At 63.7% G+C, this 57,671-nt stretch carries 47 protein-coding genes and 1 tRNA gene (2 of these 48 cut by a window edge); 31 read left to right on the top strand and 17 right to left on the bottom strand.

From position 1 onward, the window contains the following. Positions 1-568, bottom strand: partial view of a 4Fe-4S binding protein gene (locus JQ628_RS06315; RefSeq protein ID WP_433996112.1) — the 5' end (the start) only. 1,421 nt of this gene lie to the left of the window's left edge; only the first 568 of its 1,989 coding nucleotides appear in the window; the start codon lies at positions 566-568; the stop codon falls past the left edge of the window. Positions 569-773: 205 nt separating this feature from the next. On the opposite strand from JQ628_RS06315, the gene JQ628_RS06310 reads away from it, so the two are divergent. From JQ628_RS06310 to JQ628_RS06250, 13 genes are all read left to right on the top strand, one after another. Further along, on the top strand, positions 774-1,526 hold the full coding sequence (locus JQ628_RS06310) for a biotin/lipoate--protein ligase family protein (protein ID WP_212220861.1): 753 nt from the start codon (positions 774-776) through the stop codon (positions 1,524-1,526). A 7-nt stretch (positions 1,527-1,533) separates the two neighbouring features. Then, positions 1,534-2,109 (top strand): DUF6505 family protein, encoded by a 576-nt coding sequence (locus tag JQ628_RS06305; RefSeq protein WP_212220858.1) that lies wholly within the window; start codon positions 1,534-1,536, stop codon positions 2,107-2,109. Next, on the top strand, positions 2,106-3,125 hold the full coding sequence (locus JQ628_RS06300; protein WP_212220856.1) for a DUF6352 family protein: 1,020 nt from the start codon (positions 2,106-2,108) through the stop codon (positions 3,123-3,125). Before JQ628_RS06305 ends, JQ628_RS06300 begins: the two co-directional genes overlap by 4 nt. Before the next feature lie 25 nt (positions 3,126-3,150). After that, positions 3,151-3,660 carry a DUF3305 domain-containing protein gene (locus tag JQ628_RS06295; RefSeq protein ID WP_249127506.1) on the top strand — a complete coding sequence of 170 codons (510 nt, stop codon included), beginning with the start codon at positions 3,151-3,153 and terminating at the stop codon, positions 3,658-3,660. After that, on the top strand, positions 3,657-4,331 hold the full coding sequence (locus JQ628_RS06290; protein WP_212220853.1) for a DUF3306 domain-containing protein: 675 nt from the start codon (positions 3,657-3,659) through the stop codon (positions 4,329-4,331). The genes JQ628_RS06295 and JQ628_RS06290 overlap by 4 nt, the downstream gene beginning before the upstream one ends. A gap of 125 nt (positions 4,332-4,456) precedes the next feature. Further along, the gene (locus JQ628_RS06285) at positions 4,457-5,245 is read left to right on the top strand and encodes a molecular chaperone TorD family protein (RefSeq protein ID WP_212220850.1); all 789 of its coding nucleotides are present in this window, start codon (positions 4,457-4,459) and stop codon (positions 5,243-5,245) included. Positions 5,246-5,276: 31 nt separating this feature from the next. Continuing rightward, positions 5,277-5,489, top strand: coding sequence for a hypothetical protein (locus tag JQ628_RS06280; protein WP_212220847.1), 213 nt, complete (start codon positions 5,277-5,279; stop codon positions 5,487-5,489). 13 nt (positions 5,490-5,502) lie between these two features. Further along, a complete protein-coding gene (locus tag JQ628_RS06275; RefSeq protein WP_212220844.1) occupies positions 5,503-8,469 on the top strand; it encodes a formate dehydrogenase subunit alpha in 2,967 nt (988 codons plus the stop codon). A gap of 13 nt (positions 8,470-8,482) precedes the next feature. Further along, positions 8,483-9,079: a formate dehydrogenase FDH3 subunit beta gene (fdh3B, locus tag JQ628_RS06270; RefSeq protein ID WP_212220841.1), complete on the top strand. Its 597-nt coding sequence runs from the start codon at positions 8,483-8,485 to the stop codon at positions 9,077-9,079. A gap of 72 nt (positions 9,080-9,151) precedes the next feature. Beyond that, positions 9,152-10,159: a formate dehydrogenase subunit gamma gene (locus JQ628_RS06265; protein ID WP_212221143.1), complete on the top strand. Its 1,008-nt coding sequence runs from the start codon at positions 9,152-9,154 to the stop codon at positions 10,157-10,159. 27 nt (positions 10,160-10,186) lie between these two features. Beyond that, positions 10,187-10,342 (top strand): hypothetical protein, encoded by a 156-nt coding sequence (locus JQ628_RS06260; protein WP_212220838.1) that lies wholly within the window; start codon positions 10,187-10,189, stop codon positions 10,340-10,342. Positions 10,343-10,348: 6 nt separating this feature from the next. Continuing rightward, positions 10,349-10,735, top strand: coding sequence for a gamma-butyrobetaine hydroxylase-like domain-containing protein (locus tag JQ628_RS06255; RefSeq protein WP_212220834.1), 387 nt, complete (start codon positions 10,349-10,351; stop codon positions 10,733-10,735). Between the two features lie 71 nt (positions 10,736-10,806). Then, the gene (locus JQ628_RS06250) at positions 10,807-12,120 is read left to right on the top strand and encodes a c-type cytochrome (protein WP_212220831.1); all 1,314 of its coding nucleotides are present in this window, start codon (positions 10,807-10,809) and stop codon (positions 12,118-12,120) included. An 88-nt stretch (positions 12,121-12,208) separates the two neighbouring features. Here the strand turns inward: JQ628_RS06250 and JQ628_RS06245 are convergent, their stop codons facing one another. Continuing rightward, complete coding sequence (locus JQ628_RS06245; protein WP_212220828.1) at positions 12,209-12,484, bottom strand: hypothetical protein; 276 nt, start codon at positions 12,482-12,484, stop codon at positions 12,209-12,211. Between the two features lie 323 nt (positions 12,485-12,807). On the opposite strand from JQ628_RS06245, the gene JQ628_RS06240 reads away from it, so the two are divergent. Then, positions 12,808-14,616, top strand: a complete 1,809-nt coding sequence (locus tag JQ628_RS06240; protein ID WP_212220825.1) for a carbamoyltransferase family protein — start codon at positions 12,808-12,810, stop codon at positions 14,614-14,616. 24 nt (positions 14,617-14,640) lie between these two features. Here the strand turns inward: JQ628_RS06240 and JQ628_RS06235 are convergent, their stop codons facing one another. Beyond that, positions 14,641-15,819 carry an OpgC domain-containing protein gene (locus JQ628_RS06235; protein WP_212220822.1) on the bottom strand — a complete coding sequence of 393 codons (1,179 nt, stop codon included), beginning with the start codon at positions 15,817-15,819 and terminating at the stop codon, positions 14,641-14,643. A 229-nt stretch (positions 15,820-16,048) separates the two neighbouring features. Between JQ628_RS06235 and JQ628_RS06230 the strand changes: the two genes are divergently transcribed. After that, on the top strand, positions 16,049-16,354 hold the full coding sequence (locus JQ628_RS06230; RefSeq protein ID WP_212220819.1) for an ETC complex I subunit: 306 nt from the start codon (positions 16,049-16,051) through the stop codon (positions 16,352-16,354). A 37-nt stretch (positions 16,355-16,391) separates the two neighbouring features. Here JQ628_RS06230 and JQ628_RS06225 read toward each other — a convergent pair whose 3' ends face one another. Both JQ628_RS06225 and JQ628_RS06220 read right to left on the bottom strand, forming a co-directional pair. Continuing rightward, positions 16,392-16,892, bottom strand: a complete 501-nt coding sequence (locus JQ628_RS06225) for an Lrp/AsnC family transcriptional regulator (protein WP_212220816.1) — start codon at positions 16,890-16,892, stop codon at positions 16,392-16,394. Between the two features lie 30 nt (positions 16,893-16,922). Continuing rightward, positions 16,923-17,573 carry a TetR/AcrR family transcriptional regulator gene (locus JQ628_RS06220; RefSeq protein ID WP_212220813.1) on the bottom strand — a complete coding sequence of 217 codons (651 nt, stop codon included), beginning with the start codon at positions 17,571-17,573 and terminating at the stop codon, positions 16,923-16,925. 265 nt (positions 17,574-17,838) lie between these two features. Between JQ628_RS06220 and JQ628_RS06215 the strand changes: the two genes are divergently transcribed. From JQ628_RS06215 to JQ628_RS06205, 3 genes are read left to right on the top strand one after another with little or no spacing between them, the layout of a single operon-like run. Continuing rightward, positions 17,839-19,443, top strand: a complete 1,605-nt coding sequence (locus tag JQ628_RS06215) for a carboxyl transferase domain-containing protein (RefSeq protein ID WP_212220810.1) — start codon at positions 17,839-17,841, stop codon at positions 19,441-19,443. 4 nt (positions 19,444-19,447) lie between these two features. Beyond that, the gene (locus JQ628_RS06210) at positions 19,448-21,451 is read left to right on the top strand and encodes an acetyl-CoA carboxylase biotin carboxylase subunit (RefSeq protein WP_212220807.1); all 2,004 of its coding nucleotides are present in this window, start codon (positions 19,448-19,450) and stop codon (positions 21,449-21,451) included. 2 nt (positions 21,452-21,453) lie between these two features. Further along, positions 21,454-22,359 carry a hydroxymethylglutaryl-CoA lyase gene (locus JQ628_RS06205; protein ID WP_212220804.1) on the top strand — a complete coding sequence of 302 codons (906 nt, stop codon included), beginning with the start codon at positions 21,454-21,456 and terminating at the stop codon, positions 22,357-22,359. A gap of 106 nt (positions 22,360-22,465) precedes the next feature. Here JQ628_RS06205 and JQ628_RS06200 read toward each other — a convergent pair whose 3' ends face one another. Genes JQ628_RS06200 through dctP form a run of 3 tightly spaced genes read right to left on the bottom strand, consistent with a single transcriptional unit; the run spans position 22,466 to position 25,400 of the window. Further along, positions 22,466-23,824 carry a TRAP transporter large permease gene (locus JQ628_RS06200; RefSeq protein WP_212221141.1) on the bottom strand — a complete coding sequence of 453 codons (1,359 nt, stop codon included), beginning with the start codon at positions 23,822-23,824 and terminating at the stop codon, positions 22,466-22,468. Between the two features lie 2 nt (positions 23,825-23,826). Beyond that, a complete protein-coding gene (locus JQ628_RS06195) occupies positions 23,827-24,378 on the bottom strand; it encodes a TRAP transporter small permease (RefSeq protein WP_433996111.1) in 552 nt (183 codons plus the stop codon). Continuing rightward, complete coding sequence (dctP, locus tag JQ628_RS06190; RefSeq protein WP_212220798.1) at positions 24,378-25,400, bottom strand: TRAP transporter substrate-binding protein; 1,023 nt, start codon at positions 25,398-25,400, stop codon at positions 24,378-24,380. Before dctP ends, JQ628_RS06195 begins: the two co-directional genes overlap by 1 nt. A 360-nt stretch (positions 25,401-25,760) precedes the next feature. Here dctP and JQ628_RS06185 point away from each other — a divergent pair, with 360 nt between their 5' ends. Continuing rightward, entirely contained in the window at positions 25,761-25,985 is a 225-nt protein-coding gene (locus JQ628_RS06185; protein ID WP_212220795.1) for a pentapeptide MXKDX repeat protein, read from the top strand. 70 nt (positions 25,986-26,055) lie between these two features. On the opposite strand, the gene JQ628_RS06180 is transcribed toward JQ628_RS06185, so the two are convergent. Together JQ628_RS06180 and JQ628_RS06175 are read right to left on the bottom strand one after the other, a co-directional pair. Next, positions 26,056-26,409: a DUF6481 family protein gene (locus tag JQ628_RS06180; RefSeq protein ID WP_212220792.1), complete on the bottom strand. Its 354-nt coding sequence runs from the start codon at positions 26,407-26,409 to the stop codon at positions 26,056-26,058. 226 nt (positions 26,410-26,635) lie between these two features. After that, positions 26,636-26,860 (bottom strand): hypothetical protein, encoded by a 225-nt coding sequence (locus JQ628_RS06175; RefSeq protein ID WP_212220790.1) that lies wholly within the window; start codon positions 26,858-26,860, stop codon positions 26,636-26,638. Positions 26,861-27,082: 222 nt separating this feature from the next. On the opposite strand from JQ628_RS06175, the gene JQ628_RS06170 reads away from it, so the two are divergent. Beyond that, complete coding sequence (locus JQ628_RS06170) at positions 27,083-27,358, top strand: hypothetical protein (protein ID WP_212220787.1); 276 nt, start codon at positions 27,083-27,085, stop codon at positions 27,356-27,358. Between the two features lie 204 nt (positions 27,359-27,562). Here JQ628_RS06170 and JQ628_RS06165 read toward each other — a convergent pair whose 3' ends face one another. Beyond that, the gene (locus JQ628_RS06165; protein ID WP_212220784.1) at positions 27,563-28,336 is read right to left on the bottom strand and encodes a hypothetical protein; all 774 of its coding nucleotides are present in this window, start codon (positions 28,334-28,336) and stop codon (positions 27,563-27,565) included. 411 nt (positions 28,337-28,747) lie between these two features. Between JQ628_RS06165 and JQ628_RS06160 the strand changes: the two genes are divergently transcribed. Further along, the gene (locus tag JQ628_RS06160) at positions 28,748-29,764 is read left to right on the top strand and encodes a methyltransferase domain-containing protein (RefSeq protein ID WP_349628026.1); all 1,017 of its coding nucleotides are present in this window, start codon (positions 28,748-28,750) and stop codon (positions 29,762-29,764) included. 550 nt (positions 29,765-30,314) lie between these two features. Here the strand turns inward: JQ628_RS06160 and JQ628_RS06155 are convergent. Together JQ628_RS06155 and JQ628_RS06150 are read right to left on the bottom strand one after the other, a co-directional pair. After that, the gene (locus tag JQ628_RS06155; RefSeq protein WP_212220782.1) at positions 30,315-31,334 is read right to left on the bottom strand and encodes a DUF2971 domain-containing protein; all 1,020 of its coding nucleotides are present in this window, start codon (positions 31,332-31,334) and stop codon (positions 30,315-30,317) included. A 461-nt stretch (positions 31,335-31,795) separates the two neighbouring features. Continuing rightward, positions 31,796-31,872: transfer RNA gene (locus JQ628_RS06150), tRNA-Arg, on the bottom strand. 278 nt (positions 31,873-32,150) lie between these two features. Here JQ628_RS06150 and JQ628_RS06145 point away from each other — a divergent pair. From JQ628_RS06145 to JQ628_RS06120, 6 genes are all read left to right on the top strand, one after another. Continuing rightward, positions 32,151-37,358 (top strand): alpha-2-macroglobulin family protein, encoded by a 5,208-nt coding sequence (locus tag JQ628_RS06145; protein WP_212220779.1) that lies wholly within the window; start codon positions 32,151-32,153, stop codon positions 37,356-37,358. Continuing rightward, the gene (pbpC, locus tag JQ628_RS06140; RefSeq protein ID WP_212220776.1) at positions 37,355-39,550 is read left to right on the top strand and encodes a penicillin-binding protein 1C; all 2,196 of its coding nucleotides are present in this window, start codon (positions 37,355-37,357) and stop codon (positions 39,548-39,550) included. Before JQ628_RS06145 ends, pbpC begins: the two co-directional genes overlap by 4 nt. 51 nt (positions 39,551-39,601) lie before the next feature. After that, a complete protein-coding gene (locus JQ628_RS06135; RefSeq protein ID WP_212220773.1) occupies positions 39,602-41,347 on the top strand; it encodes an ArnT family glycosyltransferase in 1,746 nt (581 codons plus the stop codon). Between the two features lie 2 nt (positions 41,348-41,349). After that, entirely contained in the window at positions 41,350-42,195 is an 846-nt protein-coding gene (locus tag JQ628_RS06130) for a phosphatase PAP2 family protein (RefSeq protein WP_212220770.1), read from the top strand. 83 nt (positions 42,196-42,278) lie between these two features. Beyond that, positions 42,279-42,998: a glycosyltransferase family 2 protein gene (locus tag JQ628_RS06125; protein WP_349628024.1), complete on the top strand. Its 720-nt coding sequence runs from the start codon at positions 42,279-42,281 to the stop codon at positions 42,996-42,998. After that, the gene (locus JQ628_RS06120; protein ID WP_212220764.1) at positions 42,998-43,336 is read left to right on the top strand and encodes a lipid-A-disaccharide synthase N-terminal domain-containing protein; all 339 of its coding nucleotides are present in this window, start codon (positions 42,998-43,000) and stop codon (positions 43,334-43,336) included. The genes JQ628_RS06125 and JQ628_RS06120 overlap by 1 nt, the downstream gene beginning before the upstream one ends. Before the next feature lie 72 nt (positions 43,337-43,408). Here the strand turns inward: JQ628_RS06120 and JQ628_RS06115 are convergent, their stop codons facing one another. Continuing rightward, on the bottom strand, positions 43,409-45,094 hold the full coding sequence (locus JQ628_RS06115; protein WP_212220761.1) for a Na/Pi cotransporter family protein: 1,686 nt from the start codon (positions 45,092-45,094) through the stop codon (positions 43,409-43,411). Between the two features lie 269 nt (positions 45,095-45,363). Between JQ628_RS06115 and JQ628_RS06110 the strand changes: the two genes are divergently transcribed. Next, on the top strand, positions 45,364-45,633 hold the full coding sequence (locus JQ628_RS06110) for a PilZ domain-containing protein (RefSeq protein WP_212220757.1): 270 nt from the start codon (positions 45,364-45,366) through the stop codon (positions 45,631-45,633). A gap of 87 nt (positions 45,634-45,720) precedes the next feature. On the opposite strand, the gene JQ628_RS06105 is transcribed toward JQ628_RS06110, so the two are convergent. Further along, a complete protein-coding gene (locus tag JQ628_RS06105) occupies positions 45,721-46,719 on the bottom strand; it encodes a helix-turn-helix transcriptional regulator (RefSeq protein WP_212220754.1) in 999 nt (332 codons plus the stop codon). A gap of 638 nt (positions 46,720-47,357) precedes the next feature. On the opposite strand from JQ628_RS06105, the gene JQ628_RS34820 reads away from it, so the two are divergent. From JQ628_RS34820 to JQ628_RS34815, 3 genes are all read left to right on the top strand, one after another. Next, positions 47,358-51,956, top strand: coding sequence for a beta strand repeat-containing protein (locus JQ628_RS34820; RefSeq protein ID WP_212220751.1), 4,599 nt, complete (start codon positions 47,358-47,360; stop codon positions 51,954-51,956). Positions 51,957-52,308: 352 nt separating this feature from the next. Beyond that, on the top strand, positions 52,309-53,067 hold the full coding sequence (locus tag JQ628_RS06095) for a tetratricopeptide repeat protein (RefSeq protein WP_249127504.1): 759 nt from the start codon (positions 52,309-52,311) through the stop codon (positions 53,065-53,067). A gap of 287 nt (positions 53,068-53,354) precedes the next feature. Next, positions 53,355-55,718 (top strand): FG-GAP-like repeat-containing protein, encoded by a 2,364-nt coding sequence (locus tag JQ628_RS34815; RefSeq protein WP_212220745.1) that lies wholly within the window; start codon positions 53,355-53,357, stop codon positions 55,716-55,718. A gap of 83 nt (positions 55,719-55,801) precedes the next feature. On the opposite strand, the gene JQ628_RS06085 is transcribed toward JQ628_RS34815, so the two are convergent. Both JQ628_RS06085 and JQ628_RS06080 read right to left on the bottom strand, forming a co-directional pair. After that, the gene (locus JQ628_RS06085; RefSeq protein ID WP_212220742.1) at positions 55,802-57,079 is read right to left on the bottom strand and encodes an AAA family ATPase; all 1,278 of its coding nucleotides are present in this window, start codon (positions 57,077-57,079) and stop codon (positions 55,802-55,804) included. Continuing rightward, on the bottom strand, positions 57,079-57,671 hold the 3' portion of the coding sequence (locus JQ628_RS06080) for a CpaD family pilus assembly protein (protein ID WP_212220739.1). It continues 148 nt past the right edge of the window; 593 of the gene's 741 nt are visible here — the last part of the coding sequence; the start codon falls outside the window, past its right edge — the gene reads right to left on this strand; the stop codon is at positions 57,079-57,081. Before JQ628_RS06080 ends, JQ628_RS06085 begins: the two co-directional genes overlap by 1 nt.

Here is a 57,671-nt window from a genome sequence, read left to right as displayed (position 1 = left end):
AGGCGCCGAACACGAGTTTGGCGCGCGAGGAGGGCAGCGGCAGCGCGTAATCGTCGATCGACAGCTCGAATGCGCCGAGATAACCCTTGGCGTTGCGCACCGTGCCCTTGAGTACCGGGAATTCGTTGGTCCGGCGCGGCACCACGTCGCCGGGCCGGGTGAGCAGCACGGTGATGTCGAGGCGGTCGGCAAGGCGCTGCGCGGCCTCGATCGCGATTTCGTCGCGGCCATAGATCAGCGCGACGCCTTCGCTTTCCAGCGTCACCAGCGGGATCGGCGGCATCTCCTCGCCGGCGGCCGCAATCAGTGCCGCGGCTTTCGGCCCGGCGGCGGGCGCATCCTTCGACCAGCCGCCGGTCTCCCTTATGTTGACAAAGGTGAGTTGCGCCTGCGGAACATCTTCCGCCACTTCCCGGAACAGCGGCTCTTCCTGGGTGCACGCAACCGTGATCGGCGCGCCGGTTTTGAGCGCCGCCTTGAAGCGCTCGAGCTCGAGGCCGCAGAGCTGGTCGGCGCGCGTGATCTTCCCCGCGCAGCCGCGCCCGATCGCCTGCGCATCGAGCGGCATGCTCTTCTCGCAACTGCAAATCAGGAGATGGGGTGACGCCGTACTCATGTTCGGTTTACCAAAACCGCTGTGCCGATCACGCGGTTGCCTCAGGCTGTCGTTTCGCGGTAGCCCGTGGCGCGAAATCCTGCAAGGCCATACCGCTCGCGGTGACGGCTTGGGCGGGATAGCATAGTGCGTATAGCGAAAAAGGATGCGTTTTTCGATGCCGCCTCCAGCGGATCCGGAACAGACCCTCGATCTGCCCCCCGGCTATACTTTGGTCGCGCTGCGCGAGCTGGGCGATGCCTTTGCGCATGCCTGCGAGATCGCGGGCGAGGCGGGCGCCGGCACCTTGGTATGGGTGCGACGCTATGACCTCGTCGAGTTCGCGGTCGTGCTGGAGCCCGACGAGCCGCTGGTCTCGGCGCGGCGGGCGTTCTTTGCCGGGATGAATGCGCTGGCGGATGCGATTGCCGCCCATTGCCCGCCGGAACGCGAGGTGAAGTTCGTCTGGCCCGACACCGTCCTGTTCGACGAAGGGTTGTTGGGCGGGGCACGTCTCGGCTGGCCGCGGGACTGCGCGGAAGAAGAGATTCCCTCGTGGCTGGCGTTCGGCGTCATTCTGCGCGCGGCAGATATGGCGCATATAGAAGAAGTGCAAGCGGCATCCGGTGTTGCGCTGCTGAGCGAAGGGTTTGAGATGATCGACACCAATGCGATCATCGAGAGCTTTTGCCGCCACCTCATGACCGCGTTCGACCGCTGGAACGAAGGGGGCTTTGAGCCGATCGCGCGCGACTATCTGGACCGGTTGCCCGCGCGCAAGGCGGGCGAACGCCGGGGTCTCGACGGCAATGGAGATCTGCTGGTGAGAACGCCGGCGAGCAAAGGTCCGCCGGACCGCACCAGCCTGGTGGAAGCGCTCGCGCGGTCGGCCTGGTACGATCCGCAAGCGCGTGGCCCGAAGCTTGGATGAGGCTGGCATGTTGAAACTGCCGCGTACCATCCGTCTCGATCCCTCGGATACCTTTGTGTTCGCGCGCGCGGCCGAACCCGGCGAATGGGCAGTTTCGGGGGCCTTTATATTCTGGAACGTCGATCCGGCCACGCTCGATCAGAAGCAGCGCGTGGCGCTGCGCTCGGGTTTTCTCGGCATCGACAGTCTCGGCTGGTCGACATTGGCGATCGTTACCGAAGCGAGTGAAGCGGACCGGCACGCCATGGTCGAGCGCCTTGCCGGACAGTTGATGGAAAAGTTCGGGGCACCTGATATTGCCGCTGCGCGCAGCGCCGCGGAGGAGGAAGTCGCATTCGCGGCCTCGCTGTGCGACCATCCGGCGCAGACCCTGCTGGCCGTGCAACGCAGCATCGAGGGCGGCGAAATCCGCGAACGGTTCCGCACGCTGAAACCGCGTCCGGCCGCCGACAATGCCGATCAATTGCATGGCCATGCCCGGGCCTTTACCTTTCATGAAGTAGAAGGCGAAGCGGAGCCGGCGGAAGAGGTCGATCTGCTCGGCTTGCTCGGGACGGATCACAGGAAGACGGATCGCACATGAGAGAGTTTTGGGTCGCATCCGGCCATCATCTGACTCGCCGCGGCGATCACGGCGGGCTGCTGGCTACGCCCGAGCTGATCATGGCCTATCTGGCGCGGCCGGAATTGATGCCGCCGGAGGATGCCTGCGAGGCCGAGCGCGCGCTGCATGCCAGCCTGCTGGCCGATCCGTTGCGCCCGGTTTCGAAGGCCGATATCGCCGGCATCGCTGACGCCGATGCGCGCGAGAACTGGTCGTTCATGATGAACTTTCGCGACCGGCTGGTCGCGGCGCCGTCACTCGAAGCCGTCTACTTGACGCTGGCGCGCAAGGGTGCCGGCGAACTGCCGCCGATCTTTCTGTCGCAGCTCGTCCATCTCATCCTGCGCAATGCGCTGGAAGGGTGCGACGATCCCTATATCCTGCGTGCCGGCGAGTTGTTTTATCGCAGCCAGTCGGCCGCCGTTCACGAAGGGACGCTGCTGCTGGCCGACGCCGAAGTCGTCGAGGCCCAGCAGCATGCCCAGCACGATATGCATTTGTCGCCGCTGTCAGCCATGCTGCAACCGCAGGCCTTTGGCGAAATGGACGTGATGGACGACGATAACGCCTGGACCTATTGGTCGAGGTCGGATGCGCATGCGATGGCGATGAATGTCGGCGGCAATCCGAAGGCGCGCGCCGGGCTCTGCCGCGTCATCGAGCGCTGGATCGCGCATCTGCTCGGCATTGCCGTCAGCGTCGAAACGGTGCCGGCGATCGAAGACCGCGATTGGCGCTGGTTCATTGGTCTTGACACCGAAGCCACCCGCATCGGCAACGCGCTGTGGAACGGCGCTGCGCTCGACGGCGGCGAGGCGGAACGCATCGTTGCGCTGATGCGGCTGAGCTTTGAGGATACGCGCCTGGTGGACGAACGTGTCGGCGAGCGGCCGGTCTATCTCATTCTGGCCGCGGGCGGGGACAAGGTGGTGCGGCTCAAGCCGCAAAATCTGATCGTGGGTTTGCCGCTGGCGGCGGCAGCGAATGTGGCATGATCGGCGGCAGGATGGAGTTGCGGCGATGGCGTTGAGCGAAGCATCCCGGCAAGTCGGTGTAGTGCTGCGCCGCCGTGCGATCGACAATCCCTGGATCGATCACGCCTGGTCGCCGCTGAAGGTGCTGGACGAGGTGCCGGAGACCGCGCCGTGGACCGTGCTGTCGCGCGAGTCCGATGCCACGATCTATTACGCGGGCGAGGCGAGCATCGAGCTGTTCAGCTCTGATACGGCGGCCTATCGCGACAATCTCGCCGACGGCAGCCCTCGCATCTGGATCGCGCTGCGGCGTCAGGAGGGCGGCGACGAACTCGAACTGACCAAGGTCACGGCCGACCCGACCGAGGGCGAGGCGATGTTCGAAAGCGGCTGCGATGTGATCGGCGCCGTGCCGATGCCGCCCGAGATCGCGGCGTGGATCGCGGCCTTTGTCGATCAATTCCATGTCGAGCGTGTCTTCCACAAGCGCCAGCGCGACCGCGCAAGCGGCGAGCGCGGCTCACGCCCTCCCGGCGAGCGAGGAGGCCACGAATGAGCGGGCAGGACGAGCAGGACGACAAGGGCTTTCTGGCGCGCTGGTCGCAGCGCAAGCTGGAGGCGAAGCAGCCGGAGGAAAAGCTACCGGAGCCGAAGCCCGACCTGCCTGCGGCCGAGACTGCCGAGCCAAAGCCGCAGGATCAAACCGGCGAAGCCGTCGAGGAATTCGATCTCTCAACTTTGCCGAAACTTGAAGACATTACGGGGACGACCGACGTCTCCGTTTTCCTGCGCAAGGGGGTGCCAGAGCATCTGCGCAATGCGGCGCTGCGAAAATCCTGGGCGCTCGATCCCGCGGTTCGCAACTACGTCAATCCCGCACTTGATTATGCCTATGACTGGAACACGCCGGGCGGCGTGCCCGGGACAGGCGAACTCGGCGCCGGTATCGATATCTCAAAACTGGTCGCGCAGATCATGGGTGACGAACCGCCGGCCGAAGGGAAAGAGGCGACGGCAATCCCATCCGTGCCGCCTTCCGAGCATGCCGCGGTGCAAGGGAAAGATGTAGCATTTCCGACCCACGCGCTGCGCGTGAGCGATGAGGCGGTTTCTGGTGCCGAAGATGGCACCACCGAGGCGAGCAAGGGGCGCGAATCCGACACTCCCGATTCTGTTGCGCCGCAGCGGCCGGTGCGACGTCATGGCTCAGCGAAACCAACTGATTAGACAAAAGTTTTTGACGACATAGGTATGGCCTATGTTAGTTGTTCCGAGACTGGAATAATTCCAGTTCTAAATTGTATGCCTTAATATGAGGCATGGGTCGGGCGGGGGATCGAAGCGGTCAGACCATGCGGGACGCTGGTTTGGAACAAGCCATCAAGGCAGCAGGCGGCGTTGCATCGCTGGCACGTGGGATTGGCATTGCGCAGCCCTCGGTGTCGGCGTGGTCGCGCATTCCTGCCGAACGTGTGCTGGCCGTCGAGGCGCTGACCCAGGTGTCGCGCAACATCCTTCGTCCCGATCTCTACGGACCTTCCAGGGATCAGGTGACAGAGAGATCCGACATCGACGAGATCGATCATCTGCGTGCCGCCGAATACGGCCTGCTGTCGCTGCTGCTCGGCAAGGCGCCGGATGCCGACACGCTCGCGCGCGTTGCGACGCTGAAGGGCGATGCGTCCGATCTCGGTATGGCGCATGTCGAACTGGCAACGGCCGCGTCGGCTGCCGACGATGGCGCCACCAGTAAGGAATTTTTCAATCTCTTCATCGGCGTCGGTCGCGGCGAACTGCTGCCTTACGCCTCGTACTACCTCACGGGCTTTCTGCACGAGCGCCCGCTGGCGCGGGTGCGCGAAGATTTCGACCGCCTCGGCATCGAGCGCGCCGGGCCCTCGCGCGAACCGGAAGACCATATCGCCATCCTGCTCGAGGTGATGAGCGGGCTGGCGCGCGGCGAGTTTGAAGCCGATTTCGGCGAGCAGAAAAAGTTCTTCGAGCGGCATCTCAAGCCATGGGCGGCGCGGATGTTCGCCGATCTCGAAATGTCGCAATCGGCCAGGTTCTATCGCGCCGTCGGGCGCGTCGGCCGTGTCTTCATCGAACTGGAATCCGAGGCGTTCGCGCTGTCCGAGTGACGGTGCGCGCCATGACGTGGAGGAAACTGCAATGAGCAAACCATCCGACAGCAAGAGCAAGCCGCAGGCGGGCGTCGACCGCCGCCGCTTCTTCACGATGGGTGGATCGGCCGTGGTGGCGGCTGCGACTGTGCCGCTGGCAAGCGGCGAGGCGGTCGCCGACGAGTCGCAGGCCGAGCGCGTCAAGGCCCGTTACAAGGAGACGGACCACGTGAAGAATTTCTATCGCGTCAATCGCTACTGATGGGGTCACGCACATGTTGATCAAGCGAAAAGAAGGCTCCGCGGGCAGGGCGCGTTTGCAGGGGATCGCCGCCGGTCTTGCCTCCGGCGTGCTCGACCGCCGTACGTTTTTGCGCCGCTCAGGGCTGGCTGCCGGCGTCGGCGCTACCGTCGGCCTGATGCCGCTGGGTTCGGTGCGCAAGGCTGAGGCCGGTCCGAAGATCGTCGGCGCGCCGACCGAAGTGCGCAAGAACATCTGCACGCATTGCTCGGTCGGCTGCACCGTGATCGCCGAAGTGCAGAACGGCGTCTGGGTCGGCCAGGAGCCGGCGTGGGATTCTCCGATCAACCGCGGCTCGCACTGCGCCAAGGGCGCCTCGGTGCGCGAGCTCACCCACGGCGATCGCCGCCTGAAATATCCGATGAAGCTCGTCAACGGCGAGTGGCAGAAGATCGGATGGGATCAGGCCATCAACGAGATCGGCGACAAGATGCTCGAGATCCGGGCCAAGTCCGGCGCCGATTCCGTTTACCTCCTGGGCTCCGCGAAGTTCTCCAACGAGGGCGGCTATCTGTTCCGCAAATTTGCGGCGTTCTGGGGCACCAATTCGATCGACCACCAGGCCCGCATCTGCCACTCCACCACCGTCGCCGGCGTCGCCAATACCTGGGGCTACGGCGCGATGACGAATTCCTACAATGACATCAGGAATTCGAAGACCATCGTGTTCATGGGCTCGAATGCGGCCGAGGCGCACCCGGTTTCGCTCCAGCACATCCTGACCGGCAAGGAGATCAACCGCGCCAACGTGTTCGTGCTCGACCCGCGCTTCACGCGTACGGCAGCGCATGCGACCGAGTATGTCCGCTTCCGCGGCGGCACCGACATCGCAGTGATCTGGGGCCTGCTGCACCACATCTTCAATAATGGCTGGGAGGACAAGCAGTTCATCGCCCAGCGCGTCTACGGCATGGATCAGATCCGCGCCGAAGTCGCCAAATGGACCCCGGACGAGGTGGAGCGCGTCACCGGCATTCCTGGCGAGCAGATGAAGAAGATCGCCGAGACCTTTGCCACGCAAAAGCCCTCGACCTTCATCTGGTGCATGGGCGGCACCCAGCACACCGTCGGCACCGCCAACGTGCGCGCCTATTGCTGCCTGCTGCTCGCGACCGGCAATGTCGGCGCTTATGGCACCGGCGCCAACATCTTCCGCGGCCACTGCAACGTGCAGGGCGCGACCGACATCGGCCTCGATATCACCTCGCTGCCGCTCTATTACGGCCTGGTCGAAGGCGCCTGGAAGCACTGGGCACGGGTTTGGGAGGTCGAATACGACTATCTGCAATCGCGCTTCGACGAAGTGCCGGCCAAGGCTGGCCGTCCGGCCCGCAACCGCAAGCAGAACATGGAGCTGCCGGGCATCCCATGGACCCGCTGGTTCGATGCGACGCTCTCCAACCCCGATGATGTCGACCAGCGCGATGCCGTGAAGGGCGTCTTCATCATGGGTCACGGCGGCAACACCATTCCGCGCATGACGGAAATGGTGAAGGGCCTCGAGAAGCTCGAACTGCTCGTGGTCGCCGATCCGCATCCGACGACATTTGCGGCGATCTCCGAGCGCAAGAACGGCACGTATCTGCTGCCGGCCTGCACCCAGTTCGAAACCTCGGGCTCGCGCACGGCATCGAACCGCTCGCTACAGTGGGGCGAGCAGATCGTCAAACCGATCTTCGAATCGAAGGACGACTACGAGATCATCTATCGCCTGTCGGAAAAGCTCGGCTTCGCCGACAGGATGTTCAAGAACATCAAGGTCGAGAACAAGCGGCCCTCGCCGGAAGATTTGCTGCGCGAGATCAACCGCGGCGGCTTCTCGACCGGCTATTCCGGCCAGTCGCCGGAGCGGCTGAAGGCGCACATGAAGAACCAGGGCAAGTTCGACCTGGTGACGCTGCGCGCCAAGGCGGATGAGCCGGAGATCGGCGGCGACTATTACGGCCTGCCGTGGCCGTGCTGGGGCACACCGCAGATCAAACATCCCGGCACCCACACGCTCTACAACACCAACCTTCATGTGAAGGACGGCGGCGGCACGTTCCGCGCACGCTTCGGCGTCGTGTACGAAGAGAAGCAGCCGGACGGTTCGGTCAAGAACGTCAACCTGCTGGCGGAAGGCTCCTACAGCAAGGGTTCGGAGCTGACCGACGGCTATCCGGAATTCACCTATGGCGTGCTGAAAAAGCTCGGCTGGGACAAGGATCTCACGCCGGAAGAGCTCGCCACCATCAACAAGATCGGCGGCAACAATCCTGACGGCGTCGGCTGGGCGGTCGATCTCTCCGGCGGCATCATCCGCGTCACGCTGGAGCATGGCGTGATGGCCTATGGCAACGGCAAGGCGCGCGCGGTGGCGTGGAATCTGCCTGATCCCGTGCCGGTGCATCGCGAGCCGATCTACACGCCGCGTCCTGAACTAGTCGCGAAATATCCGACGCGTCCGGACGGACGTCAGTTCCGCATGGCCAATCTCGGCTTCTCGATCCAGAAGGCCGCGGTGGAGAAGGGGCTGGCAAAGCAGTTCCCGATCATCCTGACCTCGGGACGCCTGGTCGAATATGAAGGCGGCGGCGAAGAGACGCGTTCGAACAAGTGGCTCGCCGAATTGCAGCAGGACATGTTCGTCGAGGTCAACACATCGGATGCCGCCGAGCGCGGCATCAAGGACGGCGGCTGGGTCTGGGTCTATGGCCCGGAAAACAGCTCCAAGGCCCGGGTCAAGGCGCTGGTCACCGACCGCGTCGGCAAGGGCGTGGCGTTCATGCCGTTCCACTTCTCCGGCTGGTTCCAGGGTGTCGACCAGCGCGGCAAATATCCGAAGGGCGCAGATCCGATCGTGCTCGGTGAAAGCGTCAACACCATCACGTCCTACGGCTACGACCCCGTCACCGGCATGCACGAGGGCAAGGTGACCCTGTGCCAGATCCAGGCGGCGTGAGAGGAGAATAGATATGGCTCGCGTCAAATTCCTTTGTGATGCCGACCGCTGCATCGAATGCAACGCCTGCGTCACGGCCTGCAAGAACGAGCACGAAGTGCCGTGGGGCATCAACCGCCGGCGCGTCGTCACCATCAATGACGGCAAGCCGGGCGAACGCTCGGTGTCGATGGCCTGTATGCACTGCACCGACGCGCCGTGCGCGGCGGTCTGTCCGGTGTCGTGCTTCTACACCACCGCCGACGGCGTGGTGCTGCACTCCAAGGACCTCTGCATCGGCTGCGGCTATTGCTTCTACGCCTGTCCGTTCGGAGCGCCGCAATATCCGAAGGTCGGCAATTTCGGCTCGCGCGGCAAGATGGACAAGTGCACCTACTGTGCAGGTGGGCCGGAGGCCGACTCGACGCCGGCCGAATACGCCAAATACGGCGCCAACCGCCTCGCCGAAGGCAAACTGCCGATCTGCGCCGAGATGTGCTCGACCAAATCGCTGCTGGCCGGCGACGGCGCGATCATCGCCCAAATCTACAAGGAGCGCGTGACGAAGCGCGGCTACGGCTCGGGCATGTGGGGCTGGAAGACGGCCTACGCCGACTCGCCGACCGGCTGATGCAACTCGCGCCGCTGCGCTCGGCCGCAGCGGCGCTCGCGTAACATGGAAAACCGAAAGGGCGTTGTGCAGATGCCAGGCTCGCTTTCAACCCTCAAGGCGCTTTGCGCCGCCATCGCGCTGCTGTTCGTGGTCGTGCAGCCGGCCGCAGCGCAATTGTCGTTCAAGCCTACCGCGGAAGCCGTTCAGGAGGACAAGCTCCTCGGCGCGCTGAAGGAGGGCGACAAGATCACCGGGCGCATCTCGATCCCCGATCCGATGGCCAGAAACCTGATCCAGCCGGCCGGCCGCGACTGGCGCGATTTCCAGCGCAGCAAGCTGCCGGTCATCGGCGGCGTCGCCATCCTCGGCATGCTGGCGTTACTGGCGATCTTCCTGATGGTGCGCGGACGCATCCGCCCTGAGCGCGGTTTTTCGGGCATGAAGATCCTGCGCTTTGCGAGCTTCGAGCGATTCATCCACTGGATGACGGCGAGCTGCTTCGTCGTGCTGGCGTTGTCCGGACTCAATATCAGCTTCGGCCGGGCGCTCATCCTGCCGCTGTTAGGCCCCTCCGCGTTCGCAACGCTGTCGGCCTACGCCAAGATCGCGCATGATTTCCTGGCGTTTCCGTTCATGTTCGGCGTGCTCGTGATGTTCCTGATCTGGATCAAGGACAACATTCCCGGCAAGCTCGACTGGCAGTGGCTGAAGCAGGGCGGCGGCCTTCTCGGAAAAGGCAGCCATCCGCCGGCGAAACGTTTCAACGCCGGGCAGAAGGGCATTTTCTGGATCGTGGTCATCGGCGGCGCGCTGATGGGCGTGTCCGGCTGGTTCATGCTGTTCCCATATCTTCCGGCCAACGTCACCGAACTCCAGTTCTGGACCGTGATCCACGCCATCATCGCGATGCTGTTCATCGCGGCGATGCTGGCGCACATCTACATCGGCTCGGTCGGCATGGAAGGCGCCTTCGACGCCATGGGAACCGGCGAGGTCGATCTCAACTGGGCGAAGGAACATCACTCGCTCTGGGTCGAGGAAGAGCAGGCCAAAGGCCGCGCTCCGGCGGCGGGCTCGCATGCCCAGCCGGCCGAATAGGCTGCAAGGATTGGGTAGGGAAGCACCATGAAGATGTTTATCGCGGCCGTTGTGTTTGCGGTGTTGGCCGCCTTCGTCGCGTCGTTCGTGCTGAGCGGCGTGCAGATGGCAAGCTACACTGCCTTCACCACCAGCGGCGCCAGGGTCGGCGACCCCGGCACCAATCTGGTCGGGCCGGGTTGAGGAAGCTTGAACACGCAAACTGCCGCGCCGCCCTGGCCGGTTGAAATCCGGCTGCGCAAGGATCGCCGGACCCTGCATGTCAGCTTCGACGACGGCACGGAATTCGACCTGCCGGCGGAACTGTTGCGGGTGACAAGCCCGTCGGCGGAAGTGCAGGGCCATTCGGAAGCCGAGCGCAAGACGGTCGGCGGCAAGCGCAACGTCGCCATTCTCTCGGTCGATGCCGTCGGCAATTATGCGGTCCGGCTCGGTTTCGACGACATGCATACGACCGGCATCTACTCCTGGGCGTTCCTGCACGATCTCGGTGTCAATGCCGGGCAGCGTTTCCAAAACTATCTCGACGATCTCCAGGCCAAGGGCCTCGACCGCGACAGACCCGGTATGCGCTGACCGGGCCATGCGCGGCGTGTTCCGCGAGGTGCCTTGACGGCGGCACATTCGCGCGAAAGCATTGCCGGCGAATGCCAGAGCCTCGCCCCATTTCCCGCCGGCCAGTCCTGACCCTTGCCGCCTTGCTGGTGACGCTGCCGTTGCAGACGACGTTTGCCGCCGCGCAATTGCGCGGCCATGGCGGGCCGGTGCGGGCGGTCGCGATTTCGGCCGACGGGAAAACCGCGCTCTCGGGAAGCTTTGATTCAACCGCGATCCGCTGGTCGCTGACGCGCGATGCGGCCGAGCAGGTGCTGCGTTTCCATGCCGATGCCGTGAACGCCGTCGCGCTGCTGAGGGACGGCCGCGCGGCCACCGCCGGCGCCGACGGGCGGATCGCGATCTGGACGCCGGGCAAAGCGCAGCCTGACACGGTGCTCGAAGGCCACACGGCGCCGATCGTCGCGCTGGCGGTGTCTCCTGACGGGACGATGCTGGCCTCTGCTTCGTGGGATCAGACGGTTCGGCTGTGGCCGCTCGCGGGCGGTTCGCCGCGCGTGCTCGAAGGGCACACCCAGAACGTCAATGGCGTCGCCTTTACGCCCGATGGACGGGCACTGGTGAGCGTGAGCTACGATCAGAGCGTACGCATCTGGCCGCTCACATCAGGCTCCGCCCCGGCGGTCGTCGCCATGCCGACACCGCTCAATGCAGTGGCCATCGGCAGCGATGGCGAGATCGCGGCCGGCGGCGGCGATGGCAGGGTCTACTTCCTCGCTGCCGACGGCGCGCGCACGGGTGATGTCGCCGCCGGTCCCCGGCCGATGATCTCGCTTGCCGTCGCGCCCGATGGCGCACTCGCCGCGGCAGCGAGCATCGGCGGATCGGTGGCAATCATCGATCGCAAGACGCACGCATTGGCGCGCACGCTGGTAGGCCCGGGCCTGCCGGTATGGTCGGTGGCGTTCCTGCCGGACAGCCGCACGCTGCTGACGGGTGGCGCCGACAACATCATCCGCCGCTGGAATGCGGCGACCGGCGAGCCCGTCGATACCGTCCTGATCGAAACGGCGGGCGATCCGCTCGCCGCCTATGCCGGCGATCGTGGCGCAGAGATTTTTCGCGCCTGCGTCGCGTGCCATACGCTCAGCGCCGAGCAAGGCGTCCGCGCCGGTCCGACGCTCGCGGGCATTTTCGGTAGGCGCATCGCCACCGCGCCGGGCTACAATTTTTCCGACGCGCTCAAGCACCTCGACATCGTCTGGACGCCGGAGACCGTTTCAAAGCTGTTCGAGGTCGGGCCTGCGGCCTACACGCCCGGCACCAAGATGCCGGAGCAGCGGATCGGGTCGGAGCAGGACCGCGCCGCGCTGGTGCAATTTCTCGAGCGCGCGACCGGCAGGTAGTGGATCGCCCGCGCGCTGCTGGCATAAAAAAGGGGCGTGCCGATCTCTGGCACGCCCGATTTTCTTCCGAAGCTGCGATGAGCCGGTATCAGTAGCGGCAGACCAGCGCGCCCCAGCGATTGTAGAAGCAGCGGGGTCCGTAGCCGCCGTAATAGCCATAGCCGCGGCCGCGATAGAAGCCGCGCCCGCCGCCGCGATAGAAGCCACGTCCACGACCACCATAGAAGCCGCGCCCGCGCCCACGATAAGCCTGCGCCGGCGATGTCGTGGCGCCGACGAGGATCGCCGAGGTGCTGAAGAAATACACGAACAACAGAGCCATCGCTGCAAGGCAACGCGTCAGGACGTTGTAGCGTTTAGTCATCTAGGTCTCCCGGTCACTTCCAATGCACCCTGCATCTGGTTCGCCATCTCACTAAGACGCACGAGCACAGCGTTTGGTTCGGATGCGTTAAGACAATATTTTTACTAAGGTTCTTGCGGGCGCGCAGGACTTTATTGAGACGGCCGGATAAGGTCAAGTTTGCGGCCCATTCATCTAGATTGCAAATGCGCTCGCGAATCGTATGCGCTCTCAATTGATTGTGCGTTGCAAAGCATGTTGAAGCGAGAAAAGCCACGCCGTCACCTTGAACTCGACATGATCTTCCGCTTCAGCGCCAAATCATTTCCGCCAGAACAGTGCCCATGCCCAAAAAACATAGTTACGTGCTCGGTCTCAACACCTATGACCACGACGTCAGCGCTTGCCTGCTTCGCGACGGCGCCATCGCGTTCGCAATCTCCAAGGAACGGTTGACGCGCGAAAAGCACGCATCCGGATTCTACAAGGAAGTGATCGACTACTGCCTCGAGGCGGAAGGCATCACGCTCGACGATGTCGATCTCGTCGTGCGCAACAGCTACATCCTCCCGGTTCCCGAAATGGAGGAGCAACTGGCTTTCCGGGACATGCCGGGCTTCCTGCCGCCGCCCGAGCGCGAGCAGGCCGAGAAGCACCCGATCTTCCGGGCGAACTCCGACAAGGTGGTGTCCATCTCGCATCATCTGGCGCATGCCTACAGCGCCTTTGCGGCTTCGCCCTTCGAGGAGGGCGCGGTAATGATCGTCGATGGCGTCGGCAGCTATCGCGCGGACGCCATGGAAAAACCGCCCGGCAACGATGCCGGCAATCCGCTCGCGAGGGAATCGGAAAGCTATTACCGGTTTTCCGGCGCGCGTCTGGAATGCCTCAAGAAGGTCTGGCTGGAGCCGTCCCGCGGCGTGCTCAACGAAGAATTTTACAGCATGCCGGGCCTGGGCGCGCTCTACAGCCGGGCCTCGACCTACGTGTTCGGCGACTGGAACAAGTGCGGCGAACTGATGGGGCTCGCGCCCTATGGCCGTCGCGACCAGGTCAAGCATCTGCTTGCGATGGAGGGCGGCGAGCTGCGCGTGCCGGGCTGGAACAGCGAGTTCAAGCAGCCATTCCTGATCGGCGCGGGCGACTGGGAAAAGCACCCGGCGATGCGGCATTGGGAGGATCTGGCCTGGCGGGTGCAGGACGACACCGAAAACGTGCTGCTGGCGCGCACGCGCTGGCTGCGCGAGACGACGGGAGCCAAGAATCTCTGCATCGCCGGTGGCGTGGCGCTGAACTGTGTCGCCAATGGGCGGATCGCGCGGGAAGGCGGTTTCGAGAATGTCTGGATCCAGCCGGCGGCGGGCGACGACGGCATCGCGATCGGCTGCGCCTATTACGGCTGGCTCGAAGTGCTGAAGCAGCCGCGCACCCATGTGATGGAGCATGCCTATACGGGGCGGGTCTATGGCGAGAACGAGATCGCCGGCACGCTGCAAAAGCCGCTGGTACGCATCCAGATCAAGCCGGTGCGTAGCGAGAATATCTGCCGCGACACGGCGAAGCTGCTGGCCGATCAGAAGGTGATCGGCTGGTTTCAGGGGCCGTCCGAATTCGGGCCGCGCGCGCTCGGCAATCGCAGCCTGCTCGCCGATCCGCGAAAAGCCGAGATGAAGGATATCCTCAACAGCCGCGTCAAGCACCGGCAGGCGTTTCGGCCGTTCGCGCCGATCGTGCTGGCCGAGCGGATGACGGACATTTTTGAGGGCGAGGAGGACTCGCCCTTCATGCTGATCGCAAAGCCGGTGCGGCCCGAATGGCGTGAGAAAATTCCGGGCATCGTGCATGTCGACGGCACGGCGCGGGTGCAGACCGTGCGCGAGGCGACCAATCCAAAGCTCTATCGTCTGTTGAAAGAGTTCGAAGCGCTGACCGGCGTTCCCGTGCTGATCAACACCTCCTTCAACGTGAAGGGCGAGCCGATCGTCGAGACGCCCGACGATGCCATGCAGTGCTTCCTCGCCACCGGCATCGACCATCTGGTGCTGCACGACACGCTGGTGTCGAAGAGCGCTCTGCACAAGGTGGTCGAGCCGCTGGTCAGGACGTTCGGCGACGTTTCGGACCTTGTGAAGGTGGGATCGCAGCCGGCGTAACTTCGCCGACAGCCCGGGTGCGCGTCAGGCGGCCGGCTTCGGCGCCGGCGACGCCGGTTTCGCCGCCGGCGCGGCCGGTTTCGGCAGCGGCTTGTCCTGCTTCTTCGACCAGGAGATGTAGTAGGCGACGGTCGTCATGATCGCGATACCGGCGACGCTGATGAAGATCTGCGCCAGCAGCGAGCCCGAGCTCACCGACAGCAGGAAGTGACCGACGAACGACAGGAACACGCCGACGCAGAACACCGCCAGCGATTGCTGGCCGCAGACCACCAGCGGATCGAACACCTTCCACTCCAGCCCCGGCCAGTCCTTCGGCACGAAGCGGATCACCATGATGACGATGACGACGAAGTGGATGAAGCGGTAGGGCGCCAGGAACGTCTTGTCGTTGGGATTGAAGGTCGAATAGAGCCACTGCGGGAACAGTCCGCCGAAGTCATTGAACTTGCCGGCCATGGTCATGACAAGCGCGAAGATCAGGTAGGCGATGCAGAAATACAGCGTCCAGCGCGACTGGATGATCGCCATCGACTTGCGGGCGCCGCCGAGCGCGCACCAGGCGCCGAACACGAACAGCACCTGCCAGGCGAACGGATTGAAGTACCAGGTGCCGGCCGGATAGGCCGACAGGTTCCAGCCCATCTGGCGCGACACCAGCCACAGCACGATCGAGGCCAGCATGGTGAGGTCGGGCTGGCGCAGCATGATCCACAGGACCGGCGGGAACAGGCCCATCAGCACGATGTAGAGCGGCAGCACGTCGAGGTTGACCGGCTTGAACTTGAGGAACAGGCCCTGCCGCAGCATCTCCGGCGCGTTCTCGATGATGCTGGCGACGTTGAATTCGTTGATGATCTCGGAATCGCCGAAGCGCAGCGCGAGATAGCTGATCGAGGCGATGTAGATCACGAACAGCACGATGTGGGCGACGTAGAGCTGCCAGACGCGCTTGGTCAGCCGCGTGCCGCCGACGATGAAGCCGCGCTCGATCATCATCCGCGCGTAGACGAACGAGGCCGTGTAGCCGGAGATGAAGACGAAGAGGTCGGCGGCGTCGGAAAATCCGTAATTCCGTGTCGTGATCCAGTTCACGACGTTGTCGGGAATATGGTCGAGGTAGATCGCCCAGTTCGCGACCCCGCGAAACAGGTCGAGCCGGAGGTCGCGTCCTTTTTCGGGCAGGGTGGCGTTGATTTTCATGGGTGCCGCTTTGGGTGCCGCTTCGGGGTGGTGCCTTCGAGGGGATACCGCCGCGAAATCGCCTTCCGGACGGCCAGATTGTCACAGTGCAGCATAACGACTATACCGTCCGGAAAGCTGACGTCGGCTTAGGAATCACCGATCAAATCCCTGAAAGGTGTCTCTATCCTATTCCGCCGTTGGCCGCCAAACGTCTCCATGTCGCATATTTCTGGGGAACCGACCATCCATGACCGCACGCATTTTTAAGCCCGCCAAAAACGCGATGCAATCGGGCAGGGCCCAGACCCGCGAATGGCAGCTCGACTACGAGCCGGAGCAGCCGCGGGCGATCGAACCCCTGATGGGCTGGACTTCGTCGGGAGACATGAAGCAGCAGCTCACCCTTCACTTCCATACCAAGGAAGACGCCATCGCCTATTGCGAGCGCAAGGGCATCGCCTACCAGGTGATCGAGCCGAAGGCTTCGGCGCACCGGCAAATTGCCTATGCCGACAATTTTGCCTTCCGGCGCGGCGAGCCCTGGACGCATTAGGGATTTGGACGTACTGAGGGACCGACGCGCCGGGCCGCTAGTCGTTTTGAAGCGGTGGGGGCGGATTCGGGGTCGGTATCGGCAGCGGCGCGTCCTTGGACAGGCCGAGTACCGGATAGCTCCGGATGGTCTTGACGTCGGGCATTGCAGAGAACTGCAGCAGCTGCTGATGCATGCCCTCGACGCTGTGTGCGACGCATTTCAGCAGGAAATCAGAGTCTCCCGAGGGCTGCCAGCACTGCAAGACCAGCGAATTCGACGCGATCTGCGCCTCGAATGCCTGCACGCTACCCCGCGCCTGGCTTGCCAACTGTATCAGGACGAAGGACGTCACCTCATAGCCGAGCAGCCGTTCGTCGAGCGTGGCCGTGATCGCCTTGATGACGCCCTGGCTGCGCAGCGACCGGACGCGCCGCAGGCAGGGAGGCTCGGAGATGCCGACGCGGCTCGCCAGCTCGTTGTTGCGGACGCGTCCGTCCTTCTGGAGTTCGGACAGGATTTTGACGTCGATCTCGTCGAGCTGTGGGCGTTCTGTCATGGCTCAAGGCTCTGGCCGGGCTTCGACCATCTAAAGGGTTGCAAGGCTCCGGGCCGGCTTGCGTTTGTTGCGGGCCGGAGCGGCCGCGGCGCCAGGGGCGACGCCTGACAGCACCAGCTTCTCATGGGCGGCGACGATCGCCTCCCGCGTCAGCCGGCCGCCGGGACGGTACCAGGTGCACAGCCCCGTCAGAAGCGCCAGGATCGCAAAGGTCGCCACCTGCACGTCGACCACTTCGAAGACGCCTTCCGATACACCCTCGGCGAGGATCTGCGCCAGCCGCTGCTCATAGGCGCCGCGCAGCGCGACGATGGCCTCGTAGTTTTTCGGCTCGAGGCTGCGCAGCTCGGAGTTGGCAATGAAGACCTCGCGCTTCTTGGTCATGTGATAGGTGACGTGGAACGCGACAAAGGCGCGGAGCTTTTCTTCCGGCCGCTCCTTGCCCTCCAGCGCAAGATCGAGCTGCCGGAGCAGCTCGTTGATGTGATCCTGCACGAGGTCGAACAGCAATTGCTGCTTGGTGCTGATGTGATTGTAGAGCGAGCCCGACTGGATGCCGACTTCGGCGGCGAGCTGGCGCAGGCTCATGGCGGCATAGCCGTGCTCGAAGATGAGACGCACGCCGGCTTTGCGGATCGCTTCCAGCGTTTTCGGGCCGTATGAGCCGATGGTGCGCGCCATGTGATCCCTGAACTAGCCAGTGATTGGTCCTAAGTTGAAACCAGCGGTCGATTGTATCGACTATCTCATGAAATATAAGTAAATTCAATAACGTAAACCATTCACCGTATCCGCTTGTAAAGTAGATAAAAAAACGTATGATCGTTTAATTAGAGGGAGGACTGCCAGGAGGCGGCGCCGGGTTGTCGCGCGGTCGCGCATGCTACAGTCCCGGCTGTCTTGAACCCGTCTCAACGGCTGTCCAGCACAGAAGAAAACGCCGATCATGCCGCTTCATTCCACCATTGACCCGACATCCCCGGACTTTACGCGCAACGCCGAAGTCATGCGCGGCCTCGTTGCCGAATTGCACGAAAAACTTGCCCAGGTCGCAGGGGGCGGCGGCGAAGCCTCGCGCAAGCGGCATACGTCGCGCGGCAAGATGCTGGCGCGCCAGCGCGTCGACCTGCTGGTCGATCCCGGCACCGCGTTCCTGGAATTGTCGCCGCTCGCGGCCCACGGCCTCTATGGCGGCGACGTGCATTCGGCAAGCGTGATCACCGGGGTGGGACGCATCTCGGGCCGCGAATGCGTCATCGTCGCCAATGACGCGACCATCAAGGGCGGCACCTACTACCCGATGACCGTGAAAAAGCATCTGCGCGCGCAGGATATCGCGCGGCAGAACAATCTGCCGTGCGTCTACATGGTGGATTCCGGCGGCGCCTTCCTGCCGCTCCAGGACAAGATATTTCCCGACGAGCGGCATTTCGGCCGCATCTTCTACAATCAGGCGCAGATGTCCTCGCAGGGCATTCCGCAGATCGCCATCGTGATGGGGTCCTGCACGGCGGGCGGCGCCTACGTGCCGGCGATGTCGGACGAGAGCATCATCGTGCGCAATCAGGGCACGATCTTCCTCGGCGGGCCGCCGCTGGTGAAGGCGGCAACCGGCGAGGTGGTCACCGCCGAAGAACTCGGCGGCGCGGACGTGCATTCGCGGCAATCGGGCGTGACCGATCATTATGCGCAGAACGATGCGCATGCGATCGGGATCGCCCGGCGCATCGTCGCCACGCTGAAGAAGCCGGCGCCGGCAGCGCTGAATATGCGCGAGCCGCGGGAGCCGCTGTTTGCCGCGGAAGAAATTTACGGCGTGGTATCGGCCGACGGCCGCAAGCCGTTCGACGTGCACGACATCATCGCGCGGATCGTCGACGGCTCCGAATTCGACGAGTTCAAGAAATTGTATGGTACGACGCTGATCTGCGGCTTTGCCCATATCTGGGGCTATCCGGTCGGCATCATCGCCAACAACGGCATTCTGTTCAGCGAAAGCTCGCTCAAGGGCGCGCATTTCATCGAGCTGTGCTGCCAGCGCAATATCCCGCTGGTGTTCTTGCAGAACATCACCGGCTTCATGGTCGGCAAGAAATACGAGGCCGGCGGCATCGCGCGCGACGGCGCCAAGCTGGTGACGGCGGTGGCGACCGCCGGCGTGCCGAAATTCACGGTCGTGATCGGCGGCTCCTACGGCGCCGGCAATTACGGCATGTGCGGCCGCGCCTACAGTCCGCGCTTCCTCTGGCTGTGGCCAAACGCGCGCATCTCGGTGATGGGTGGCGAGCAGGCCTCGATGGTGCTGAGCCAGGTGCGCCGCGACAATATCGAGGCCAAGGGTGAGACGTGGTCGGTGGAGGAGGAAGAAAAGTTTCGGGCGCCGATCCGGGCGCAATATGAGAGCCAGGGCAACCCGTATTACGCCACCGCGCGGCTGTGGGATGACGGCGTGATCGATCCCGCCGACACGCGCCTTGTGCTGGGCTTGGGTCTATCAGCATCGGCCAATGCGCCGATCGAGCCGACAAAATTCGGCCTGTTCAGGATGTGATGCGATGGACCGTTCAAAGCTCTACCGGCGCTTTCGCACGCTGCTGATCGCCAACCGCGGCGAGATCGCCTGCCGCGTCATCCGCACCGCGCGCGCCATGGGCCTGCGCACCGTTGCGGTCTATTCCGAGGCCGACCGCGACGCCATGCATGTCGCGATGGCCGATAGCGCCGTGCTGCTCGGGCCGGCGCGGGCGCGCGACAGCTATCTCAATATCGAGCGCGTGATCGAGGCGGCGCAGAAGACCGGCGCCGAGGCGATCCATCCGGGCTACGGATTTCTATCGGAGAATGCCGAATTTGCCGATGCCTGCGCCAGGGCCGGTATTGTCTTCGTCGGACCGACGGCCGAGATGATGACGGCGATGGGCTCCAAGTCGGGCTCCAAGGCGCTTATGGAAAAGGCCGGCGTGCCGCTGGTGCCGGGCTATCACGGCGACGCCCAGGACGAGGCGACGCTGGCGAAGGCGGCGGAGAAGGCCGGGTACCCGGTGCTGGTGAAGGCGTCCGCCGGCGGCGGCGGGCGCGGCATGCGCGTGGTTCGTTCGGCCGAGGAACTGGGGCCGGCGATCGTCAGCGCCAAGCGCGAGGCTAAAGCGGCGTTCGGTGACGACCGCATGCTGATCGAAAAGTATGTGCAAAACCCCCGGCATATCGAGGTGCAGATCATCGGCGACAGCCATGGCAATCTGCTGTCGTTGTTCGAGCGCGAATGCACGCTGCAACGCCGGCACCAGAAGGTGATCGAGGAAGCCCCGTCGCCGACGCTCAATGAAGCGCAGCGCGACAAGGTGTGCGAGGCGGCGCGTAAGGCGGCCGGCGCGGTGAACTATGTCGGCGCCGGCACCATCGAGTTCGTGTCCGACGGCAAGGACGTGTTCTTCATCGAGATGAACACGCGGTTGCAGGTCGAGCATCCCGTGACGGAATTAATCACCGGCATTGATCTTGTCGAATGGCAGTTGCGGGTGGCGTTCGGCGAAAAGCTGCCGCTGACGCAAGGCGAGATCAAGCTCAATGGTCACGCCATCGAGGCGCGGGTCTATGCGGAAAACCCGCAGAAGAACTTCATGCCGTCGGTTGGCCGCATCAAGACGTGGCAGACGCCTGCGGAAGGGGACGGGCTGCGCATCGATGCCGGCTATCGCAACGGCGATGCGGTATCGCCCTATTACGACGCCATGCTGGCTAAAGTGATCGCCTGGGCGCCGACGCGCGAGATCGCGATCGACAAGCTCAACCGCGCCCTGGAGCAGACCGATGTCCGCGGTATCGTCACCAACATTCCGTTCCTCTCCGCGCTGGTGACGCATCCGGATGTCCGCCGCAACGCGATCGACACCGGTTTTATCGAACGTGAATTGAAGGTCTTGACGGAGGGGACGTCCGCCGCAGGCGAGCTTGAGCTGTGCGCTGCGGTGGCGGCAATTCTCAATGACGAGCAAAAGGCCGCGCGTGCCGAGGCGCCTTCACCCTGGCACACCTTTGGCTGGACGCCGGTCGGCCGGCGCAAGCGGGTGTTTTCGTTCCGGCAAGGGCAGGGGGCCGAGCATCAGGTCAGCCTACGTTACGGCAAGGGCACGCCGACGCTACAGGCCGGCAAGCACGAGCTGCCTTTCGAGATTGCCTCGAAGGAGGATGGCGGCTTCGATCTCACGCTTGACGGCGTGAAGTCGCATGTCTTTGCCGCGCTGGAGGGCCATGAGCTTTACCTGCGCACGCCAAACGGCCGCTTCGACCTGCACTGGATCGATCAGTTCGGCGGCGAGACCGAGGAGCAGATCGGCGAGGACAAGATCGTGGCGCCGCTGCCGGGCACCGTGGTGGCCCTGCTGGCGCAGGAAGGCGCGACCTTGGAAAAGGGCGCGGCGATCCTCACGCTCGAAGTGATGAAGATGGAACAGACGCTGCGCGCGCCCTATGCGGGCGTATTGAAGAAGATCAAGTGCAAGGTCGGCGACATCGTCGGCGAAGGCGTCGAGCTCGCCGAAGTCGAGAAGGCTTCCTGACCATGGGTGACACCGTCCGCATCGTCGAGGTCGGCCCGCGCGACGGGCTCCAGAACGAGAAGACATCAGTCAGCGTTGCCGATCGCATCGCTTTCATCGAGGCGCTGATTGCGGCGGGCCTGCACACCGTCGAGGTCGGCGCCTTCGTCTCGCCCAAGGCGATTCCGCAGATGGTCGGCTCGGCCGAGGTGCTGCGCGGCGTCATTGGCCATGCCGGCAACGAATTCCACGTGCTGGTGCCGAACGAAAAGGGCTATGAGGCCTCGCAGGCGGCCGGTGCCAAGGTGATCGCGGTGTTCGCTGCCGCCTCAGAGGGGTTTTCACGCGCCAACATCAACTGCACCGTCGCCGAATCGATCGAGCGGTTCAAGCCGGTGCTGTCGCGCGCGAAAGCCGACGGCATCAGGGTGCGCGGCTATATCTCCTGCGTGCTCGGCTGCCCCTATGACGGCGAGATCAAGCCGCAGGCTGTGGTGGATGTGGCAAAGACCCTGTGGGAGCTCGGCTGCTATGAAATCTCGCTTGGCGATACCATCGGCGTCGGCACACCACTGAAAGCGCGGCAACTGTTGCGCGCGGTTGCGGGCACGGTGCCGATGCAAAATCTCGCGATGCATTTTCACGACACCTATGGGCAGGCGCTGGCCAATCTCTATGCCGGAATGGAGGAAGGCTGCCGCGTGATCGATTCCGCCGCGGGCGGCCTCGGCGGCTGCCCCTACGCGCCCGGGGCGACCGGCAACGTCGCGACCGAGGATGTCGTTTACATGCTGGAAGGCATGGGCATTGCGACCGGCGTCGACATGGCAAAGCTGGTGGCGGCGACCAACACGATCAGCAAGCTGATCGGCCGGCCGCCGGTAAGCCGGGTCGCGGCGGCGCTCAATGCGAAGGCGCGGGCGCACTAAATCCTCATGGTGAGGAGCGCGCTCTCGCGCGCGTCTCGAACCATGTAGGCCCGTCTGTGGCCTTCATCCTTCGAGACGCCGCTGCGCGGCTCCTCAGGATGAGGGTCTACCGTCCCCCGTCCGGCCCCATCACGAGATTCGGTAGCCAGGTCGAAATCTCCGGGAAGAAGCACAAGAGCAGCACCGCCAGCATCATCAAGAGCACGAAGGGCAGCGTGCCCCAGATCACCTCACTCAAGGGGATGTCGGGCGCGACGTTGCGGATGACGAAGATGTTGAGGCCGACCGGCGGGTGGATCAGCCCCATTTCCATCACGATGGTCATGACGACGCCGAACCAGATGATGTCGAAATCGGCTGCGCGCAGCGGCGGCAGGATGATCGGCGCGGTCATCAGGATGATCGACACCGGCGGCAGGAAGAAGCCGAGCACCACCACCATCACGAGGATGGCCGCCAGCAATTCCCACCGCGGCAGGTGCATCGCGACGATGGATTCGGCGGCCGATTGCGAGATGTGCAGATAGCTCATCACGTAGGAATAGAGCAGCGACATGCCGATGATCAGCATCAGCATGGTGGATTCGCGCACGGTCGATTGCAGGATCGGTGCGAGGTCGCTCGGCCGCCACACGCTGTAGATCAGGGCGATTAGCGCGAGCGCCAGCAGGCCGCCTAGCCCTGCGGTTTCCGATGGCGTCGCATAGCCGCCGTAGAGCGCGATCATCACGCCGGTCAGCAGCAACACGAACGGAAGCACCCGCGGCAGCATGGTGAAGCGCTCGGCCATAGTGAAATCGTCGCGATGCAGGATCGGCGATTCGGTGCCGCTCTTTTCATAGGCCGCCTGCGCCATCGCAAATTCCTTGCGGAAGCGGAACACGGCGTAGAGGCCGAACAGCGTGACCAGCAACAGGCCCGGCCCGATGCCGGCCAGGAACAGCCGGCCGAGCGATTTTTCGGCGGCGACCGCGAACAGGATCATGGTGATCGACGGCGGCAGCAGGATGCCGAGCGTTCCGCCGGCGGCGATGATGCCGGCGGCAAAGCCGCCCGAATAGCCGCGCTTGCGCATTTCGGGGATGCCGGCCGAGCCGATCGCGGAGCAGGTGGCGGGCGAGGAGCCAGCCATCGCGGCGAACAGCGCGCAGGCAAACACGTTGGCGACCCCAAGCCCGCCGGGAATGCGGTGTAGCCAGGCATGCAAGGCCGAATAGAGGTCCTGGCCCGCGCGCGACTTTCCGATCGCCGCGCCCTTGAGGATGAACAGCGGGATCGACAGCAGCGTGATCGAGGCCATCTCCTCGTAGACGTTCTGCGTCACCGTATCGAGCGATGCCGCCGGCATGAAGATGGCCATGAACACGAGCGCAACGGCGCCGAGCGCGAACGCAATCGGCATCCCCGCAAACATCGCAACCAACGTGGCAGCCCCATAGCTGAGGCCGATGCCAAGAACACCCATGGTCATCGGCGCGCAGCTCCGGTGAGGGGAAGAATGATCTGGAAAAGGAGCTGGATGCAGAGCAGGGTCATGCCGAGCCCCATCAGCGAATACGGGATCGCCAGCGGCGGCGACCACATCGAGTTGGAGACCTGGCCGTCGACATAGGCCTCATGCGCCAGCGTCCACGACTTCCAGGTGAAAAAGGCACAAAAGGCAAAGGTGGCGACGTCGACGAGCCACAGCCTGACACGGTTGGCGAGCGGCGACAGCAGCCCGACAAAGGCCTCGATGCTGACATGGCCGCGCTGGCTCTGCACATAGGCCGCCGTCATGAAGGTGGCGCCGACCAGCAGGAATACCGCCGCCTCGTCCTGCCAGTAATTGGGGCTGTGAAACAGCGCGCGGCCGAGCACGCTGTAGCTGAGGATCGCGCAGGCCGCGATCAGTGCAATGCCGGCGAAGATGACAATGATGCGGTTGCAGAGATCGAGGGCCCGCCCAAGCATCGCCACGAGCGGATTGCTCGTGGCGGGCGCTTTGATGTCGGCCTGATCCGAAATCGGACCATGCATCATGCCGCAACGTCGCTTGCGAGCTTCAGGAGGTTGGCCGCGGTAGCCGTCTTGGCGCTGTAGTCCTTCCAGGCGGTATCGCGCGCGATGTCGCGCCACTTGCCGACGGTGGCGGCGTCCAGCTTGCTGACCTTGGCGCCGGCCTTCTCATAGACCTTGGCGACCTCGATATCGTCGTCCTGGGCGCCCTTCTTGCCGAAGGCTTCGAGCTCGGCGCCGACGTTAAGGAGAATGTCCTGATGGTTCTTGGGCATCTTGTCGAAGATCGCCTTCGACATCATCAGCGGCTCCATCATGAACCAGTAGGAAGCGTCGGCGCCCGAGGTCAGCGATTTCGCGACTTCCTCCAGGCGGAACGAGATCAGGCTGGTGGAGGAGGTGATGCCGGCATCGCAGGCGCCGGTCTGCATCGCCGCATAGATTTCGTTCGACGGCACCGACAGCACGGCCGCGCCCGCGGTCTGCAACACCATGTCCATCTCGCGCGAGCCGCCGCGCACCTTCAGGCCCTTGGCGTCTTCCGGCGCGACGATTGCCTTGGAGCGGCTGGCGACGCCGCCGGCCTGCCAGACCCAGGTCAGAAGGATGATGCCCTTGTCGGCGAGGAAGTTGGTCAGCGCCTTGCCGACCGGCTCGTTCTTCCACTTCAGGCCCTGATCGTAGGTCGAGACCAGGCCGGGCATCAGGCCGATATTGGTTTCCGGCAACTCGCCGCCGGCATAGGGCAGCGGATAGAGGCTGATGTCGAGCGCACCCTTGCGCATGGCCGAGAACTGCGCGTTGGTCTTGATCAGCGAGGAGTTCGGATAGATTTCGGCAGCAATTTCGCCGCCCGAGCGCTTCGCCACCTCGGCGGCGAACATCCGGCACAGCCGGTCGCGGAAATCGCCCTTGTCGATCGTGCCGCCCGGAAACTGGTGCGAGATCTTCAGCGTGGTGGCGGCGTGCGCCGTGCCGGTCCCGAAGCGGAGGATGGCAGGCGCGGCGAGGGCGGAGGCGAGGAGGTGGCGACGATTGAGCATGGGAATTTCCCCTTCTTGGCTATTTCTTGATTGGATGCAGGAGGCGGCGCGGAGCCTAGCCCTCCGGAATCCAAAATTCTCTCATCTGATAGTTCGAGGCGGATGGGATAGTGCGAGGCTCGGAGCGGCCGCAAGTCCCAGCATTGTTGCGCTGCACACCGAGAAACACGATCTCGCAGGGAACTCGGACCACAATACGACTAACCCCGGTCAGGATCGTTGCCGCCCCAAGGCGGAAAAGCGGCTTTCAAGAATTCGTTACAGGGCGTGGAGCTGCCGTAACGATCAGGCGGCCGGACTCGTCGGGAATGGAAGCGGCATCCGTCGCTTTCAGGAACTCTCAGACAAGGACGATCAACCATGACTTTCCGCTCCCGAATCGCGCTCGGCGCTTCCGCCGCCATCATCTCGCTCGGACTTGCGCTTTCGCCGGCCGCCTTCGCCCAGGACAAGATGGGCAAGGACGACGCGATGAAGAAGGATTCCATGTCCAAGGATGCCATGAAGAAGAACGACGGCATGAAGAAGCACGATGCCATGAGCAAGGACGGCATGAAGAAAGACGATGCGATGAAGAAGAACTGACCGCTCATGCGTGAAGGCCCGCCTCACGAAAGGCGGGCCTTTACGTGTCAGGCGCTCGTCGTCGCCCGGCCTATCTCTTCTTGCCCTTGGCCTTGCGGGCGGCATAACGCGCGTCGCGCTTGGCCTTTTGCTCGGCTTCCAGTGCAGCCAGCCTGGCGGCTTCTTCTTCCTTCTCGCGGGCAATCCTGGCGGCCTCGGCTGCGGCAGCTTCCTCCGCGAGGCGCTTTTCCTCGGCCTTGGCGGCCTCGCGCGCTTCCTTCGCCTTGGCGCGGGCGGCAGCGATGGCCTCGCGTTCGGCCTGCCTCTGCTTCACCGCCGGATCGTCGGGGCCCGGCTGGGCACGAAACTTGTTGAGGATGTTTTGCCTCGCCTGCTGCGCGGCCTTCTGGCGGTCCGCGAAGCCTGGTTCCTTGAATCCACTCATCGATGGTCTGTCGTTGTTCAGTTGGGGCTGGGAGATTGGCAGAGCCGATTTGGCCGTTTCACTAAGCGAACCGGCGGCAAAATGCCAGCACCCAAATTGCAGGGGCGAGTTTCGCGAATGGCAGATGGTCAGACGTGATGCTGACAGGCGTTGCACGGCTGTCACAGGGATCGATAAGCGTAGCCGCAGGCGCGAGAAGCGCGCCGCCGATCCGCTTGCCGAACGTCTAGCCGAGCCTGAAATTGTCGCGCCGGCCCGACGAGCCCAAGACCCGGGCGACGGTCTGTGCCGTCATCGCCACCCGATCGGAGGTCCGCTGGGCTTCCAGCCGGTCCCGCGCATGCTCCCGGATCAGGAGATCGATCAGCTCAAGCCGCCGCTGCTCGTCGACCGCCTCGGCCAGCAATGTCCGATAACGCGTATAGTCGTAGCCCGCTTCCTCTTTCGCCATCGTACGCCCCCGTACGCCACGCCTACCCCGCAATTATTGTTTCCCAAGGGGCGATGACGCGCAACGGAATTGCGGAACTTATCCAGCGATTTCCCAACGTTCGAATGGCCGCTTCTGTCGGCAAGGTGGCATTTCGAAAAGGCGAGGGGGTTGTGGGGTCGATCACAGGGAGAGTCAGCGATCAGCCGTACCTTCGGCCCCAATTGAAGAGGAGCTGACGCCATGACCTCTCTCTTTTGGACCCGCAAGGGCCTCGTGCTGTCAGTTGCGATCATGATGCTCTCGGCCGCAGCGGTTGCCGTTTCGATCGGACTCGCTTTTCCCGAACCGGTCTCAAACGCAGCGCTCGGACCGGACTGGCAATGCACCCGGCTCGCTTTCGTCCTGACGACCTGCCGAAGAGCAGCGCACGCGGACACCGCGATCGCAAGCTTAGGCAAAGAGGCGGATCGCCCATGCCGGAAGGGCTCGACCCGAACCGGGCGCGACCAGCGCTAGAGCGGGATGACTTTTCTTCGAATCGTCATCCCGCCCTATCTTTTTGTTTGAGCATGATCTTTTCGGAAAACCGGTGTCCACTTTTCCGGATCATGCTCCAGGACGTCTATCGCCGCCGGCGCAGGAATCGCTGGCGCCTTCGAAGCGCGAGAGGCAGTGCGATATTCGTTGCCTCCGGGCCGTTCGGGTGCGCTCTGACGGCTGTCAGGACTTGGCGGCCACCCGGGGGCTTCTTCCGGGCATCGGCGGGACGGCAAAGATTCCGAACTCCTCGGTCAGGACGGTCATCAGCAATGACCGGTATTCCTCGTAGTCGCGGCCCTCCGGCGTTATCTTGCCAAGCTGCGGCGCCTCGCCGGCGCGCAATTTGCGCAGAAAGATCGGCGCCGTCACCGGAATGAAGATCGAGCCCTTGGGGTTGCTGAGCGTGGAGATGATTCCGCGCAGGATGCTTTCGGAGTCCGGCAGCGACAGCAGGATGGTGCGGACATTTCCCTGGGCCGAACTGACCAGGTTCATGAACGACGTTCCGAACGGGATATAGACCGTTCCGACCTGGCGATACTTCGCGTCGAAACGCGACTTCTCCTCGAAGATGAGGCAGTTCTGCTCGTTGCTCCAGACGATGGAAATCAGATAGGCGCTGAAGTTGGACGGGTCAGTGAAAAGCGGACGAACACAGAGATAGTCGCCCTGGAGGTACTCGACGGCCTCGAAGACATACGCGCCGACGGTCTTGGATGCAGCCTCCTGCGTCCCCCGCGACGGTCTTTGAAAACTGGTCTTCAGGACGCCCTCGACCTTGTTCAGGGTGCGGTCGGTGAAGTCGCCTTGAAAGAGCTTTTCGATGGTCGATTTCGACAAATGCTCCCGGATCAGGTCCTTTCGCGCCAGCCCGTTGGCGTCGAGATAGCGCTGGATGGCGTCGGCGATGGCTTTCTTGTCAGGCTTCGAGCCGAGGCCCGTATCGTGGGTCATAAACAGCAATCCCGGAAAACGTCAAAATCTAGCACAAGCCGCCAAATTCTGGCTACTCGGCCGCGTGTTGCATCCATTTCAAAGTTGATCCACCCGCGGGCCTCGGAAACGCCAAACGGTTGACACGGGCCGGTTGTCTAAAACGGTACAGTCACGCGGGGGCGCAAGACAAAACAAAGCTGGCGGCCGATGCTGGGCATAATTCGGGCGCCGGTGAGAAGCGGATCGCGCCGGCCCCAGGGATCGCCACCCAAGGATGGCGCTCAAGGATGGCGCTCAAGGATCGCGCTCAAGAATCGCAACCGGAACAGCTCAAAGGTTCCTCGAAAATTTCGTCACTGCCCGCAAACCGTCCCGGCGTGTTTGCGTTAGCTACGGGGCAGGCTTGCCCGCACTTCATTGAGCCAGCCGGTGCCTGGCTATTTCATGGATGGCTGCTTCGTCGACGTCTCCAGGGGGAACTGTTTGGATCGTTTGGTTGGTTCTGAAGGTCGTTTGGAAAGCAGGCTGATACTGATATGCCCGCGCTGCAAGGCGCGGGTAAGCGTTGCGGCCGACCGGGCATTCTGCACCGACAGCAAATGTATCTATGCCGGTCAGGGATTTCCCGTTGTCGATGGGCAGCCGGTGCTGATCGATTTTCTCGATAGCATCTTCCAAAGATCAAACTACAAAGAGGGCAATGGCAGCGCGATTGCGCGCGATCCCTCGCGGAGCGGCCTGCGGTCTCGGCTCCACCGCTTCGTCGACGGGGACAATCCCGTTGCTGTCAGAAACTGCCGGTCGTTCCTCGCATTGATCAAGGCGCAAAGCCGGCGACCGCGGGTGCTGGTCATCGGTGGCGGCAGTGTCGGCAAGGGAGCCGAGGGCCTGTACCGCGATCCCGACATCGAACTCATCGGGACCGACGTGTACGCATCCTCTTGCACCGATCTGCTTTGTGACGCGCACAAACTACCCTTTGAGGACAGCACCTTTGACGGCGTATGGGTCCAGGCTGTCCTCGAGCACGTGCTCGATCCGCATATTGTGGTTTCGGAGATCCACCGGGTTCTCAGGAAGGATGGCCTGATCTACGCCGAAACACCCTTCATGCAGCAGGTCCACGAGCGTGCGTATGACTTCACGCGCTTCACGCCCAGCGGTCACCGGTGGCTCTTCAGACGGTTCGAGGAAATCGCTGCCGGTCCCGTCACCGGCCCGGGAGTGGCGCTCGTTTGGTCGATACGATACCTGCTGCGATCGCTCGGCATGGGTGAAAAAATCTCGCGGCTGATCGCGATGCTGTTTGTCTGGATCAGATGGCTGGATCGATTTTGCCAATCCAGAATGGCGGCAGACGCAGCAGGCGGCGTATTTTTTCTGGGCCGCCGGTCGGAGAGCGCGCTCTCCGCCGCTTCCATGGTCAGTTATTACGAAGACTCCTAGATTCGGAAGTATCCGTCGGAGCGCTGGCCCATCGATAACTCGATCGGCTTATCCGGCGTAACGCTAAAGATAGAGCTCCGCCTCGAAGTTTGTCATGGAAACCCGCAGCGCGCCTTGGCAGGCTGGAGACCGTACCGGGCCATCATTACCCCTGAAGGCTTGGTACATCTAATAGAGCCCGACCCGCATTGCCCGTGCGAGGTCGGGCTTTTTGCCTGAGGCTCCAATTCATGAGCGTGGAGTACGTGTTATCCGCGTTTTTGGTGTTTTCCTGCCAAGTCAGCCCGAGCAGATGTTTTTGGCTGGAGCCTGGAGTGGTCTATCAATCTCGTTCGCAAGCGCGTTGGTGCGTAATCAACCGCGGCGCGGCCAGAGCTCCTATCCTGCTTGAGTTTGTGCCTCGCCCTCGAATGGTGTTGGCGCCCGGTATCGAGCCGTGTTCCGCGTCGCAACCTCCGTCACTTGACTAGGCGAACATCCCGGCGCGCCGGCTGGCGTTGCGGCACGAACGTTCCGTTCTGGTGCATCTCCCGCGATCCGTTTGCAATGACTAGAAGGAGCTTCCGGAAACACGGCGCAATGGAATACTGGAGGCCCTCAGCAGCGGTTTCAGATGTGCCTTGCCGATCGTATCCAGCAATCGCTCAACGCTCTTCTGAGCCAACGGCGACGAGTGACTCGGACCCAGAATGATGCGATCGAGAATCTTTTCGAGCGAGAAATCCTCAGCACTAACACCAGGCAAGTAACCAATCTTGTATTTCAGCGCCGGTTCTACCCCGCGTGCGCCAATGTGATAGTTCAGATTTGGTTTCAGCAGCCCCTTATCGTCACGATCGGGCTCGTAGATGAGTCGCCATTCCTTCTCTTCCGCAAACCCGTAATGCTTCGTGACGAGGGCAAGCGACTTGATAATCCAAAAGGCTGCATAAGCAGCAAGGTGCAGCTGATCGTTCGGCAGGTTTAGGCTTTGGGTCAGTTCGGCCCACTGCTCCAAAAGTTCGCGCACTTTATCCGAGCGCGCGACTTCGGTGGCGTAGGAAACCTTTGCGACAACTATCGGAGAGTCCGGCACGACCGTTATCCTTGAGGGATCAAACACCAGCGCTGCCCCATTTCCCTGCTGACCATATCCACGCCACATCGAAAGCAGGCCGTCATTGTCTGCTGGAAGATGCTCGGTCAGACAAAAAATGTACGTGTCGAAGGCTTGATGCTCTTCAAGGTGATGAACGAGTCCGAGGTACTCTCGACGGAGAATTTCGGCTCGCTCGTCGTTACCACCGGCTCGCTTGATATTATCGATGTTGGAAAAGAGCTCCGTACCTACAACCGCGCCGTGACGCATCTCCTGCCAGTCGTTCATGAGCAGGGGGTTGAAGAACCAGATTTCGCTGGTTTTGAGAACGCTCTCCATTACCTTGATCGAGGTGTAGTGCGCCAGTAAGGGCGTCTCCGAGCCGCCCGCATGCGCCTTCAAGAAAGGTTCGAAAAGGGGATTGTAAAGCGCGAGCACTCCGGCGTCGTCGAGTTGAGACGGGTTGGCCGGCGGCGCCTTAGGGTCCGTCATCGCAGTCCGTTCCTCAATTCTGCTATTGAGCCGAGAAAGGCGAACTGCTGCTTGGCATGTCATGCCAGTTTGTCGTGATGTTGACCGAGCCGGAGCAGCCGGTATCCCAATCCGCCGTGTGCGCCCCAATACGAGAACATCACAATGAGCGGCCGCGATTCGGTAATCTTTGAGTCGAATCGCCTCACTTCGGGTTCAGCGAAGCAGCGCAGGCGCTGCAATGGCATTTCTTTGCAAACTTCATCATGAGCCGTTCCGAAAAATGATGTGACGGAAAATTCTTGATGGTCGCCGTTCGCACGCGAACGAAATAGGAATGCAGGTGTTGCGGCCGTGTTGCATGGAGCCGTTTGGAATGGCTGCTAGCTGCCGGAAAAACCTCGCTACCCTTGCAACACGAAAATGACCGCCGAACAGATGGCGACCATGCTTGAAGTCATTGCTCTCGTTGAGAAATTTGTTGGCGATCCCGGCAGGATTCGAACCTGCAACCCGCGGAGTAGAAATCCGCTACTCTATCCAGTTGAGCTACGGGACCGTCGGCACCTGTTTAGCACTGGCAATATGAAAAATCCGCTTCGGAGCCAAGCCAGTTCCGAACCCAAACCCCTCAACTTGCGACTAAGCCGAAGGGTGGACCGGCGCATCGGGGCCGCCCTCAACGCGACGCCTCCTGCCGCGGGCACGGGGGTAGGGACTGTTCCGGCAATGCTGCACGCTGCTTCTCCGGCCGTCTTTCAGGCCGCCATCAGCCCGTCACCTTTCGCACCCTCTTATTTGTCACGCGGCATCCGACCGCGCCCAAGGAGCTCCATCATGAACGGTTTGGTTCGCGCCGCCGTATTTTGCGCAACGCTGGCGCTTGGCCTGGCATCGGCGCACGCCGCCGACAAGGCCTTCAAGCGCGACGACCTCGCCGATTCCGCGATCAAGCTGGAAGCCCAGATCAAGAGCGAGGCGGGCGCCGTCGCCAAATCCAATGCAACGCTGAAAACCGATGCGGATACCGCCTTCAAGCGGATGGACTTCCGCACCGGCCTACAGATCCTCGGCCAGATCGCGGCGACCACGCCGGAGGATGCCGGTAACTGGCTGCGGCTGGCGCGCACAATCTTCCAGATCCGCGCGTCCTCTTCCAGCGAGCAGACCTTCCTGTTGGAGCGCGCCTCGACCGCCGCCTACATCGCCTATCAGCGCGCCGGCAATACCGGCGAGGAAGCCGAAGCGCTCGCCGTGCTCGGGCGGGCGATGTCCGACCGGAAACTTTGGCGGCCGGCGCTGGACGCGCTGCGGCTGTCGCTGGATTTGCGCGAGGTCGCCGACGTGCGCGGCCAGTATGAGAAGATGCGCGACGAGCACGGTTTTCGCCTGCTCGACTACACCGTCGATTCCGATGGTGCGACGCCGCGGGCATGCTTCCAGTTCTCCGAAGAGCTCGCCAAACGCGTTGATTTCTCGCCGTTCGTGGCGCTCGCCGGCAGCGACAAGCCAGCGCTCTCCACCGAAGGCAAGCAGCTTTGCGTCGAGGGCCTGAAACACGGCGAGCGCTACAACATCAATCTGCGCGCCGGCATGCCGTCCGGCGTGAAGGAGGGCCTGCCGAAGTCGGCCGAATTCAACATCTATGTCCGCGACCGCAAGCCTTTCGTGCGTTTCACGGGCCGCGCCTATGTGCTGCCGCGAACCGGCCAGCGCGGCATTCCGCTGGTCAGCGTCAACACACCGGCGGTCAACATCAACGTGTTCCGGATCGGCGACCGCAATTTGATCAACACGGTGATCGGCGGCGATTTCCAGCGCGCGATCAGCCGCTACGAGCTTTCCGATCTCGGCGACGAGCGGGGCGTAAAAGTCTGGTCGGGCGAGCTTGCGACCGCGACCACGCTCAACCAGGACGTCGTCACCGCGTTCCCGGTCGACCAGGCGCTCGGCGACCTACAGCCCGGCGTCTATGTGATGACGGCCGCCGCCAAGAATCCCGGCAGCGACGATGATTACCAACTCGCCACGCAATGGTTCATCGTCTCCGACATGGGCCTGACGGCGTTCTCCGGCAATGACGGCGTGCATGTGTTCGTCAATTCGCTCGCCTCCACCGAGGCGGTCTCCAAAGCCGAAGTGAAGCTGGTCGCGCGCAACAACGAAATTCTGGCGACCCGCAAGACCGACGACGCCGGCCATGTGCTGTTCGAGGCGGGGCTTGCCCGCGGCGAGGGCGGGCTGTCGCCGGCCATGCTGACGGTGATGAGCGACAAGGGCGACTACGCGTTCCTCAACTTGAAGACCAATGCCTTCGACCTGACCGACCGTGGCGTCGCCGGGCGGGCGGTTCCTGCCGGAGCCGATGCCTTTGTCTATGCCGAGCGCGGCGTCTACCGCTCCAACGAGACTGTCTACCTGACCGCGCTGGTGCGCGACGGGCAGGGCAACGCCGTCACCGGCGGGCCGCTGACCATGGTGATCGAACGCCCCGACGGCGTCGAATACCGCCGCGCGGTGCTGCCGGACCAGGGGGCCGGCGGGCGGACCATGTCGATCGCGCTCAATTCGGCCGTCCCGACCGGGACCTGGCGGGCGCGCGCCTTTACCGACCCGAAGGGTTCCTCGATCGGCGAGACCTCCTTCATGGTTGAGGACTACATTCCCGAACGGATCGAATTCACGCTTTCCGCCAAGGAGAAGCAGATCCAGGCCGAAGTTCCGGTGGAGCTTAAGGTCGACGGCCGCTTCCTCTACGGTGCGCCGGCCTCCGGGTTGCAGCTCGAGGGCGACATGCTGGTGACGACGGCCGTCTCCGGCCGGCCGGGCTATCCCGGCTACCAGTTCGGCGTGGCGGATGAAGAGACCGCCAGCAACGAGCGTACCCCGATCGAAAGCCTTCCGGAGTCCGACGCCAACGGCGTGGCGACCTTCCCAGTGAGCCTTGCCAAAGCCCCGACCTCGACCCGCCCGCAGGAAGCGCAGATCTTCATCCGCATGGCGGAAGCCGGCGGCCGCGCGGTCGAACGCAAGCTGGTGTTGCCGGTGGCGCCTGCCGCCAATCTGATCGGCATCAAGCCGCTCTTCCAGGACAAGAGCGTCGCCGAGGGCGACAAGGCCGAATTCGACGTCATCTTCGTTGCGCCCGATGGCAAGCAGCTTTCGCGCAGCGGGCTGCGCTACGAGTTGATGAAGGTCGAGTCGCGCTATCAGTGGTACCGTCAAAACTCGTCCTGGGAATATGAGCCGGTCAAGTCGACCCGGCGCGTCGCCGACGGTGATATTGATCTCGCCGCTGACAAGGCGTCGCGGGTGTCGGTCTCGCCGCAGCCCGGCCGCTATCGTCTCGACGTCAAGTCGACCGAACAGGACGGGCCGATCACCTCGGTGCAGTTCGATGTCGGCTGGTATTGGGAAGGTAGCGCGGAAACGCCGGACCTTCTGGAAACCTCGATCGACAAGCCGGAGTATCAATCCGGCGACACCATGGTGGTGTCGGTCAATGCCCGCACGGCCGGCAAGCTGACCATCAACGTGCTCGGCGATCGCCTGCTGACGACGCAAAGCATCGACGTCAAGGAAGGCACCGCACAGGTCAAGATTCCCGTCGGCAAGGATTGGGGCACCGGCGCCTATGTGCTGGCGACCTTGCGCTGTCCGCTCGATGCCGCCGCGCAGCGCATGCCCGGCCGCGCGATCGGGCTAAAGTGGTTCGGGATCGACAGAAAGAGCCGCACGCTCGCCGTCAATCTCACACCGCCTGATCTCGTGCGTCCCGGCTCTACGCTGAAGATTCCGGTCAAGCTCGGCGGGCTAAATCCCGGCGAGGACGCCAAGATTGTCGTTGCCGCGGTCGATGTCGGCATTCTCAACCTCACCAACTACAAGCCGCCGGCGCCGGATGATTACTATCTCGGCCAGCGCCGCCTGACCTCGGAGATCCGCGACCTCTACGGCCAGTTGATCGACGGCATGCAGGGCACCCGCGGCCAGATCAGGTCGGGCGGCGACGCCTCGGGAGGCGAGTTGCAGGGCAGCCCGCCCACGCAAAAGCCGCTGGCGCTCTATTCCGGCATTGTCACCGTCGGCGCCGACGGTTCGGCCGAGATCAGTTTTGACATCCCCGAATTCGCCGGCACCGCGCGGGTGATGGCGGTGGCGTGGACCTCCACGAAACTCGGCCGCGCCACGGTCGATGTCACCGTGCGCGATCCCGTGGTGCTGACCGCGACCTTGCCGCGCTTCCTGCTCAACGGCGACAAGGGCACCATGAGCTTCGATCTCGACAACGTCGAGGGCGCGGCGGGCGACTACATCGTCAATGTCAAGATCGTAGGTCCCGTGAAGGTGACTGGTAATCCCGCGATCACGGCGAAACTTGCCGCCAAGCAGCGCACCTCGATGCAGCTCGCGCTGGAGGCCGGCGGTGCGGGCACGGCGAATATCGACGTCGACATCAAGGGACCGAACGGGCTGACGCTGGCGCGGCACTATGCGCTCGACGTCAAACCGGCCAACCAGATCCTGGCGCGCCGCTCGGTCCGCACCTTGGCGAAGGGCGAGAGTCTGACGCTGACCTCGGACATGTTCTCCGATCTGGTCTCGGGCACCGGCGGCGTCTCGCTGTCGGCGAGCCTGTCGACCGCGCTCGATGCGGCCACCATTTTGAAGGCGCTCGATCGCTATCCGCACGGGTGTTCCGAGCAGATCACCAGCCGCGCGATGCCGCTGCTCTATGTCAACGACCTCGCGGCCAGTGCGCACCTTGCCATGGATACCGCCGTCGACCAGCGCATCAAGGATGCGATCGAGCGGCTGCTGGCCCGGCAAGGCTCCAACGGCTCGTTCGGCCTGTGGTCGGCCGGCGGCGACGACGCCTGGCTCGATGCCTACGTCACGGACTTCCTGACCCGCGCCCGCGAAAAGGGATTTGCGGTGCCGGACGTGCTGTTCAAGAACGCGCTCGACCGCATCCGTAACTCGGTGGTGAACGCCGAGGAGCCGGAGAAGAACGGCGGCCGCGATCTCGCCTATGGCCTCTATGTGCTGGCCCGCAACGGGGCAGCGCCGATCGGCGACCTCCGCTATCTCGCCGACACCAAGCTTGGCAATCTCGCGACTCCGATCGCAAAATCGCAGCTTGCGGCGGCGCTGGCGCTGGTCGGCGACAAGGCGAGGGCGGAGCGGGTCTATGCCAACGCGCTGGAAGCGCTCAACCCGAAACCCGTGCTGGAATTCGGCCGCACCGATTACGGCAGCGCGCTGCGCGATGCCGCAGCTTTGGTGTCGCTCGCCAGCGAAGGCAACGCGCCGCGCGCGACGCTGACGCAGGCGGTGCAGCGGGTCGAGGCCGCGCGCGGGCTTTCGGCCTACACCTCCACGCAGGAGAATGCCTGGATGGTGCTGGCGGCGCGCGCGCTGGCCAAGGAGACGCTGAACCTCGACATCGACGGCCAACCGGTGAAGACCGCGGTCTTCCGCAGCTACAAGGCGGAGCAGATGGCGGGCAAACCGATCCGCATCACCAACACCGGTGAAGCGCCGGTGCAGATGGTGGTTTCGGTGTCGGGTTCGCCGGTCACGCCGGAGCCGGCCGCTTCCAACGGCTTCAAGATCGAGCGCAGCTATTTCACGCTCGACGGCAAGCCGGCCGATATCAGCAAGGCGAAGCAGAACGATCGCTTTGCCGTGGTGCTGAAGGTCACCGAGGCCAAGCCGGAATACGGGCACATCATGGTGTCCGACTATCTGCCGGCCGGGCTTGAGATCGACAATCCGCGCCTCGTCTCGTCCGGCGATAGCGGCACGCTCGACTGGATCGAGGACGGCGAGGAGCCTGAGAACACCGAGTTCCGCGACGACCGCTTCACGGCCGCCATCGATCGCGCGGCCGACGATCAGGCGGTATTTACTGTCGCCTATATCGTGCGCGCGGTATCGCCCGGCAAATACGTGCTGCCGCAGGCCTATGTCGAGGACATGTACAACCCCTCGCGCTACGGCCGCAGCGGCACCGGTACCGTTGAGGTTCGTTCGGCGAAATGAGCGAGCGTGCAGACCATACTCGCTCTTTGTCGTGCCCGGGCTTGACCCGGGCATCCACGGCTGTTGCCGCGACGAAAGAAGACGTGGATGGCCGGGACAAGCCCGGCCATGACGGCGGCGGTGGTGGGCGATTGCGCAAAGTCGCCATCGGATTCGCGATTGCTCTGTTTGTCGTCCTCGCAACCTTTGCCGGCTGGGTCATCTCGCTCGGGCCGCTGCCGCTGGAGCAGGCGCGCCAGGTCTCCACGACGATCGTCGATCGCAACGGAAAGCTGTTGCGCGCCTTTGCGATGGCGGATGGACGTTGGCGCCTGCCGGTGAGTGCCAAGCGCGATGTCGATCCGGGCTATCTCAAGCTGCTGCTCGCGTACGAAGACAAGCGCTTCTACTCCCATGCCGGTGTCGATCCGCTCGCGACGGGACGCGCAACGCTGCAACTGGTGACGCGCGGCCACATCGTATCGGGCGGCTCCACCATCACCATGCAGCTCGCGCGGCTGATGGAGCCGCGGCGCGAACGGTCGGTCCATGCAAAGCTGCGGCAGATGGTTCGGGCCGTCGAGCTCGAGAGCAAGCTCTCAAAGGACGAGATCCTCGATCTTTATCTTGCGCTGGCGCCATTCGGCGGCAATCTCGAAGGCGTCCGCGCCGCGTCGATCGCCTATTTCGGCAAGGAGCCGAAGCGGCTGTCGCTGGCGGAAGCCGCCTTGCTGGTAGCCTTGCCGCAATCGCCGGAAAACCGCCGTCTCGATCGTCACCCTGAGGCAGCGCATATCGCGCGCGACCGCGTGCTCGACCGCATGGTCGAGGAGGGCGTCGTGTCGCGCGAGGACGTGGTGCAGGCCAAGACGGTAACGATACCAAAACTGCGCAAGCCGATGCCGATCCTGGCGCCGCACTCCTCCGATGCGGCCGTTGCCATCATCAGGGGTCAGCCGGTGATCCGCACGACGCTGGATCTGAGTCTGCAAAAGACGCTGGAAGCCCTGGCGCGCGACCGCGCGCTGGCGCAGGGGTCCAATATTTCGGTCGCGATCATCGCGGTCGACAACGAGAGCGGCGACGTGCTGGCACGCGTCGGCTCGGCGGATTATTTCGATGAGCGGCGGGCGGGGCAGGTCGACATGACCCGCGCAGTACGCTCGCCGGGCTCGACGCTGAAGCCGTTCATCTATGGCCTTGCTTTCGAGGATGGCTTTGTGCATCCCGAAAGCCTGATCGACGACCGGCCGATCCGCTTCGGCAGCTACGCGCCGGAAAACTTTGACATGACCTTTCAGGGCACGGTGCCGGTACGCAAGGCGCTGCAATTGTCGCTGAACGTGCCGGCGATTGCGTTGCTCGATCGCGTCGGTTCCAGCCGGCTGTCCTCTCGGCTGAAGCAGGCTGGCACCAGCCTGGTACTGCCGAAGGACGAGGCGCCGGGTCTCGCCATGGGCCTCGGCGGCGTCGGCGTGAGCTTGCAGGACCTGGCGCAGCTCTATGCGGGGCTGGCTCGGCTCGGCAGCACAAAACCGTTACGCGAGATCGTGAGCGCCCACGACGATCGCGAAGCGATGCGGCTGATGGATCAGGCCGCCGCCTGGCAGGTCGGCAATGTCCTGATCGGCACGCCGCCGCCGGAGAACGGCGCGCATAACCGCATCGCCTTCAAGACCGGCACTAGTTACGGCTATCGTGACGCCTGGTCGGTCGGGTTCGACGGCAAGCTGACCATCGGCGTCTGGGTCGGCCGTCCCGACGGCGCGCCGGTGCCGGGGCTGGTCGGCCGCGCGGTCGCAGCCCCGATCCTGTTCGATGCCTTTGCCCGCACCGGAAAGTTGCCCGCCGCGCTCCCAAAGCCGCCCAAGGGCGTGCTGGTCGCGGCCAACGCAAAACTGCCGCTGCCGCTGCGGCGGTTCCGCCCGATGGGCGAACTGGTGCGGACCGGCAGCGAGCAGGCGCCGCGTATCCAGTTCCCGCTGCACGGCTCGCGGATCGACGTCGACCGCACCGACGGACAGTCGTCGGCCATGCCGGTCAAGGTCGCCGGCGGGGTTTTGCCCATGACCGTGCTCGTTAACGGCGCCACCGCCGGCGAAATCGACAGCCGCCGCCAGCGGCTGGTCGAGCCGCCCGGGCCGGGGTTCGCTCGCCTCACCGTGATCGATGCCACGGGCGCGGCGGACACAGTTGTCATCAGAATTCAATAAAAGCACCCTAAGCGGTTGTCCGGATAGCGGTTTCGGCGTAAGCGGGAACCGATGGCTGAGACCTACCCCCGACCCCGGTTTGGTGAGCCGCGCGAGCCGAAAAACCGGGTGAATCCGGGTAGCCGGCTGGCCGGCGTGATCGACTATGTCTCGTCGAGCCACGCCCGGGCGGTCGCTTTCCTGCTGGTTTGTGCGGCGCTGCTGTTCCTGCCCGGCTTCTTTACCATCCCGCCAATCGACCGCGACGAGGCGCGCTTTGCGCAAGCCACCAAGCAGATGGTCGAGAGTGGCGATTTCATCGACATCCGCTTCCAGGATGACGTCCGCTACAAGAAACCGGTCGGCATTTATTGGCTACAGACCGTAGCGGTCGAAACCGCGTCCGCGCTCGGATTGCCGCGGGCGCAGGCGCGGATCTGGCTTTACCGGATTCCCTCGCTGATCGGCGCCACCGGCGCGGTGCTGCTGACCTACTGGACGGCGCTCGCCTTCGTCACCCGGCGCGGCGCGATCTTCGCCGGTCTCATCATGTGCAGTTCGGTGCTGCTGGGAGCCGAAGCGCGGCTCGCCAAGACGGACGCCATGTTGCTGTTCACCGTCGTTGCCGCCATGGGTGCGATGGCGCGGGTCTATCTGTCCTGGCAGCGCGGCGAGGATTCCGAGCGCCCGCCCTGGAGCTGGCCCGCGATCCTCTGGACGGCGATTGCCGGCGGCATTTTGCTCAAGGGCCCGCTGATCCTGATGTTCGTCGGACTGACCATCGCCGCGCTCGCGATCCTCGATCGCAATGCGTCCTGGCTGTGGCGGCTGCGTCCGCTTTGGGGCCTGATGTGGACCCTGGTGCTGGTGCTTCCGTGGTTCGTCGCGATTTTCTGGCGCGCCGGCCAGACCTTCTTCACCGATTCCGTCGGCGGCGACATGCTCGCCAAATTCGCCGGGCAGGAGTCGCATGGCGCGCCGCCCGGACTCTATCTGCTCCTGTTCGTGGTGACTTTCTGGCCCGGCGCGCCGCTGGCGGGCCTGGCGGCGCCGGCGATATGGCGGGCGCGGCGCGAGCCGGGCGCGCAATATCTGCTGGCCTGGGTGATCCCGTCCTGGATCGTGTTCGAGCTGGTGCTGACCAAGCTGCCGCATTACGTGCTGCCGCTGTATCCGGCCATCGCGATCCTCACCGTCGGCGCGATGGAGCGGAACGTGCTGTCGCGCTGGCCATGGCTGGTGCGCGGCGCCGCCTGGTGGTTCGTGATCCCGGCCGGCGCATCGGTGCTGGCGATCGTCGGCGCGATCACGCTGACGCGCCAGCCGGTGTTTTTCGCTTGGCCTTTCGTCGCCGCGGCGCTGATCTTCGGATTGTTCGCCTGGTGGCTGTATGAAGACCGCTATGCCGAACGGTCGCTGCTCAATGCCGTGGTGTCGGCAATCTTCCTTGCCTTTGCGATCTACGGCGTCGTGGTGCCGGGGCTGGCACGGTTGTTCCCGAGCGTCGAGGTTGCGCGCGCGCTCCGCAATGTCTCCTGCGTCGGACCGAAGGCTGCTTCCGCCGGCTTCCATGAACCTAGCCTCGTCTTCCTGACGGATACGGCGACGCTGCTCACGGACGGCTCCGGCGCCGCCGATTTCCTGCGCCAGGGCAGCTGCCGGTTTGCGCTGGTGGAGTCGCGTTCGGAGCGGAACTTTGTCGCGCGGGCCGAGGCCATCGGGCTGCGCTACCGGGTTGGACCGCGGATCGACGGCTACAACATCTCGCAGGGCAAGGCGATCTCGATCGCGATCTTCCGCTCCGAAGGGACGGAGTGAAGATGCCCACGACGTCGAGCGTCACCGTTCCGCAGAACTACGCCTCGCGTTTGCTTGCCACGTTCCGGGCGTCGCTGGCGCAACTCGTGCGCGCGCCCTCGCATTCGCGCCGCGCCGAGGCGAGGCGGCGGTCGGCGCGCCACGTGCTGTGGCTCAGCGCCGGCATCGGCGTGGCGATCATCGCACTGATGTACTGGCTCGACGCGGCCGAAATCCAAATGATGCCGAAGCGCGGCACGCCAAGCCTGTGGCCGCTGCGCATCCTCACCGATTTCGGCAAATCGGCCTACGTGCTGTGGACGCTCGCGGGCCTGCTGTTCGCAGTGCTGATCGTCTCGGCGGCATTCCGCGGCACCGCGCGATCGCTGCTGCTCGGGCTCGGCACGCGGCTGCAATTTTTGTTCCTGGCCGTGCTCGTTTCGGTGCTGACGGGCGAAGTGCTCAAATGGATCGTCGGGCGCGGCCGGCCGTTCGTCGGCGGTGAAGCCAATGCGTTCCATTTTTCGCATTTCGACGGCAGTGAGGCCTATCAGAGCCTGCCGTCCGGACATGCGATAACGGCCTTTGCGCTGGCGTTTGCGGTGTCCGCCCTGTGGCCGCAATTGCGCATCGTCATGCTCGTCTACGCGCTTCTGATCGCGATGACTCGCCTGGTGCTGCTCGCCCACCACCCGAGCGATGTAGTGGCGGGCGCGCTGGTCGGCGTGATCGGCGCGATGTTCGTGCGCCACTGGTTCGCGGCACGGCGGCTGGCGTTCGCGATCGGCCCCGGCGGCACGGTTTTGCCGCTGCCCGGCCCATCCTTCGAGCGCTTCAAAAGGGTTGCCCGCAACCCGTTCGGCCCATAATAAGCGGTCGCCGCGGCCCCGGCCGGTTCCGCAGGCAAGCCAACTGGAACGAGAGCGCCGACTTGCCTGCTTCCGACAAAAAAGTGGACGTTTCCATCGTCGTGCCCGTGCGCAACGAGGCCGAAAATGTGGCGCCGCTGGTCAAGGAAATCGTCGCTGCGCTCGACGGTCGGTGGCCCTACGAGATCATCTATGTCAATGACGGCTCGACGGATGCGACCGGCGAACGGCTCTCGGAATTGATGAAGCGCCAGCCAGAATTGCGACAGCTCCGTCACGCCACGTCCTTTGGCCAGTCGGCGGCGGTGCGCAGCGGCGTCCGTGCCGCGCGCGGCGAGATCGTGGCGACGCTGGACGGCGACGGGCAGAACAATCCGGCGTTCCTGCCGAAGCTGATTTCAGCCATTGAGAAGGGCGGTAGCCGCGTCGGCCTCGCAGCCGGCCAGCGGGTCGGCCGCAAGGACACCGGCTTCAAGCGATGGCAGTCGCGCACCGCCAACGCCGTGCGCAACGCCATCCTGCACGACGGCACCCGCGACACCGGCTGCGGGCTGAAAGCGTTCCGGCGCGAGGTGTTCCTGTCGATGCCCTATTTCGACGGGCTGCATCGTTTCCTTCCGGCGCTGGTCCGCCGCGAAGGCTTTGACATCGCCTATGTCGACGTGGTCGACCGCCCGCGTCATTCCGGCGTGTCCAACTACGGATTCTTCGACCGCCTCTGGATCGGGATCCTCGATCTCGCCGGAGTGTGGTGGTTGATCCGCCGCAAGAAGCCGACGCCGGTTGCGACGGAGGTGCAGTGATGCTCATTCAATACGGGCAGGCGCTTGGCGATTATCTCTACGACGTCTTCGTCGCCAAGTTCGACTTCTGGCTCGCGTTCGGCCTGGTCGCGCAACTGTTTTTCACCGCACGCTTCCTGGTGCAGTGGATCGCGAGCGAGCGCGCCGGGAACAGCGTGGTGCCGATGGCATTCTGGTTTTGCTCGATGGGCGGGGGGCTGATGACGCTGGTCTATGGCATCGTCAAGCGTGAGCCGGTCATCATCCTCGGGCAGGCGCTGGCGACTATCATCTACGTCAGGAACATCATGCTGATCGTGAAGAACCGCGGCACCGGCTCGAAGACACTGGATCGCTAGAGCAAAAGTCGCAAAACAACCCCATGCACAGTAGCGCTCGGTTGCCTCAGAGGTACTATAGAACCTCTACATTCAGTGCCCGGGTGCTGGCAGTGACGCGGCCGTCACCTCGCTCTCCACCGCACGATAGGCCTCCAGTTCGCCTGCGGCATCCAGCACGGGATAAGCGACCGAGCAGATATGCGAATGGATACGCCGGAGGTCGCGCAGCACGTCCAGATGCAGCGACGTGGTCTCCAGCGTTTCGGGCCGGCCTTCGCGCAACCGGTCGAGGTGCCGCTCGATGGCGGCCAGTTCGGTATTGCGAAGCGCTGTCTTCTCGGCGAGCAGCTTGCGGGCTTCGTTGACGTCACCCGACATGAATATGCCGAAGGCAATCCGCAGCGAATCCATCACGCGCTTGTGGAAGGCCGAGAGTTCTTCGGCACCCTCCGGCGAGAACTGGAAACGGCGCTTGATCTTCTTGGTGGCGAGCTCGCTGAGGTTCTTGTCGATGATGTCGCCGATATGCTCGAGATTGATGGCGAAGGAGACGATTTCCATCGCCCGCTTGCCCTCGCGCTCGTCGAGACTGCCGCGCGTCAACTTTGTCACATAGAGCTTGATGGCCTCGTCCAGCTTGTCGACGCGGTTGTCCATCCGGGAGACCTCGTCGACCAAAGCGCGGTCGTCGTTCATCATCGCCGCCATCACCTTGCGCAGCATCACCTCGACATGATCGCCCATGTGCAGGGTTTCGCGTGACGCGTCGGCCAGCGCCAGCGAGGGAGTCTCCAGCGCGCTTTCGTCGAGATAGCGCGGCCGCGACGGATCTGCTTCCTTTACCCGTTTCGGCAGAAGGGTCTTCAGCAGCCGCGCCAGGCTGTCGAGCACGCCGATGAAGAGCGCCGCGGTCCCTACATTGAAGGCGATGTGAAAGGCAGCCGTTGCCTTCGCGAGGTCCGGCTGCAAGCCGGGCAGGCTCTCGCTGATCGGCCGCAGGAATGGCGCCACCAGCAGGATCCCGACGAGGCGGTTGATGAGATTGCCGAGCGGCAGGCGATAGCTCGCCGGATTGTCGCGCCTCGTGCCTTCGAAGATCGGGTTGATCGCGCTGCCCAGATTGGCGCCGAGCACCAGCGCCAAGGCTGCGAAAGGCGTAACGAAATGCGCATAGGCCAGCGACATGATCAAGAGCACGCTGGCGACGCTGGAATGCACGGCCCAGGTTACGACCGCGCCGATCAGGATGCAGAGCACGGGATCGCCGGTGATCGCATTCATGAACACGCGCGCGCCGGGTGCGCTCTCCGCCGGCGCAAGCGTATCGATCAGGATATGGAGCGCCAGCAGCATCAAGCCGAGCCCGATCGCGACGCGGCCGAGGTCCTTGATGCGCGAGCGCGGCCCGCTGCGGAAGGCGACAAGGCCGATGATGAAAAGGACAGGCGCAACGGCGGCGACGTTGAAGGACAGCACCTGCACGATCAGCGTGGTGCCGACATTGGCGCCGAGCATGATCGCAAGTGCCGGCACCAGGCTGACGATGCCTTCGGCGGTGAACGAACTCGTGATCAGCGCGGTGGCGGTGCTGCTCTGGAGCAAAGCCGTGAGCCCGAGGCCGGCGGCGAACGCCGTAAAGCGGTTGCCGAGGCCCTTGGCCAGCAACTGCCGCAGGTGAGGGCCGAACGCGCGCAGAATCCCGCTGTGGACCATGTGCAGGCCCCACAGCAGTAGCGCCACGCCGCCCATCAAATCGAGAAGAACCATGGTTCCCATTTCCGCCAACGCCTCGAAAATCGAGTCGAACAGTCAGGCTACCGGTAAAAGGCCACCGATCAACCCTTGATTTCTGCGTGAGCCGGCGGCCGGCGAAGGCCCGGATTGCGTCAACGCTTGTGCTCGCATGAGGGCAGGCCGCCTCACGTAAATGAAATCGGAAGGCATTCGTTACATTGCAAGCTATTCCGCTAGCCGGATTCCAACACTTGCCCTTTATCAATAGCGGGGAACCGGATGGACAACACTCAGCGAGACTCGGGGACGGCATGTTTGCAAGCCTGCGGAAGAACGATTTTGTTGATCGGCGCAAGAGCGAGCGCCAGGCGTGCAGGCGGGGGGCCAAGATTCAGTTCGGCACCGGCACCTTGCCGCGTGACTGCATCATTACGGATATCTCGGCTGGCGGCGTGAAGGTCGTCGCCGAAAACGTCGATGTGCCCCCGCAATTCACGATCATCCTCTCGGCCGGCCGGCCGCGGCAGTGCCGCCTCGCCTGGCGGATTGGCTACGAGTTCGGTGCCGAATTCGTCGATTAGCCTGAGCCTCCGAACGTTTCAGAGCCGGCGCTTCCACGCGACCGTTGCTGCGCGCTGCTTTTCCCATTGCGTAACCGGATGGTTGGATTAGCCCCGCAAGGCCTTGCCAGCCAGCAGGCTGATCAGTTCCTGCTGGCGCGAGAGGCCTGTCTTCGACAGGACGGCCTTGACCTGGCTGCGGACCGTCTCAAGGCTGACGCCGGCCGTCTCGGCAAGCGACTCGATGGTTTGGGCCATGCCGATGCCCCGCGCCACGCGGGCCTCGGCAGGGGTCAGATCGAACAGGCCTTGCAGCACTTCAGCCGCCGGCACGGCAGCGCGATCCACCGGCGTCACGACCAGTAGCGCCGTCGACTGCGTGAAGATGTCATGCGCGGCGCCGCGAACCGGCAACAGATGAAGCACCATGGGAATACGCTCCGGCGTTGCCGCGACGGCGATGGACTTCACGGCACCCCGGCTGCCACCTGGCAGCGTCTCGAGCGCTACAGCGAGAAGTGCGTCGGCTCCCCGATCGGCGACGGCCAAGCGGTGCATCCGGTCCTGGAACAGCGACGGCATCAGCGCCTCGAACAGCGCGTTGGCCGCAAACAGTCGGCCGCGGCCACGCAGAACAGCGCCGGGGATGCCCAAAGCCTGCAAGGCTTCCGCCTGCGCCTTCGCCTTCTCGAATCCCAGCCGGTTGGCCGTCAGCGTGGAGCGCGCCAGATGCGGACGCAGTCCGTCGAGGAATGTGACGACCTCGCGCGGCACCGGACCGTCCTCGTGATGTCGAAACATGATCATCGATATCGAATCTCCGATCGGCATTGGAATGATCGTTCCGGCGCGATAACCTAGCCCGTGTTTTCGATAGAAGTTCCGGTAGACGTAGTCTGTTTCGATTTCGTGTTCCGTGAACAGGTCGGCATCATTGACGAAACCGGGGTGGTTGAGCGCGTAGGCGCGCTTGATCGCCTGGTCACGCTGGCTCCATTCACCTTCCAGGAACAATTTCATTACCTCGGCCAGTTCGGCCGTGGCGACGCCACTTGCGTATCCATCGCGGACCGCGAACAAGACGCCGCCGTTGCCTCCGATCGGCATGCTAAGCTCGCCGAGAACGGCCGGCCACTGGGACGGCAATAGGCCCGCCTCGTAAATGCGATCAATCAGATGGTCGGAATCGGCGGTCATTAATCACCACAAAAGCTGCGCCGTCACCCTACCCAAATGCGGCTGAGTAGCTAACGGTCTCACGCGGGAAATTTCCGAGATCGTTAAGACGGCGAGCCGATGCGGTACGACATCGGCAACCTTCGAGGCGGGCGAATCGGAAATACGTCCCGGCTTCAGCTCTGTGGTCCCTCAGGCATCAGAAGGTTCGGCAGGAAGAGCGACACGAGGAGCCCATGAGGCGTGGATCGCTTAGTGGGCGCGCAGGCGGTTGGGGTAAATTGCCGCTATGGGGGAGACGTGCCCCATTTGGGTGATGTCAACATTTTTCCGGCTGCCTATTTTTTCGAGCAAGTCGACCAGAAGGTTTTTAACGCAATCAATTTTCAAGATGGGTCAATTGAGCCGCGTTCATTTCGAAGGCTGCGCCGATGCGCGCCCTGTGGCTGTTCCGGCCGCTTTTACTCAGCGCCCGCCCGGCGCAAAGCTGCATCGCGACAGTCGCCGTCATCCGACAAGAACCTGATTTGAGGCCCGGCGCGGCAGCCGGGCAATTGGGAGAACATGCAGTGACAATCGTTTCGAAGGTCGGCAGCGAAATCCTGGTCAATACCGCGACGGCGGGTTCTCAGACCTACGCACAGATCACGGCACTGGCGAATGGCAGCTTCGTGGTGACCTGGACTGACCCAAGTCAGGGCGTCGGCGGCACGGGCGGCGATAGCAGCCTTACCGCCGTGAAAGCGCAGATGTTCGCGGCGAGTGGCGCGAAGGTCGGCAGCGAAATCCTGGTCAACACAGCGACGTCAACCGACCAAATCGTCCCGCAGATCACGGCGCTGTTGGACGGCGGTTTCGTGGTGACGTGGACCGACTTCAGTGAAGGCGTCGGTGGCGCAGGTGGCGACACCAGCAATACCGCCGTAAAGGCGCAGGTATTTTCGGTCAGCGGCTCGAAGGTCGGCAGCGAAATCCTGGTCAACACGGCCACGACGGGCGATCAGTCCTTACCCACGATCACGACGCTATCGAACGGCGGCTTCGTGGTGACCTGGACCGATTATAGTATGGGGGTGGGTGGAACGGGTGGCGATACCTCCAGCAGCGCCGTCAAGGCGCAGGTGTTTGCGGCCGGCGGCACGAAGGTCGGCAGCGAAATCCTGGTCAACACAGCGACGGCAAGCGATCAGGATAACCCGCAGATCACGGCACTGTCGAATGGTGGCTTCGTGGTGACCTGGAGTGATCTAAGCCAGGGCGTGGGGGGCACGGGCGGCGACGCCAGCGGCTACGCCGTCAAGGCGCAGGTGTTTGCGGCCGGCGGCACCAAGGTCGGGAGCGAAATTCTGGTCAACACTTCGACGGCGAGCCATCAGTCCGGTGCGCAAATCACGTCGCTGTCGAACGGCGGCTTCGTGGTGACTTGGCAGGACTTGAGCGCGGGCGGAGATAGCGGCTACGCCGTGAGGGCGCAGGTGTTCGCTGCCAACGGTACGAAGGTCGGCGGTGAAAGCCTGGTCAATTCCGCAACGGCGGGCGATCAGGTCATCCCGCAGATCACGGCGCTGTCGAACGGCGGCTTCGTGGTGACCTGGCGTGACGCCAGTGCAGGCGTGGGCGGCGCGGGCGGCGACTCCAGCGGTTACGCGGTCAAAGCGCAGGTGTTCGCGGCCGACGGCACCAAGGTCGGCAGCGAGATCCTGGTCAACACCGCAACAGCAAACGAGCAGGCCAACGCCCAGATCACGGCGCTCTCGAACGGTGGCTTCTTGGTAACGTGGGAAGACTCCAGTCACGGCGTCGGCGGAGCGGGCGGCGACAGCGGCGGCACGGCCGTGAAGGCCCAGGTATTCTCAGCCGGCGGCACCAAGGTCGGCAGCGAAATCCTGGTGAACACCGCAACGGCAAGTGATCAGAGCATCCCGCAGGTCACGGCGCTGTCGAACGGCGGCTTCGCGGTGACATGGCACGATAGCAGCCAGGGCGTGGGCGGAGCGGGCGGCGACAGCAGCGGCATGGCCGTGAAGGTGCAGGTCTTTGCGCTCAACGAGGCGCCCGTCAACGCCGCGCCCTCCGCCGTGACGGCAGGCGACAACGGCACTGTTACGTTCTCGGCTAGCCTCAATACCGCCGTCACCGTTTCCGACAATGAGGGAGATGCGCTGACGACGACGCTGGACGTCGTCCATGGTACGCTGACGCTCGGCTCGACCGCCGGCCTCACCAGCGTGTCCGGCAACGGCACCGGGCACGTCGTCGTTTCCGGCTCGCCGGCCGCGATCAATTCGGCCCTGTCAGGTCTTTCCTACCAGGCTTCGCCCGGCTTTGGCGGCAATGATACCCTGACGATATCGACCTCCGACGGCGATGAATCCGACACCGACGTCGTCGCGATCGACGCCCGCGCAGCGGTACCCCACGGCTATGCGAAGGTCGGAAGCGAAATCCTCGTTAACACCTCGACCGCAAACCATCAGACCGGCCAACAGATCACGGCGCTGTCGAACGGCGGCTTCGTGGTGACATGGACTGACCTCGGCGGCGTGGGCGGCGACAGCAGCAATAGCGCCGGGAGGGCGCAGGTATTCACAGCCGGCGGCACGAAGGTCGGGAGCGAAATCCTGGTCAACACCGCAACGGTAACCGATCAGTCCGGTGCTCAGATCACCGCGCTGTCGGACGGCGGCTTCGTGGTAACGTGGGCCGACCTCAATCGCGTCGGCGGCGCGGCTGGCGACAGCAGTTCCTGGGCCGTGAAGGCTCAGGTGTTCGCAGCCGGCGGCACCAAGGTGGGCAGCGAAATCCTGGTCAACACCGCGACAGCGGGCAGGCAGGACTTTCAGCAGATCACAGCGCTGTCGGACGGCGGCTTCGTAGTGACATGGAATGATCTCAGTCAGGGCGTCGGCGGGGCAGGCGGCGACACCGACCTCTACGCCGTGAAGGCGCAGGTGTTTGCGGCCGGTGGCACGAAGGTCGGCAGCGAGATCCTGGTCAACACCGCGACGGCAAGTGCTCAGATCAACCCGCAGATCACGGCGCTGTCGAACGGCGGCTTCGTGGTGACGTGGGATGATTTTAGTCAAGGCGTCGGCGGGGCGGGTGGCGACAGCAGCAATTACGCCGTGAAGGCGCAGATATTTGCGGCCGGCGGCACGAAGGTCGGCAGCGAGATACTGGTCAACAGTGCGACAACAAGTACCCAATCGACCTCGCAGATCACGGCGCTGTCGAATGGCGGGTTCGTGGTGACGTGGCAAGATTTCAGCCAAGGCGTGGGCGGCGCGGGCGGCGACATCTCCGGCTATGCCGTGAAAGCTCAGGTGTTTGCGGCGGGCGGCACGAAGGTGGGCAGCGAAATCCTGGTCAACACCGCGACGGCTGGCGATCAGGACGTCCTGCAGATCACGGCGCTGTCGAACGGCGGCTTCGTAGTGACGTGGCAAGATGACAGCCTGGGCGTGGACGGCGCAGTCGGCGATGGCAGCAGCACGGCGGTGAAGGCGCAAGTATTCGCGGCCGGTGGCACGAAGGTCGGCAGCGAAATCCTGGTCAACACTGCGACGGCTAACGACCAGTCCGGCCAGCAGATCACGGCGCTTTCGAATGGCGGCTTCATATTGACCTGGACTGATCTCAGCGCGGGCGGCGGCGGCGCGAGTGGCGACAGCAGCGGCAGCGCCGTTAAGGCGCAGGTGTTCACCGCTGCCGGCACGAAGGTCGGCAGTGAATTCCTGGTCAACACCGCCACGGCAAACAATCAGTCCGCCGCCCAGATCACGGCGCTGTCGAACGGCGGCTTCGTGGTGACGTGGGATGACGACAGTCAAGGCGTGGGCGGCGCGGGCGGCGACACCATCCTTTCCGCCGTGAAAGCGCAGGTGTTCGCGCTCAACCAGGCGCCGGTCAACGACGTACCGGGCGCCCAGTCGGTGGCCGCGAACACCAACCTGGTATTCAACGCGGCCGGCGGCAATGCGGTGTCGATCTCGGACGCCGACGGTGCTTCCGGCAATCCGACCGTCACGCTGTCGGTCGCGCATGGCGCGCTGACGCTGGGATCGCTCACAGGGCTCACCTTCACCGCGGGCGACGGCACGGCCGATGCGGCCATGACATTCACAGGTTCGATCGCAAGCATCAACGCGGCGTTGGAAGGCCTGCGCTATCGCGCCTCGTCGAACTATACCGGCGCTGATACATTGACGATCACCACCAACGACAACGAAGTCAGTGCCGGCAGCCCGCAGAGCGATGCCGACGGTGTTTCGATCGCCGTCCTTCCCGCAACCTCGCGCGCACCCCACGACTTCAACGGCGACGGCAAGAGCGACATCCTCTGGCGCAACGATGCCGGCGTCGGGCAGATCTGGGACATGAATGGTCCTGCCATTCAGTCGGCAACCTCGATCGGCCTGGTACCCACCAACTGGAACGTTGTTGGCACCGGCGACTTCAACGGCGACGGGAAGACCGATCTGATCTGGCGGAACGATGCCGGCGTCACGCAAATCTGGAACATGGACAACGCAACCATCGCCAGCACCCGCCCGCTCGGCGTGATCCCGTCTGTCTGGCAACTGGCCGGCACCGGAGATTTCAACGGTGACGGCAACACGGATATGCTCTGGCGCAACGACAACGGCACCGTGCAGATGTGGGACATGAACGACGGCGCCATTGTCGGCGCGCATAACCTCGGGGTGATCCCGGCGGCATGGAAGGTCGCCGGCACCGGCGACTTCAACGGCGACGGCAAGACCGACCTGTTGTGGCGCAACGATTCCGGCGTTGCCCAGATATGGGACATGGATGGCGGCAATATCCTGAGCGCCACGTCGCTCGGCTCGATCCCGACCAACTGGGAGGTCGCGGGCGTCGGCGATTTCAACGGCGACAGCAAGAGCGACATCCTGTGGCGCAACGATAGCGGTGTCACACAGATCTGGAACATGAATAACGCCACCATCGACAGCACCCGTGCGCTCGGCGTGATCCCGACGACATGGGAAGTCGGCGCGGTCGGCGATTACAACGGCGACCACATGAGCGACATCGTCTGGCGCAACGACTCCGGCGTCACCCAGATGTGGCAGATGAACGACGGCGCCATCACCCAGGCCACGTCGCTGGGCGTGATCCCAAACAACTGGCAGATCATCGCGTAATGCAGATGCGTTTGGTTGGATCGATCGCCATCCGCTCGGTTCACCTCTCCCAGAGGGAGATGTGAACTTTGGATCCGGCTCCGCTTCACCTCGATCTCATCATGCTTTAAGTGAAGTTGGCTGGGTGCCGGGCGGGGCACCTTGTGCCGCCGGGGGCGAGGGATCATCCGCCGGTGCGTCTCGATCACACGCCGGGTCAGGCCGCTTTTCCGCCCCAAAGACGGCTCGCTTAACCCGAATTTAGGGTTAAGCTGTGAGCATTTCTGGACAACGCTGACGACAGGTCAAGTACGTGTTCCAGAAGTCCTCCCAACAACCTAGATTCACACGGCTTTTTGCAATCGCCGCATCGTTGGCGATTCTGGCGTTGGGGCTGTGTGGCTGCCAAACCTCGGGTCCGTCTGATATCACGGGCTCGATCGGCTCCATCGGCGAAAAACCCGCCAGCCCGCGCATCGACCTTGCGACGGCGCGCGAGCGGCATCGCGCCAATCCAAAGGACGTCGATGCAGCGGTGCAGTACGGCAAGGCGCTGCGCCTCAACGGACAGAAGGCGCAGGCCGTCGCCGTGCTCGAACAGGCCGCGGTCGCCAATCCCGCCAATCAGGCGCTGCTCGCCGGTTACGGCCGGGCGCTCGCCGACAACGGAAATTTCCAGCAGGCGTTCGACGTGCTCGGGCGCGCCCACAGCCCGGAAGATCCGGACTGGCGCATTCTGTCGGTGCAGGGCGCCTCGCTCGATCAGCTCGGCCGCTACGATGAGGCGCGGCAGTACTACACCAGTGCGCTGAAGATCGCTCCGGACGAGCCGACGGTGCTGTCCAATCTCGGACTGTCCTATGTGCTGTCAAAGGACCTGCCGAAGGCCGAAGAGACGCTGCGCCGCGCGCATAGTCTTGCTCCTTCCGATCAGCGCATCCGCGGCAACCTCGCCATGGTGGTCGGCCTACAGGGCCGGACGGAGGAAGCCGAAAGCATCGCCAAGGCCGACCTGCCGCCGGCGGACGCATCCGCCAATGTCGCCAACTTGAAACGGCTGCTGGCGCGCAAGGGCGATGTCAACGATGCGCGGGCTGAGGCCAGGAAGATTTCGGCTCCCGCCACCAGGTAGACGGAGTAAGCCAAACGGTCTTGACCGAGTAGAGACCCCGAACTCGGCGTGGCCGCCCATAACGATTCTGGGCCCACATGCGTGCCCAAAAGCAGCCTGCAAAGTCGATTTTTGCTTTTCAATCGATTGGCCGCACGATACTCTTTCGGCAATTGAAAGTTCCGCTGCGTAAAGCGGATTGATCGCCCCAGGGCGCAAGATCATTTCTTCTTTTTTGAACGCGCTCTATTGCTTGGCTTTTGCATTGTACGCGCCGGACCAGACATCCCGATCAAGAGGAGAAGGACGTGACGGTAAGCCAGACCTATTACTTTACTTTCGTTTCTTCACCTACGGTGCAAATAGCCAACAATGTCATTACGAGCGGTGCCCAGAACTCGGTGGCTGTCGCGGGCATTGGGAATGGCGGATGGGCGGCGGCCTGGAATGACGGAATTGCGCCGGGCGATGTCAGGGCGCGAACTTTCGATACGGCTACGGTGCCGCACGCGAGCGAGTTCCCCCTCAATACGACCACGGCCAATGCGCAGATAGATCCGGCCGGCGCGCGCCTGAATGACGGCAGCGCCGTATTCGTCTTCACCGACAAAAGCGTCGATAGCACCGGCGATATTCGCGCCCGTCTGATTTCCGCCAACGGAGCGCCCGCGGGAACCGACTTCGCCATTGTGAGCGGCTCCACCACTGCCGACCGTTCGCCCGACGTCGCGGCGCTGACCGACGGCAACTATGTCGTGGTATGGACCCGCGTCTTCTCCGGCGGCGACAATGACATCCGCGCCCAGATCATGAACGGCAGCGGCGCGGTGGGCAGTCCCATCGCCGTTCAAACCGCCAGCCACCTGAGCACGGACTTTGCGTCGGTCGCCGGTCTTGCGGGCGGTGGTTTTGTGATCGTCTGGCAGGAGGGCCCGCTCGCGTCAGGCAATCAACAGGTCCGCTTCCAGCGCTATAGCGCATCCGGAACGGCGGTTGATGTCAATTCCGTCCTGATCGACAGTGCGGGGACCACGCTCACCGATATTCAGGTGATCGGTCTCAAGGACGGCGGCTTTGCCGTCGCCTATACCAACAATGGTTGGGCTGCCGGCGGCGCCGACACCGACGTTACGCTCAAGATATACAACAGCGATGGGAGCCCGCGGGCCGGCCCCATAAAAGTCAACCAGCTATATACGGCGGGCGATCAGAACAATCCGACCCTTACGCAGCTCGACAACGGTTTTATCGTGGTCGGCTGGTCGAATGCTTCCGACGGCTGGATGAAGGTATATGATTGGTCGGGGGTGGCGGTGACTTCCGGAGAAACCCGGTTCGATGGCAGCGCGATCGAGCCGGAACTGATCGCGCTCAACAGCGGCGTGTTTGTGAGTGCCTGGTCGAGTTCGGCCGCCGATGGCGGAGGCGATAGCTCGATACACTATGGCGTCCTGGAATTGGTTCGAGACCAGCTGGGAGACAGCGCCAACAACACGATCTACGGCGACAGTTTGCACGACGTGATGAACGGCGCCGGGGGCGACGATTTCCTCGTGGGCGGTGGCGGCAACGACCGGATGACCGGCGGTACAGGGATCGACACCGTCCTTTTTGGTGGCACAGCGTCGGACTACCACATCACGTATGATGCCACGCTCAAGCAATTTACGATCACCGACAGGCTCGGCGCCGCCAGCAGCGCTTACGACGATGGCAGCGATCTCGTGGACTCCGTTGAAAAGTTCGGATTCCTGGCGAACAACGAAACGATCGCGAGTTCGGCGTTCGACGGTTCGGTCAACGACTTCAACGGCGACAACCTCAGCGACCTCGTCTGGCGCAACGATGCCGGCGCCACGGTCGTCTGGTACATGAACGGCGGCACCAATTTCGGCAGCGACTCATGGGGATCGGTGCCCGCCAACTGGAGGGTCGAAGGCACCGGCGACTTCAACGCCGACGGCTTCAGCGATCTCTTGTGGCGCAACGACAGCACCGGCGTGACGCAGATCTGGAACATGCAGGCCGGCACGATCATCAACGCCCGGTCGCTGGGTGTGGTGCCCGCCAACTGGCACGTGCGCACGATCGTCGACTTCAACGGCGACGGCACGACGGATCTGCTCTGGCAGAACGATGCCGGCACCACGCAAATCTGGAATATGAACAGCGACGACACCATCGAAAGCACCCGCGGGCTCGGTGTGATCCCGGCAGTATGGAAGTTTCAGGACACCGGCGACTTCAACGGTGACGGCAGACCGGACATGATCTGGCGCCATGACAACGGCACGGTGCAGATCTGGAACATGAATGACGGCGCCATTATCGGCACACAGTCGCTCGGCGTGATGCCGGCGGCATGGAAGCTGGTGGGCACCGGCGACTTCAACGGCGATCACAATACCGACCTGGTGTGGCGCAACGATTCCGGGCTCACCCAGATCTGGGACATGAATGGCGCCGGGAATATCCTGCACGCAAATTCATTGGGCCTGGTGCCGAACAGCTGGAAGCTTGAAGATACCGGCGACTACAATTTCGATGGCAAGACCGACCTTCTGTGGCGTAACGACAACGGCGCGACCACCATCTGGACGATGAACGACGCCACCATTACCAATAGCTATTCACTTGGCGTGATACCTGCCAATTGGCACATTGTCGCCTGAGCGGTTTGACCGCCGAGCGGAAATCCATTCTCCAACGTTGGATGTCTGCTTGCGGTCGCGACAAGCAGCGCTTTCCTCGAAATTCAAGCCGCGCCGCGCTGTCCGCGCAGCTTGCCGAGGATCGGTTGCAGGAATGCGCCGCGCGCCTTCTTCGGCTCGGGGCGTCCCGTCAGGCGCCGGGCGATTTGCAGGAAGGTTTTTGCCGCGCGATGGCTGTCATCGACTTCCGCGATCATCTGGCCATTGTTGGCGGCGTGGCCGAACGTCTTGGAGTCGAACGCGATGGTGGCGATCGGCTGGCTCTCGACCGTCTTGGCAAAGGCCTTGAGCTCAATTTCCGGCCGCTTGGCCATCCCGATCTGGTTGAGGCAGTATTGCGGCGGGCGGTCATTGGGCCGCGCCGACTTCAGCATGTTCATCATGTTCTTGGTGTTGCGCATGTTGGCAAGGTCGGGCTCGGCGACGATCAGGATGTCGTCCGCGCCGACCAGCGCGCGCCGCGTCCAGGCGGTCCATTGGTGCGGCACGTCGAGCACGATGCAGGGCGTGGTCATGCGCAGCGTATCGAAGATGGAATCGAAGGCGTCGGCCCCGAAATCATAGACCTGATCGAGCGCCGCGGGCGCCGCCAGCAGGCTGAGATTGTCGCCGCATTTGGCAAGCAGGCGCTCCATGTAGGAGCTGTCGAGTTTCTCGGGCGAGAATACCGCATTGGCGATGCCCTGTAGCGGGTCCTGATTGTAGTCGAGGCCGGCGGTGCCGAAGGCGAGGTCGAGGTCGATCACGACCGAGTCCATCGCAAGGTCGCGCGCGATGGCCCAGGCCACATTGTGCGCGACCGTGGAGGCGCCGACGCCGCCCTTGGCGCCGATGACCGCGATCATGCGGCCGACGGTGACCGCCTCCGAGGCCGAGAACAGGCTGCAAATCGAGCGCACGACGTCGATGACCTGAACCGGCCCGATGACATAATCGTTGACGCCGCGGCGCACCAGCTCGCGGTAGGGCGCAAGGTCGTTGGCGCTGCCGATCACGATGACGCGCGTGCCGGGGTCGCAGACGCTGGCGAGCTCGTCGAGCCCGGCCAGGATGTCCGTCTGCGCCTGGGTTTCCAGGATGATGACGTTGGGCGTCGGCGCCTTGTGATAGGCCTCGATGGCGGCGGCGATGCCGCCCATGTGCACCGACAGATGCGCCTTGGTGAGGCGGCGGTCTTCCGCCGCCGACCGCACGGTGGCGGCGGTCGCCTGCGTCTCGCAGAAGGCCTGCGCCGAGATGCGTGGCGCCGGCGCGATGTAGTCGTCGCCGTGGGAGGGCGGGGCGTCCGGCTGTTGTTCTTGATCTTGTGGGTCGCGGCTCATCACTTGCCTGTGTCGCTCAGTTTGGCCTTGTCTTGCTCAGGATAGGTGGTCGTGGTCGGCTCGCCCTTGCGGTAACGGCTGAAAGCGACGTCGCGCCGCGGCGTGTAGGCGGGCGTTTCGGATCGCGGTTGCTCGAGGTCGGCCGGATTGGCGACCATGGCCGCAAGGTTGCGCTGCGAGGCGCAGCCGAAATTATGGTAGTGCTTGTTCTCGTTGTAGAAGGGGTTGTCGATATTGGGACCGAGATCGGCGGGCCACAGCCCGCAGGGGCCGGCCACCGCCGTGATCTTCGGATAGCTCAGGCGGATGGCTGCAAAGTGCCTGGGATCATCCGGGGTATAGTGGCGCATCGTGATGGCGCGCGATGGCACGCCGCCGGCCACCAGATGCGAGCGGATTTCCCGCCAGGCCGATGCCGCCGCCCGTGAATTCGGAGTGTTCGAGGGCACGTCGACGACGATCGTGCCGGTGCCTTCATTGACCCAGGTGCGCGCCAGGCCGCGGACGTCGTCGCGCTGCGACGGCGACAGTCCGCCGCGTCCGGTGCCGACGAACACCACAATCGAGCGATCGGCCTCCTGAACCGCGATGG

The organism is Bradyrhizobium lablabi (assembly GCF_018129385.1).
Classification (GTDB): Bacteria; Pseudomonadota; Alphaproteobacteria; order Rhizobiales; family Xanthobacteraceae; genus Bradyrhizobium; species Bradyrhizobium lablabi_C.
Note: the sequence above shows the minus strand (reverse complement) of the source record. Positions and strands in the feature narration are given on the sequence as shown.

Bases quoted from the DNA above. Each gene is read 5' to 3' on its own strand.
- JQ628_RS06310 (WP_212220861.1), top strand. From the start codon at position 774: ATGCCGCCTCCAGCGGATCCGGAACAGACCCTCGATCTGCCCCCCGGC.
- JQ628_RS06305 (WP_212220858.1), top strand. From the start codon at position 1,534: ATGTTGAAACTGCCGCGTACCATCCGTCTCGATCCCTCGGATACCTTT.
- JQ628_RS06300 (WP_212220856.1), top strand. From the start codon at position 2,106: ATGAGAGAGTTTTGGGTCGCATCCGGCCATCATCTGACTCGCCGCGGC.
- JQ628_RS06295 (WP_249127506.1), top strand. From the start codon at position 3,151: ATGGCGTTGAGCGAAGCATCCCGGCAAGTCGGTGTAGTGCTGCGCCGC.
- JQ628_RS06290 (WP_212220853.1), top strand. From the start codon at position 3,657: ATGAGCGGGCAGGACGAGCAGGACGACAAGGGCTTTCTGGCGCGCTGG.
- JQ628_RS06285 (WP_212220850.1), top strand. From the start codon at position 4,457: ATGCGGGACGCTGGTTTGGAACAAGCCATCAAGGCAGCAGGCGGCGTT.
- JQ628_RS06280 (WP_212220847.1), top strand. From the start codon at position 5,277: ATGAGCAAACCATCCGACAGCAAGAGCAAGCCGCAGGCGGGCGTCGAC.
- JQ628_RS06275 (WP_212220844.1), top strand. From the start codon at position 5,503: ATGTTGATCAAGCGAAAAGAAGGCTCCGCGGGCAGGGCGCGTTTGCAG.
- fdh3B (WP_212220841.1), top strand. From the start codon at position 8,483: ATGGCTCGCGTCAAATTCCTTTGTGATGCCGACCGCTGCATCGAATGC.
- JQ628_RS06265 (WP_212221143.1), top strand. From the start codon at position 9,152: ATGCCAGGCTCGCTTTCAACCCTCAAGGCGCTTTGCGCCGCCATCGCG.
- JQ628_RS06260 (WP_212220838.1), top strand. From the start codon at position 10,187: ATGAAGATGTTTATCGCGGCCGTTGTGTTTGCGGTGTTGGCCGCCTTC.
- JQ628_RS06250 (WP_212220831.1), top strand. From the start codon at position 10,807: ATGCCAGAGCCTCGCCCCATTTCCCGCCGGCCAGTCCTGACCCTTGCC.
- JQ628_RS06245 (WP_212220828.1), bottom strand. From the start codon at position 12,484: ATGACTAAACGCTACAACGTCCTGACGCGTTGCCTTGCAGCGATGGCT.
- JQ628_RS06240 (WP_212220825.1), top strand. From the start codon at position 12,808: ATGCCCAAAAAACATAGTTACGTGCTCGGTCTCAACACCTATGACCAC.
- JQ628_RS06235 (WP_212220822.1), bottom strand. From the start codon at position 15,819: ATGAAAATCAACGCCACCCTGCCCGAAAAAGGACGCGACCTCCGGCTC.
- JQ628_RS06230 (WP_212220819.1), top strand. From the start codon at position 16,049: ATGACCGCACGCATTTTTAAGCCCGCCAAAAACGCGATGCAATCGGGC.
- JQ628_RS06225 (WP_212220816.1), bottom strand. From the start codon at position 16,892: ATGACAGAACGCCCACAGCTCGACGAGATCGACGTCAAAATCCTGTCC.
- JQ628_RS06220 (WP_212220813.1), bottom strand. From the start codon at position 17,573: ATGGCGCGCACCATCGGCTCATACGGCCCGAAAACGCTGGAAGCGATC.
- JQ628_RS06215 (WP_212220810.1), top strand. From the start codon at position 17,839: ATGCCGCTTCATTCCACCATTGACCCGACATCCCCGGACTTTACGCGC.
- JQ628_RS06210 (WP_212220807.1), top strand. From the start codon at position 19,448: ATGGACCGTTCAAAGCTCTACCGGCGCTTTCGCACGCTGCTGATCGCC.
- JQ628_RS06205 (WP_212220804.1), top strand. From the start codon at position 21,454: ATGGGTGACACCGTCCGCATCGTCGAGGTCGGCCCGCGCGACGGGCTC.
- JQ628_RS06200 (WP_212221141.1), bottom strand. From the start codon at position 23,824: ATGGGTGTTCTTGGCATCGGCCTCAGCTATGGGGCTGCCACGTTGGTT.
- JQ628_RS06195 (WP_433996111.1), bottom strand. From the start codon at position 24,378: ATGCATGGTCCGATTTCGGATCAGGCCGACATCAAAGCGCCCGCCACG.
- dctP (WP_212220798.1), bottom strand. From the start codon at position 25,400: ATGCTCAATCGTCGCCACCTCCTCGCCTCCGCCCTCGCCGCGCCTGCC.
- JQ628_RS06185 (WP_212220795.1), top strand. From the start codon at position 25,761: ATGACTTTCCGCTCCCGAATCGCGCTCGGCGCTTCCGCCGCCATCATC.
- JQ628_RS06180 (WP_212220792.1), bottom strand. From the start codon at position 26,409: ATGAGTGGATTCAAGGAACCAGGCTTCGCGGACCGCCAGAAGGCCGCG.
- JQ628_RS06175 (WP_212220790.1), bottom strand. From the start codon at position 26,860: ATGGCGAAAGAGGAAGCGGGCTACGACTATACGCGTTATCGGACATTG.
- JQ628_RS06170 (WP_212220787.1), top strand. From the start codon at position 27,083: ATGACCTCTCTCTTTTGGACCCGCAAGGGCCTCGTGCTGTCAGTTGCG.
- JQ628_RS06165 (WP_212220784.1), bottom strand. From the start codon at position 28,336: ATGACCCACGATACGGGCCTCGGCTCGAAGCCTGACAAGAAAGCCATC.
- JQ628_RS06155 (WP_212220782.1), bottom strand. From the start codon at position 31,334: ATGACGGACCCTAAGGCGCCGCCGGCCAACCCGTCTCAACTCGACGAC.
- JQ628_RS06145 (WP_212220779.1), top strand. From the start codon at position 32,151: ATGAACGGTTTGGTTCGCGCCGCCGTATTTTGCGCAACGCTGGCGCTT.
- pbpC (WP_212220776.1), top strand. From the start codon at position 37,355: ATGAGCGAGCGTGCAGACCATACTCGCTCTTTGTCGTGCCCGGGCTTG.
- JQ628_RS06135 (WP_212220773.1), top strand. From the start codon at position 39,602: ATGGCTGAGACCTACCCCCGACCCCGGTTTGGTGAGCCGCGCGAGCCG.
- JQ628_RS06130 (WP_212220770.1), top strand. From the start codon at position 41,350: ATGCCCACGACGTCGAGCGTCACCGTTCCGCAGAACTACGCCTCGCGT.
- JQ628_RS06120 (WP_212220764.1), top strand. From the start codon at position 42,998: ATGCTCATTCAATACGGGCAGGCGCTTGGCGATTATCTCTACGACGTC.
- JQ628_RS06115 (WP_212220761.1), bottom strand. From the start codon at position 45,094: ATGGGAACCATGGTTCTTCTCGATTTGATGGGCGGCGTGGCGCTACTG.
- JQ628_RS06110 (WP_212220757.1), top strand. From the start codon at position 45,364: ATGTTTGCAAGCCTGCGGAAGAACGATTTTGTTGATCGGCGCAAGAGC.
- JQ628_RS06105 (WP_212220754.1), bottom strand. From the start codon at position 46,719: ATGCCGATCGGAGGCAACGGCGGCGTCTTGTTCGCGGTCCGCGATGGA.
- JQ628_RS06085 (WP_212220742.1), bottom strand. From the start codon at position 57,079: ATGAGCCGCGACCCACAAGATCAAGAACAACAGCCGGACGCCCCGCCC.